This window comes from Klebsiella sp. GFKo11 (genome assembly GCF_056490265.1).
Window position 1 is genome coordinate 2,239,124 of sequence record NZ_CM151369.1, and the last position, 56,782, is coordinate 2,295,905.

General features: G+C 52.1%; 54 protein-coding genes, 5 tRNA genes and 1 pseudogene (2 of these 60 cut by a window edge). 25 read left to right on the plus strand and 35 right to left on the minus strand.

All coding sequences use genetic code 11. The features are described 5' to 3' along the window. The 8 genes from AC07P6_RS10710 to AC07P6_RS10745 form a co-directional block, all read right to left on the minus strand. Positions 1-282, minus strand: the start of a protein-coding gene (locus AC07P6_RS10710; protein ID WP_478316226.1) for a fimbrial protein. Its footprint begins 624 nt before the window's first position; only the first 282 of its 906 coding nucleotides appear in the window; it begins with the start codon at positions 280-282; the stop codon falls past the left edge of the window. 17 nt (positions 283-299) lie between these two features. Then, on the minus strand, positions 300-803 hold the full coding sequence (gene fimG / locus AC07P6_RS10715; protein WP_181485707.1) for a type 1 fimbrial minor subunit FimG: 504 nt from the start codon (positions 801-803) through the stop codon (positions 300-302). Positions 804-815: 12 nt separating this feature from the next. Beyond that, a complete protein-coding gene (gene fimF / locus AC07P6_RS10720; RefSeq protein WP_434664012.1) occupies positions 816-1,343 on the minus strand; it encodes a type 1 fimbrial adaptor subunit FimF in 528 nt (175 codons plus the stop codon). Positions 1,344-1,356: 13 nt separating this feature from the next. Next, positions 1,357-3,984 (minus strand): fimbrial biogenesis usher protein, encoded by a 2,628-nt coding sequence (locus AC07P6_RS10725; protein WP_478316229.1) that lies wholly within the window; start codon positions 3,982-3,984, stop codon positions 1,357-1,359. Positions 3,985-4,059: 75 nt separating this feature from the next. Beyond that, a complete protein-coding gene (locus tag AC07P6_RS10730; protein ID WP_434664015.1) occupies positions 4,060-4,749 on the minus strand; it encodes a fimbria/pilus periplasmic chaperone in 690 nt (229 codons plus the stop codon). A gap of 67 nt (positions 4,750-4,816) precedes the next feature. Beyond that, positions 4,817-5,356 (minus strand): type 1 fimbrial minor subunit FimI, encoded by a 540-nt coding sequence (gene fimI / locus AC07P6_RS10735; protein ID WP_130624362.1) that lies wholly within the window; start codon positions 5,354-5,356, stop codon positions 4,817-4,819. Between the two features lie 72 nt (positions 5,357-5,428). Continuing rightward, the gene (gene fimA / locus AC07P6_RS10740; RefSeq protein ID WP_110275408.1) at positions 5,429-5,971 is read right to left on the minus strand and encodes a type 1 fimbrial major subunit FimA; all 543 of its coding nucleotides are present in this window, start codon (positions 5,969-5,971) and stop codon (positions 5,429-5,431) included. 40 nt (positions 5,972-6,011) lie between these two features. Further along, a complete protein-coding gene (locus tag AC07P6_RS10745) occupies positions 6,012-6,512 on the minus strand; it encodes a helix-turn-helix transcriptional regulator (RefSeq protein ID WP_478316231.1) in 501 nt (166 codons plus the stop codon). Positions 6,513-7,296: 784 nt separating this feature from the next. Here AC07P6_RS10745 and AC07P6_RS10750 point away from each other — a divergent pair. The 4 genes from AC07P6_RS10750 (at position 7,297) to AC07P6_RS10765 (ending at position 9,543) form a co-directional block, all read left to right on the plus strand. Beyond that, positions 7,297-8,133: a winged helix-turn-helix domain-containing protein gene (locus AC07P6_RS10750; RefSeq protein WP_434662662.1), complete on the plus strand. Its 837-nt coding sequence runs from the start codon at positions 7,297-7,299 to the stop codon at positions 8,131-8,133. Beyond that, the gene (locus AC07P6_RS10755; RefSeq protein ID WP_434662666.1) at positions 8,117-8,602 is read left to right on the plus strand and encodes a hypothetical protein; all 486 of its coding nucleotides are present in this window, start codon (positions 8,117-8,119) and stop codon (positions 8,600-8,602) included. The genes AC07P6_RS10750 and AC07P6_RS10755 overlap by 17 nt, the downstream gene beginning before the upstream one ends. A gap of 350 nt (positions 8,603-8,952) precedes the next feature. Next, positions 8,953-9,210, plus strand: a complete 258-nt coding sequence (locus AC07P6_RS10760) for an AbrB/MazE/SpoVT family DNA-binding domain-containing protein (RefSeq protein ID WP_434662668.1) — start codon at positions 8,953-8,955, stop codon at positions 9,208-9,210. Further along, positions 9,211-9,543: a type II toxin-antitoxin system PemK/MazF family toxin gene (locus AC07P6_RS10765; RefSeq protein WP_478316234.1), complete on the plus strand. Its 333-nt coding sequence runs from the start codon at positions 9,211-9,213 to the stop codon at positions 9,541-9,543. Between the two features lie 72 nt (positions 9,544-9,615). Here the strand turns inward: AC07P6_RS10765 and AC07P6_RS10770 are convergent. Further along, positions 9,616-9,691 (minus strand) — tRNA-Asn (locus tag AC07P6_RS10770). 330 nt (positions 9,692-10,021) lie between these two features. Here AC07P6_RS10770 and nac point away from each other — a divergent pair. From nac to hxlB, 7 genes are all read left to right on the plus strand, one after another. Next, positions 10,022-10,939, plus strand: a complete 918-nt coding sequence (gene nac / locus AC07P6_RS10775; protein ID WP_110277387.1) for a nitrogen assimilation transcriptional regulator NAC — start codon at positions 10,022-10,024, stop codon at positions 10,937-10,939. Between the two features lie 106 nt (positions 10,940-11,045). Continuing rightward, on the plus strand, positions 11,046-11,996 hold the full coding sequence (cbl, locus tag AC07P6_RS10780; protein ID WP_182239744.1) for an HTH-type transcriptional regulator Cbl: 951 nt from the start codon (positions 11,046-11,048) through the stop codon (positions 11,994-11,996). 87 nt (positions 11,997-12,083) lie between these two features. After that, positions 12,084-13,016: a L,D-transpeptidase gene (gene ldtA, locus AC07P6_RS10785; RefSeq protein WP_478316237.1), complete on the plus strand. Its 933-nt coding sequence runs from the start codon at positions 12,084-12,086 to the stop codon at positions 13,014-13,016. Between the two features lie 381 nt (positions 13,017-13,397). Continuing rightward, positions 13,398-14,156, plus strand: a complete 759-nt coding sequence (locus AC07P6_RS10790; RefSeq protein WP_478316239.1) for a DeoR/GlpR family DNA-binding transcription regulator — start codon at positions 13,398-13,400, stop codon at positions 14,154-14,156. Between the two features lie 21 nt (positions 14,157-14,177). Beyond that, on the plus strand, positions 14,178-15,119 hold the full coding sequence (locus AC07P6_RS10795; RefSeq protein WP_478316241.1) for a class I mannose-6-phosphate isomerase: 942 nt from the start codon (positions 14,178-14,180) through the stop codon (positions 15,117-15,119). Positions 15,120-15,139: 20 nt separating this feature from the next. Continuing rightward, positions 15,140-15,778, plus strand: coding sequence for a 3-hexulose-6-phosphate synthase (gene hxlA / locus AC07P6_RS10800; protein ID WP_434662683.1), 639 nt, complete (start codon positions 15,140-15,142; stop codon positions 15,776-15,778). Then, positions 15,775-16,341 (plus strand): 6-phospho-3-hexuloisomerase, encoded by a 567-nt coding sequence (gene hxlB / locus AC07P6_RS10805; protein WP_182239738.1) that lies wholly within the window; start codon positions 15,775-15,777, stop codon positions 16,339-16,341. The genes hxlA and hxlB overlap by 4 nt, the downstream gene beginning before the upstream one ends. Positions 16,342-16,397: 56 nt before the next feature. On the opposite strand, the gene dctP is transcribed toward hxlB, so the two are convergent. Both dctP and AC07P6_RS10815 read right to left on the minus strand, forming a co-directional pair. Continuing rightward, the gene (gene dctP / locus AC07P6_RS10810) at positions 16,398-17,456 is read right to left on the minus strand and encodes a TRAP transporter substrate-binding protein DctP (RefSeq protein WP_434662685.1); all 1,059 of its coding nucleotides are present in this window, start codon (positions 17,454-17,456) and stop codon (positions 16,398-16,400) included. Between the two features lie 47 nt (positions 17,457-17,503). Further along, positions 17,504-18,094 (minus strand): nuclear transport factor 2 family protein, encoded by a 591-nt coding sequence (locus AC07P6_RS10815; RefSeq protein ID WP_434662687.1) that lies wholly within the window; start codon positions 18,092-18,094, stop codon positions 17,504-17,506. Between the two features lie 109 nt (positions 18,095-18,203). On the opposite strand from AC07P6_RS10815, the gene AC07P6_RS10820 reads away from it, so the two are divergent. Further along, entirely contained in the window at positions 18,204-19,091 is an 888-nt protein-coding gene (locus AC07P6_RS10820; RefSeq protein ID WP_434662689.1) for a LysR substrate-binding domain-containing protein, read from the plus strand. A 301-nt stretch (positions 19,092-19,392) separates the two neighbouring features. Further along, positions 19,393-19,695, plus strand: coding sequence for a helix-turn-helix domain-containing protein (locus AC07P6_RS10825; protein ID WP_182239731.1), 303 nt, complete (start codon positions 19,393-19,395; stop codon positions 19,693-19,695). 132 nt (positions 19,696-19,827) lie between these two features. Here AC07P6_RS10825 and AC07P6_RS10830 read toward each other — a convergent pair. The 3 genes from AC07P6_RS10830 to AC07P6_RS10840 form a co-directional block, all read right to left on the minus strand. Further along, positions 19,828-19,903, minus strand: a tRNA-Asn gene (locus AC07P6_RS10830). A gap of 127 nt (positions 19,904-20,030) precedes the next feature. Next, complete coding sequence (locus AC07P6_RS10835) at positions 20,031-21,467, minus strand: EmmdR/YeeO family multidrug/toxin efflux MATE transporter (RefSeq protein ID WP_434662692.1); 1,437 nt, start codon at positions 21,465-21,467, stop codon at positions 20,031-20,033. A gap of 95 nt (positions 21,468-21,562) precedes the next feature. Next, complete coding sequence (locus tag AC07P6_RS10840; RefSeq protein ID WP_220138898.1) at positions 21,563-21,655, minus strand: DUF5951 family protein; 93 nt, start codon at positions 21,653-21,655, stop codon at positions 21,563-21,565. Positions 21,656-21,661: 6 nt separating this feature from the next. Here AC07P6_RS10840 and AC07P6_RS10845 point away from each other — a divergent pair. Further along, a tRNA-Asn gene (locus tag AC07P6_RS10845) sits at positions 21,662-21,737 on the plus strand. 160 nt (positions 21,738-21,897) lie between these two features. Continuing rightward, on the plus strand, positions 21,898-22,548 hold the full coding sequence (locus tag AC07P6_RS10850) for a LysE family translocator (RefSeq protein WP_434662695.1): 651 nt from the start codon (positions 21,898-21,900) through the stop codon (positions 22,546-22,548). 50 nt (positions 22,549-22,598) lie between these two features. On the opposite strand, the gene AC07P6_RS10855 is transcribed toward AC07P6_RS10850, so the two are convergent. Then, a complete protein-coding gene (locus tag AC07P6_RS10855) occupies positions 22,599-24,053 on the minus strand; it encodes an AMP nucleosidase (protein ID WP_142512872.1) in 1,455 nt (484 codons plus the stop codon). Positions 24,054-24,185: 132 nt separating this feature from the next. Then, positions 24,186-24,443, minus strand: coding sequence for a histidine kinase (locus AC07P6_RS10860; protein WP_434662696.1), 258 nt, complete (start codon positions 24,441-24,443; stop codon positions 24,186-24,188). Positions 24,444-24,612: 169 nt separating this feature from the next. Between AC07P6_RS10860 and AC07P6_RS10865 the strand changes: the two genes are divergently transcribed. Then, complete coding sequence (locus AC07P6_RS10865) at positions 24,613-26,154, plus strand: alpha/beta hydrolase (protein ID WP_478316244.1); 1,542 nt, start codon at positions 24,613-24,615, stop codon at positions 26,152-26,154. Here AC07P6_RS10865 and AC07P6_RS10870 read toward each other — a convergent pair. Then, positions 26,146-27,078 carry a nucleoside recognition domain-containing protein gene (locus AC07P6_RS10870; protein ID WP_181485724.1) on the minus strand — a complete coding sequence of 311 codons (933 nt, stop codon included), beginning with the start codon at positions 27,076-27,078 and terminating at the stop codon, positions 26,146-26,148. The two genes, AC07P6_RS10865 and AC07P6_RS10870, sit on opposite strands and share 9 nt — an antisense overlap. A gap of 231 nt (positions 27,079-27,309) precedes the next feature. On the opposite strand from AC07P6_RS10870, the gene pagP reads away from it, so the two are divergent. Further along, positions 27,310-27,885 (plus strand): lipid IV(A) palmitoyltransferase PagP, encoded by a 576-nt coding sequence (gene pagP / locus AC07P6_RS10875; RefSeq protein WP_045270086.1) that lies wholly within the window; start codon positions 27,310-27,312, stop codon positions 27,883-27,885. A gap of 7 nt (positions 27,886-27,892) precedes the next feature. On the opposite strand, the gene AC07P6_RS10880 is transcribed toward pagP, so the two are convergent. The 3 genes from AC07P6_RS10880 to AC07P6_RS10890 all read right to left on the minus strand — a co-directional run bounded on the left by AC07P6_RS10880 (position 27,893) and on the right by AC07P6_RS10890 (position 33,150). Beyond that, a complete protein-coding gene (locus AC07P6_RS10880) occupies positions 27,893-28,816 on the minus strand; it encodes an acyltransferase (protein WP_182240836.1) in 924 nt (307 codons plus the stop codon). Between the two features lie 192 nt (positions 28,817-29,008). After that, the gene (locus AC07P6_RS10885; RefSeq protein ID WP_016241531.1) at positions 29,009-32,065 is read right to left on the minus strand and encodes an efflux RND transporter permease subunit; all 3,057 of its coding nucleotides are present in this window, start codon (positions 32,063-32,065) and stop codon (positions 29,009-29,011) included. Then, a complete protein-coding gene (locus AC07P6_RS10890; RefSeq protein WP_016241530.1) occupies positions 32,065-33,150 on the minus strand; it encodes an efflux RND transporter periplasmic adaptor subunit in 1,086 nt (361 codons plus the stop codon). The genes AC07P6_RS10885 and AC07P6_RS10890 overlap by 1 nt, the downstream gene beginning before the upstream one ends. Before the next feature lie 524 nt (positions 33,151-33,674). Here AC07P6_RS10890 and AC07P6_RS10895 point away from each other — a divergent pair. Together AC07P6_RS10895 and AC07P6_RS10900 are read left to right on the plus strand one after the other, a co-directional pair. Beyond that, entirely contained in the window at positions 33,675-34,106 is a 432-nt protein-coding gene (locus AC07P6_RS10895; RefSeq protein ID WP_016241528.1) for a universal stress protein, read from the plus strand. A gap of 50 nt (positions 34,107-34,156) precedes the next feature. Next, positions 34,157-36,844 carry a cation-transporting P-type ATPase gene (locus tag AC07P6_RS10900; RefSeq protein ID WP_109549357.1) on the plus strand — a complete coding sequence of 896 codons (2,688 nt, stop codon included), beginning with the start codon at positions 34,157-34,159 and terminating at the stop codon, positions 36,842-36,844. Positions 36,845-37,011: 167 nt separating this feature from the next. Here AC07P6_RS10900 and AC07P6_RS10905 read toward each other — a convergent pair whose 3' ends face one another. Together AC07P6_RS10905 and AC07P6_RS10910 are read right to left on the minus strand one after the other, a co-directional pair. Beyond that, entirely contained in the window at positions 37,012-39,609 is a 2,598-nt protein-coding gene (locus AC07P6_RS10905; protein WP_478316247.1) for a hypothetical protein, read from the minus strand. 310 nt (positions 39,610-39,919) lie between these two features. Next, complete coding sequence (locus AC07P6_RS10910) at positions 39,920-40,699, minus strand: SDR family oxidoreductase (protein WP_478316249.1); 780 nt, start codon at positions 40,697-40,699, stop codon at positions 39,920-39,922. Positions 40,700-40,975: 276 nt separating this feature from the next. Between AC07P6_RS10910 and AC07P6_RS10915 the strand changes: the two genes are divergently transcribed. Further along, complete coding sequence (locus AC07P6_RS10915) at positions 40,976-41,869, plus strand: LysR family transcriptional regulator (RefSeq protein ID WP_478316251.1); 894 nt, start codon at positions 40,976-40,978, stop codon at positions 41,867-41,869. Positions 41,870-41,903: 34 nt separating this feature from the next. On the opposite strand, the gene AC07P6_RS10920 is transcribed toward AC07P6_RS10915, so the two are convergent. The 3 genes from AC07P6_RS10920 to AC07P6_RS10930 form a co-directional block, all read right to left on the minus strand. Then, positions 41,904-42,893, minus strand: a complete 990-nt coding sequence (locus AC07P6_RS10920) for an aldo/keto reductase (RefSeq protein ID WP_478316253.1) — start codon at positions 42,891-42,893, stop codon at positions 41,904-41,906. Between the two features lie 26 nt (positions 42,894-42,919). Continuing rightward, positions 42,920-43,771: an aldo/keto reductase gene (locus AC07P6_RS10925; RefSeq protein ID WP_478316255.1), complete on the minus strand. Its 852-nt coding sequence runs from the start codon at positions 43,769-43,771 to the stop codon at positions 42,920-42,922. Between the two features lie 125 nt (positions 43,772-43,896). Beyond that, positions 43,897-44,304, minus strand: a complete 408-nt coding sequence (locus tag AC07P6_RS10930) for a cupin domain-containing protein (RefSeq protein ID WP_478316257.1) — start codon at positions 44,302-44,304, stop codon at positions 43,897-43,899. 128 nt (positions 44,305-44,432) lie between these two features. Here AC07P6_RS10930 and AC07P6_RS10935 point away from each other — a divergent pair, with 128 nt between their 5' ends. Further along, the gene (locus AC07P6_RS10935) at positions 44,433-45,335 is read left to right on the plus strand and encodes a LysR family transcriptional regulator (protein ID WP_434664021.1); all 903 of its coding nucleotides are present in this window, start codon (positions 44,433-44,435) and stop codon (positions 45,333-45,335) included. On the opposite strand, the gene AC07P6_RS10940 is transcribed toward AC07P6_RS10935, so the two are convergent. The 5 genes from AC07P6_RS10940 to AC07P6_RS10960 form a co-directional block, all read right to left on the minus strand. After that, positions 45,336-46,094 (minus strand): carboxymuconolactone decarboxylase family protein, encoded by a 759-nt coding sequence (locus AC07P6_RS10940; RefSeq protein WP_478316259.1) that lies wholly within the window; start codon positions 46,092-46,094, stop codon positions 45,336-45,338. It lies immediately after the preceding gene. Continuing rightward, complete coding sequence (locus AC07P6_RS10945; protein ID WP_478316261.1) at positions 46,072-46,551, minus strand: (R)-mandelonitrile lyase; 480 nt, start codon at positions 46,549-46,551, stop codon at positions 46,072-46,074. The genes AC07P6_RS10940 and AC07P6_RS10945 overlap by 23 nt, the downstream gene beginning before the upstream one ends. 70 nt (positions 46,552-46,621) lie before the next feature. After that, entirely contained in the window at positions 46,622-48,031 is a 1,410-nt protein-coding gene (locus tag AC07P6_RS10950; protein ID WP_478316263.1) for a heavy metal sensor histidine kinase, read from the minus strand. Beyond that, on the minus strand, positions 48,024-48,725 hold the full coding sequence (locus AC07P6_RS10955) for a heavy metal response regulator transcription factor (RefSeq protein ID WP_181485738.1): 702 nt from the start codon (positions 48,723-48,725) through the stop codon (positions 48,024-48,026). The genes AC07P6_RS10950 and AC07P6_RS10955 overlap by 8 nt, the downstream gene beginning before the upstream one ends. Positions 48,726-48,738: 13 nt before the next feature. Continuing rightward, a complete protein-coding gene (locus AC07P6_RS10960; protein WP_478316265.1) occupies positions 48,739-49,923 on the minus strand; it encodes an aldo/keto reductase in 1,185 nt (394 codons plus the stop codon). 227 nt (positions 49,924-50,150) lie between these two features. Between AC07P6_RS10960 and AC07P6_RS10965 the strand changes: the two genes are divergently transcribed. Continuing rightward, entirely contained in the window at positions 50,151-51,200 is a 1,050-nt protein-coding gene (locus tag AC07P6_RS10965) for an alpha/beta hydrolase (RefSeq protein WP_304260124.1), read from the plus strand. Between the two features lie 273 nt (positions 51,201-51,473). Here AC07P6_RS10965 and AC07P6_RS10970 read toward each other — a convergent pair. Beyond that, positions 51,474-51,549, minus strand: a tRNA-Asn gene (locus tag AC07P6_RS10970). A gap of 100 nt (positions 51,550-51,649) precedes the next feature. Next, positions 51,650-52,450 carry a DgsA anti-repressor MtfA gene (gene mtfA, locus AC07P6_RS10975; protein ID WP_478316267.1) on the minus strand — a complete coding sequence of 267 codons (801 nt, stop codon included), beginning with the start codon at positions 52,448-52,450 and terminating at the stop codon, positions 51,650-51,652. 90 nt (positions 52,451-52,540) lie between these two features. Between mtfA and AC07P6_RS10980 the strand changes: the two genes are divergently transcribed. The 3 genes from AC07P6_RS10980 (at position 52,541) to AC07P6_RS10990 (ending at position 53,554) form a co-directional block, all read left to right on the plus strand. Next, a tRNA-Ser gene (locus AC07P6_RS10980) sits at positions 52,541-52,630 on the plus strand. 477 nt (positions 52,631-53,107) lie between these two features. Beyond that, entirely contained in the window at positions 53,108-53,269 is a 162-nt protein-coding gene (locus AC07P6_RS10985) for an SEL1-like repeat protein (RefSeq protein WP_249421903.1), read from the plus strand. 42 nt (positions 53,270-53,311) lie between these two features. Next, a complete protein-coding gene (locus AC07P6_RS10990; protein ID WP_249421902.1) occupies positions 53,312-53,554 on the plus strand; it encodes a tetratricopeptide repeat protein in 243 nt (80 codons plus the stop codon). Between the two features lie 100 nt (positions 53,555-53,654). Here AC07P6_RS10990 and AC07P6_RS10995 read toward each other — a convergent pair whose 3' ends face one another. From AC07P6_RS10995 to AC07P6_RS11005, 3 genes and pseudogenes are all read right to left on the minus strand, one after another. After that, positions 53,655-54,947 (minus strand): HAD family hydrolase, encoded by a 1,293-nt coding sequence (locus AC07P6_RS10995; protein WP_478316270.1) that lies wholly within the window; start codon positions 54,945-54,947, stop codon positions 53,655-53,657. Between the two features lie 646 nt (positions 54,948-55,593). Then, positions 55,594-55,875 (minus strand): annotated as a pseudogene (locus AC07P6_RS11000) (H-NS family histone-like protein); the annotation flags it as partial. A 2-nt stretch (positions 55,876-55,877) separates the two neighbouring features. After that, positions 55,878-56,782: the 3' portion of a porin gene (locus AC07P6_RS11005; protein ID WP_478316272.1), read on the minus strand. Its footprint extends 151 nt past the window's final position; only the last 905 of its 1,056 coding nucleotides appear in the window; the start codon falls outside the window, past its right edge — the gene reads right to left on this strand; the stop codon is at positions 55,878-55,880.

The following is a 56,782-nucleotide window of genomic DNA, read 5'->3' on the forward strand; positions in this document are numbered from 1 at the left end:
CGAAAAACTTGACAACACACCGCCGTAGGCCGAGCCACGCTGCAGCGTTACGTAGTCGACCATCGTATCCGGGAAATCGTTATGACAAAAAATCTGCGTTGACAGGTCAACGACCAGGTTCTGCCCGACGCTGACCGCCGGGGCGAGGTTCACGTAAACGTTCGCCGTGCCGCCGCCGATGGGGATTGTGGTTCCGCCAGCAGTTCTGCAGGCGAAAGACCAGGCGTTGAGCGACCAACCCGCCAACAGCAGCGTCATCAACAGGGTTATCATCTTTCTCATTAACATATTCTCCTGAATCAGGCGTAGGTGTAGGTGACGCTAATCACTGCCTGAATGGTTCCCTGGGTAGCTCCGCCGTTGACTGACAGTGCGCGGACCTGCAGTGGGAAGCTGGCGGATTGGGTCGCATCATCCACCTGAACCCCTTTTGTCGCGCCGGTGTTCAGGGTGACGCCGCCGTCATCTTGCAGCTCAAGCTGGATATTTCCTGCGGTGCCCTGGTTTTTGTAGTATCCAGTGGCATCCGCCGTGCCGCTGAAGCTGGCGGTGACTCGTGAGGTGCCAACAGGGCAGTTACTCAGGTTGAGTGCCACGCTGTGCCAGGGCGAAGAGGAGCCAGCCGAGACCAGGCTAAAGGTGTAAAGATCGCCAAGATCGACGGTGGCGTTGACGGTGGACACCGTACAGGGTTTAGCCACCACTTTGCCGTTAACGGTAATGGTCACGTCGGCGGCCTGTAGCGTTGGGGAGGTCGCTGCCAGCATCGCGGCCAGAAGCCACCCTGTGTGGGTAAATTTCATCAGCGCCTCCGGTTACTGAAATTCGAGAGTGAATGTTGCGGTTGCATTTACGTGTCCGGCGGTCACCGGTACCTGAGTGGCCATCAGCCGGGCATAAAAGTTCAGTGTATTGGTCTGACCGGGGCTCAGCGTGGTCCATGGGATCGTGGCTGACGCGGCGTTAAGCGGTAGCATCGTCTGCTGTGCGTCAAGGATTTGCACGCCCATGCCCGCTGCGGCTGTCGCCCCGTCGTCGAGTTTTAGCAAGTCGGTATTGATGCTATCGGCAATACCAACAAAACCGATTTTCACCGCTGTGACCGAGCTGCCGCAGGGCGACAGTACGATGCGAAAGGGCACCAAAGGCGTGGTGGCCCCGACCGCATGGAACTGTTTTGCGGCGTTATCCAGCAGGTCGACGGTAAAATCTTTGGATTCGCCCGCGACGGCGCAGGCGTTATCGCGAACGTAACCGCTGATGGTGATGGTGCTGTCCGCCGCGCTGGCGTTGGCAACCACCAGCGACAGGGCGGTGCACAGCAGATAAAGGGTTTTTCTCATCATCATGGTTTCCTTAGCGGCACTCGGCTGATAGCTGGCTCAGCATCTGGTTCTGGCTTTCCGGCGACAGGCTATAGTCGGCTTCGCAGCTGGCGTTCGGGCCTTCACCCCATTTCGCCTGTACTTTGCCGACCAGCGGCATCCCGCTCAGATAAACCTGGCCGTTGTCGGCGACGATGCTGCTGCCCTGGTTGCTGTCCGAGGTGACCAGCGCGCCGAAGGGGACCGGTTTGCCGTTATAGATAAGCGACATCAGTAGCTTGAGCCCGACGTGAGCTTTAAATTCAGCGCGGACAATCGCCCCGTGGGTCGGGACCACGCTGGCCACCGCATCGTCCAGATCGACGTTATTGGCGAGGCTGTTGGTATTCAGCGCTACCCGGTTTTCCCGGTATTCGGTGGCGTAAGGCAGTACGGCGTAACCGCGCCAGTCGGTCTGAACTCCGGTCTGGTTTTCCACTTTCACATTGTCGGCGCCAGGGGCCTTAATCAGCACCACGGTGTCGTTCATAGGCTGGCTCAGGGTGACGCCATCGGCGTGGGCCAGTACGCCGCCGCTCAGACCGTAATAAAGCTGCTTGATGCCGTCGCTGCGGCTATAGCCGATGTTGGCATTGCCATAGCCGCCGCGGTAGTTCAGCGCGGTGTAACCGGTCGCACCGTTGTTGCCTTCGCCGCCGCCCGCGTAGCCGGTCTGCACGCTGTAGCTCAGGTTGTTATCTTCCAGCAGCGTGCCGTACAGGCCTGCGAGGCTGGTGGTTCGACCATTCAGATCGTTAGACATGCTGTAGCTGGCGCTGGCGTGTCGCCAGGCGGATTTGCTGTCCGAGCGCATCCAGTGGCTGAACGGAATATTGACGTTAACCGCCAGCATCTGATCGCGCCCCTGCTGCCATGCGTTTTTGGTCAGGCTGTAGCTCAGCGTCCAGTTAATATCGTCGACGGCGGCGTTCAGTCCGGCCTGTAGTTGCTGATCGGCCTTGCCGGTGCCCCAGTAGGTTTGATGGCTACCGCTCAGATAGAGGGTGGCGGTACGACCCAATTGTTGGGTGACGCTGAGCTGTACCTTGCCGCGCTTGTTGTAAGCGAGGTTGTAGTAGTCGGTGAACTTCGGTTTCACTTCAACCACGCCATCCTGCGTTTCGACGTTGTAGCCGCTCATCCTGTTGTAGGTGGTATCGGCGAAGCTGAAATAGCCGCGCGTGGAGTAGCGATACCCCACCAGCTGGATATTGGTGCCGGTATCCGTGAGCGATTTGTTATACAGAAAGCGGATTGATTGCCCCTGATGATCGCTGTCATCGGGCAGGGTGGCGTTGGCCTGAGTGATATCCAGCGACAGGGCGCCCAGTTCCCCCATGTTTTTCCCCACGCCGAGGTTAAAGGCGCGATAGCGGTCCGCCAGTTGGGTGCCGCCGTACAGCGTCCAGCCAGCCGGAAGCCCGTGCAGTAGAGTGCCCTGGAAGAATTTCGGTTTTTCCTGCTGGGTGCTGCCGCTGCGGTATTCACCGGTAGTGACGGCATAGCGGGTATGGCCTTCGCGCTGGAGCACCGGGACCGACGAGTAGGGGACGCTGATGACCTGGCTGCTGCCGTCGGCCTCTTTGATGGTCACCTGCAGATCGCCGCCGTTGCCTGCGGCATAGAGATCGTTAATAGTGAACGGACCAGGCGGTACCGTACTTTGGTAGATCTCATAGCCGTTCTGCTTCACCGAGACCTGGGCCGTGCCGCGGGCAATCCCGTGGATTACCGGGGCAAAGCCCTTCTGGCTATCCGGCAGCATGTTATCGTCGGACGCCAACTGCACGCCGCGGAAGTTAATGCCATCGAAGACATCACCGTTGGTATAGCTGTCGCCAAGCGCCAGGCGCGAGCGCAGCAGCGTGATGTCTCGCTCCAGCCAGGTGTTAACGTGCTGCCATTTGTTTTCACTGATCGACGAACTACCGCTGCTGCTGTAGCTCCAGGTGGTGTTATCACGCAGGCGCCAGGCGCCCAGATTCAGGCCGCTTTGCAGGTTCAGGTAGGCGTAGTTGCTGCTGCCGCCCACGTCGTTGTGGACGTTGTTGCCGGTGAAATTGTAGTTCAGCAACCCGGCGTTAATCCCATGGTCCCAGAGTTCAGGCGGAATATAGCCGCGGGCGCGGTTGCCCATAAATGCCTGGGGAACGGTTATCCAGAGCCGCTGCTGCCCGGCATCAAAGCGGGTAGTGGCGTCTTTTATCATCTCGGTCAACGGCACGCAGGCGTCCGCTGCCAGTACGTCGATTCCGGCAATGGTCAACGTATTGACGCCCATGCTGGCAAGCTGCCCACGCGTCAGACAGGGGGCCAGTTCGTGGCTTTTTTCGTCGACATTAAAGGTGACATCGCGGGTGGTCATATACCCGTCATTCAGATAGATATCTGCGCGATAGGTACCTGGCGGCAACTCCTGGCCTTTTTCAAAACCTGAAAGATCCGCTACGGCCGCGGGATCGTCCGCCAGAAAACGCGGGTTAAAATAGAGTTCCGCCTGTGCATAAAAGGCTGGTGAGGCGAGTAAAAAGGCAAGAGGGATCTGCGCGAATATGCGCGCCGATCCTGGAGCAATGCGCCGGGTATCCAAACGGTCGAGTCCATATTTCAGATGTGACATAGTCCCTCCGGTCCAAAGTCGCCCGGCAATCGGTATATTTTTAGTTCAGGGGGGAGAGCGCGGCTCCCCGTTCAGTTACTGCATAGCGCCTTTCATACGCGGAGTCAGTGCGCCGTAGTCGTTGATCGTCCGATAGGTAATTTCGCTACCTGCATCGGAGGGTAACTGGACGGTGGTTTCGCCCATCGGCGGGACCAGCGCATTTTTCAGAATGCGGGTTCCGGCATTGAGCTCGGTAACCGTCTGAAAATAAGGCGTCGGATTAATCAGCGTGAGCGAGCCCGCGCTGCGACGAAACTTCAGCTTTTCCGGAGCCTGATCCGGCGGCAGCGCCAGCTTTGCCGGGCGATAATAGAGCTTGATGCGGCTGATAATCGCCAGCTGCAGGGTGTTGTCGCTGAGTTTCGATTTGTCCATCGACGGGATCGCTTTGACGTTCATCCAGAACAGGGTTTCCCGGTCCTGTGGCAGCTGGTTATTGGTGGCATCAAGGATGCGCAGGGTGTTCTCTTTTTTCCCCTGCATGGCAAACAGCGGCGGAGTGATAACAAAACGTCCGTCTTTCACACCATCGGCATTTTCTACCCAGGACTGGATCAGATAGGTGTTCTCGTCGTTATTGGTCACTGCCAACTGAACTTGCTTCTGCCCGGACGGATAAATGACGCGAGTTGCACCCAGCGCGACCCCAGCTTGCGCCTGCGCGGCGAAACCGGTGGCGGCGATCAGTAAAAGTCCTGCCAGTAAACCGCGCATCCCGCGCATAGTACCCAGTGTATTTTTCATGCTTACCTCTTTCTTACTCACTGTTATTTCCTGTTACCGGTACTGATTACTGGTAGGTCAGGGAGAACCAGGCCTGAGCATTTGCTGCTCCTCCGGTGACCTGATTCCCGGTGGAACGATATTTGGCGACAAAATGCAGGGTAGTTGGACCCGTGTGCAGTTGTGTCCATGATGCTGGTGGCGCATTGAGTGGGATCAGATTGCCTGTTTTATCAAACAGGGCCACGCCAATGCCGGTGGCGATCCCCGGTCCTTCGCCCACCGAGAGCACGTCCGGGTTTTTACCGTCCGCGACGCCGTGAAATGCCACGCCAACGCGCTGGCTCACGGCGGTACTGCACTCCTGCAGGTGAATATCGAAGGGGACGGGATTGGTATCCTCGCCCGCAGAATGAAACCGATTGCTGCTGATTTGCCCCATCTTGACCGTCATCTGCCGATCGCCCGCTTCAACGCGGCATGACTCGGCAATGACAAGCCCCTGGAAACGCATGCCTCCACCGGGCAGCATGATGTCCCATTGGTTACCGGCCAGCGCCAGCGGTGGGAGCAAAAATATCAACAGACCTGACTTCATCCTTTGCATCGTTATCACCCCAGTCTTAATTCGGATAACGGGCCATCCTGGCCCGATGTGCTTCCCTGCCTGATGAAGAAATTACTCGTACTGCACTTTAAAGGTGGCGTCAGCGTTAGCAGTACCCGCTGTGGCTGCACCTGTCGCGAAATAGCGAGCCTGGAACGGGATGACGTTGGTGCCATCGTTCAGAGTGGTTTGCGCGCCGAAGGTTGCGCCATCCAGCGCCAGTGGAACACCGGTACGGTCAAGGATCTGCACGCCGACGTTAGTCGCGCCGCCCGCAGCGGAGTTCTGCAGTGCCAGTACGGTTGGGTTGGTGCTGTCAATTGCCGTGCCGGTGAAAGCGATAGCCGCTTTTTCGGAAACGGTGGTGTCACAATCATTCAGCTGGATGTTAAAGCCGACTGCAGAGCTGGTGCTGCCCGCGGTAGCGAGACGTGCTGAACGAACCTGGCCTAACTGAACGGTCTGGTCGATAGAACCGGCATCAACTGCACAGGCTGCGTTAACCACTTCACCTTTGAAATGCACCGTACCGCCGTTCACCGTGGCATCCGCTGCCAGGGCCGCTGCAGAGCTCAGGGACAATGCTGAAATAACGATGAGTGCTAATTTGTTCATGGTAAATCTCCTGTTGATTAAATAATCCTGAAGCGGTGCTTCACTTAAAAAAACATTTGTTGTTAAAAAATAATTTTTGAAACGTAATCCTATTTCTGCAACCCAGTTTATTCATCAGGTTGCGGCGATGCGTATAAATAGTCTTAAGTTTCACGCCAAATTCTTCTGCTATTTCCTGGTTGCTTTCCCCTCTGCTTAACATACTTAATATCTGCTTTTCGCGCAGACTCAGATGGAATTTAGTATGATAGTTTCCCGACATCTCTTTCTTTAAGAAGAAATTCAGGATGCTCTTGGTGTTACTCTTTTTGTCTAGTACTGTTATTTTTTCAAACAGCTCCGACTTATAAAAGGCTAAGTCGCTGGATGCAAAGGCAACAATGTTCTTATTCGTAAAATAAACCCACTCCGAGCCAGAAAGATCGTTGGAGTCCAGGTCTATAATCAAAAAGAAATTGTGAATAAACTCTACCCCAAGCAGTTCAATAAGGCCCCGGGTAAAATATTTATCCTTAGATAAAATATTAGTTGATAGATTCATATCTGAACGCAATCTCATCCTTGGGTTGACCTTTAACTCATCGTTATTAAAATCATTCAGCGAATTAGGAGTAATCTACCATCGCATATCGTTATGAGACATGCAGCTGATAAGCTAAAGGACTTAATAGCTATTAAACACACAGATTGCAGGGTCATATGTTGCCAAACTGGCTGTCTGGTGGTTTAAAATCTCAAATTTCAATGTCCATAACGACTTTTATATAAATAAAATGATAGGATTTAGTTATCATTTTACGTAAAACAATAGGCATACTCTTTATATTGGAATTTTCTTAGGGAATATTCTTCCCTGATTTCCAGTGTTTCTTATCATTAGTACGCTAAAAGCATATTTTTGTTCTTTTATACTCATATAAAATATCTGCATATTCCGCTCCGGGTATCTAATCCTGAAGAGGAAAATACCACCATAGATGCTATGTTTTTTCCATGCAATTAATTACATGGCGTTATTATTTTATGCTTATGTATTTGTCTCTTAATCTCTACCGCAGCATCAGGTTTCTTTATCTCTGCTTACCGCGGCGTGGCCATGTTGTCTCCAGTGGAAGGTAAGCTCCGATGAGTCAGGCAGCCCCTTGTTTCGATGGAGACAATAATACCATTGAATTTTTCATTGGTTATATGTATTTTGTTTTTTCGATTTTTAGATGTTATAATCTAATTTATAAGAAAATTATAATGGAATTCAGCATAAGATGCTGTTTGTGCCAAATCTATGCGGATTGTGTGCGTCTGAGGATTATTTGAAAGGCTAGTATATGATCTACAAAATTCAAGGTACGATTCATTTCAGGAGTGATGACGGGCTGGTATGGCTCGATGATGACTCTAACGTCGCGCTAACAGCCACAACAAGTCGCCTGCTTAAATTCCTTTTAGACCATAGAGAGCGTGTGGTTTATCGGGATGAGATCCTTGAAAAAGTCTGGGATGCGCATGGGCTACGGACTTCCAGCCATAGTCTCAATAAGTATATTTCGGACCTGAGAGCCGTATTCAGGAATATGGGGTGTACTGAAGAGGTTATCGTTACCGTGCCCAAAATTGGGTTCAGGGTATCTGAAAGCATTGCGATAGAGATAATTGACCGCCCAGAAAACGATGCCCGCAGTCTAAATGGCGTTGGAAGTCATATTGAAAGAGACGTTGAAGAGAGTCGTGAAAGCAAAGCCGGCAATCAACAAAATAGATCATCAAGCTCTGTTATCAAGAATGTCTCTTATGCATGTCTTGCGCTGCTCACTTTAACGCTGCTGTTTGTGGGCTTCAAAAATGATTTCTTTCATCTGCATTTTTGGGCTGAGAAGGATGACATCTATTATTTAGGTGATATCGATACTTGCCCGGTTCGGAGTTTTAGCTCAGTTCCGGTGGAACATAGAAAACAGCTTATTGATCTGGCCCGGCAGCTTATCGCAAAAGAGGGGATGCGCTGCTCAGATAACAGTGTTTTTTACTTTAGCGTTTCAGAGTCAGTATTAAAAGGGAATGAGGGAAGGGGATTTTTAGCTCACTGCATATATTCAAATGCAAAAAAGGACAACTTTTACTCATGTGAGAACTATTACAGGGCAGATTATGCAATTACTAAGTAAAGTCCCAAGAGTGAATGTTTACATTGCCTCTTTCATCTTATGTGTCATTTTGGCTTTTGGCCTGTTGATGTACTCATACCATCATAAGAGTGGTTTTGATTGCTCGGCCAATATGCGAATTGAATCAGGTTCATCCGGCTTTGATGCAAGCTTTAAGACTTTCTTGCTTATGCGGGGAAATCATTCTGGATACTTTGATGTGTCTGGCAAGGTGATGATCAACGATGTGAGATACACCGTTGAAAGGTCATATCATTTTGATTATGAAGTGAAAGAAAATAACATTTACCACCTGGTCAAAACTTCCCTCTCAAAGAGAGACGCGGACAACGTGATTGAAGGGGTGATGCAGAAGGTCTTCTTTAGCCCCGATCCAGATTCCGGACGGTATATCAAAATCCAAAAAATGAAAAATACCTACGTGGTGCAAAACCTGTATTCGCCATCGTTTATATGTGTATCTAATTGATATATTTGACTTATATTTCCTCTGCTGGTACTGAAGAACGTGCTATGGAGACTGGAAGGTTGTCAGAAGTTCTAAAATTAAATCACGTAAATGACCATCATTATCGAGATCAAAGCGTGATACGACCCTGATTGGTTCTTGTGATATCGCGAATACTCCGGCGCAGCCCACATCCGGAAGCTGCGCCGCATTTTGTTTATCTGATTCGTCATAATCCCTTGAAACGCAAAAACAGTTTTCTATTATCAGGCTTCGTTACGCTAAGGAAATCACCCGCAATGGAATTGACTAAAAACTATGCATTACCAGCCTCAAATGTTATATTTAAATATAATATTTGGAGGTGTTCTATGTACATTACTCGCCTGAAAAAGGTTGGCGGATCCGTTATGTTGGCGGTTCCACCTGCCGTGCTGAAAACGCTGGCGCTGTCGGCGGACAGCGAAGTGGGCATGACCATTGATAATGGCCGCCTGGTTATTGAACCTCAGAAACGGCCTCGATATTCTCTGGAAGAACTGCTGGCACAGTGCGATCCGCATGCCGAAATGGGCGAAGAGGATCGGGAATGGCTTGATGCGCCTGCGGTGGGTAAGGAGATCCTGTAAATGGACAGAGGGGAAATCTGGCTTGTCTCACTGGATCCGATTGCCGGACATGAACAAAGCGGGAGGCGTCCAGTGCTGATCGTATCGAAGGCATCGTTTAATCAATTCACCCGGCTACCTGTAGTTGTACCCGTCATCAGCGGCGGAAATTTTGCCCGTACAGCGGGTTTTGCCGTATCGCTTGACGGGGCAGGAACGAAAACAACGGGCATCATTCGCTGTGACCAGCCCAGAACCATTGATATGGAAGCCCGGAACGGCAAGCGTCTGGAGCGAATACCTGAAGCTATCATGAATGAAGTGCTGGCCAGGCTGGAAGCCATTCTGAGCTGATGTTTTTGAAGTGACAGATAGATGCAGAAAAGCAAAAAGCCTGCTTAGTTTCCTAAGCAGGCTTCTTAAATATGGCTCCTCTGACTGGACTCGAACCAGTGACATACGGATTAACAGTCCGCCGTTCTACCGACTGAACTACAGAGGAATCGTGTGAACGGGGCGCATAGTAACGATGACCACCCACCTTGTCAAAGCCTGAATCGCCAAAGTCCGTTCGTTTGCTGACTATTTCAGCAATAAGCCCATTTTTGCCACTGTGCGCGGCAATCTGCACTGTCGTAGTGCATTTATACCCCTAATGGGGCATATCGCAATCCGCTTACCGGGCAACAAAATCGTGGCTTGCTATCAGTATCCCTTATTACGCGGCTCACAGCGGCGTTTGAGCCGGGTATAAAAAACTGGCAAGCAAATTGCAAAACCTTCTGTATCTAAACAGCCAGCGTTGGCACTGGTGTTCCTTACAGGAGGCAAAATGAACTTAAGACGACTGAAGTATTTTGTAAAAATCGTCGATATCGGCAGTCTGACCCAGGCCGCTGAAGTCTTGCACATCGCACAACCGGCGTTGAGTCAGCAGGTTGCGACCCTGGAAGGCGAACTGGATCAGCAACTGTTGATCCGTACCAAGCGCGGCGTCACACCGACCGAAGCGGGCAAGATCCTCTATACCCATGCCCGTACCATTCTACGCCAGTGTGAACAGGCTCAACTGGCGGTCAACAATGTCGGGCAGACCCTGAGCGGTCAGGTGTCAATTGGCCTCGCTCCGGGAACGGCGGCTTCGGCAATTACCATGCCTCTGTTGCAAACGGTGCGTAACGAACTTCCGGAAGTGATGGTCTATTTGCAGGAAAGCAGCGGCACTATCCTCAATGACAAGCTGATTGAAGGGCAACTGGATATGGCGGTGCTCTACGAACGTTCTCCGGTCGCCGGGATCATCAGCCAGCCGTTGTTGAAAGAAGATCTTTACCTGGTCGGCACCCGAGACTGCCCGGGTCAGAGTATCGATCTGACCGCCGTCGCAGAGATGAATCTGTTCCTGCCGCGCGATTACAGCGCTGTGCGTGCGCGGGTCACTGAGGCCTTCACTCTACGTCGTCTCTCAGCAAAAATTATTGGTGAAATTGAATCAATCACCACCTTAACGGCGGCGATTGCCAGCGGAATGGGTGTGACCGTATTACCGGAGTCTGCTGCGCGTTCACTGTGTGGTGCGGCTAATGGCTGGATGGCGCGTATCAGTACGCCGTCAATGAGTCTCTCACTCTCATTGAATATGTCAGCGCGTGGTAGTTTGTCGCCGCAGGCACAGGCCGTGAAGGAGATTTTGATGTCGCTTGTGAGCCGTCCATCGCTTGAAAACCGTGAATTGCTGTTAGTGAGTTAGTCTATATTCCTTAAAGGAATAAGTTGCTGGTTTTTATTATTTGTTAGCAAGGACAACAGACTTTAACAATAGAGCATATGTTATGTCTGATAGCCCGGAGGAAAGGGTGAATTTCCAGCAACTTAAAATTATTCGTGAAGCGGCCCGTCAGGATTACAACCTGACGGAGGTCGCTAATATGCTCTATACATCGCAATCGGGCGTCAGCCGTCATATTCGTGAACTGGAAGAAGAGCTGGGGATCGAGATCTTTATCCGCCGCGGTAAACGTCTGCTGGGGATGACGGAGCCGGGCAAAGCGCTGCTATCAATTGCTGAGCGTATTCTCAACGAAGCCAGCAACGTCCGTCGTCTGGCTGACCTGTTTACCAACGATGCGTCCGGCGTCTTAACCATCGCAACAACGCACACGCAGGCGCGCTATAGCCTGCCGCCGGTGATTAAAGCTTTTCGTGAACTCTTTTCTGACGTGCGTCTTGAGCTGGTTCAGGGGACACCGCAGGAAATTGAGACGCTACTGCACAACGGCGGCGCGGATATCGGTATCGCCAGCGAGCGCTTGAGCAACGATCCTACGCTGGTGGCTTTCCCCTGGTTCCGTTGGCACCACAGCCTGCTGGTGCCAAAAGATCACCCGCTAACTCAGGTTACGCCCTTAACGCTGGAAGCTATTTCCCGCTGGCCGCTGATCACCTACCGTCAGGGAATTACCGGGCGTTCGCGTATTGATGAAGCCTTCAACCGTAAAGGCCTGGTGCCGGATATTGTGCTGAGCGCGCAGGACTCCGATGTGATTAAAACCTACGTTGAGCTCGGTCTCGGGGTAGGGCTGGTCGCAGAACAGTCGGGCGATACCCGCGAGTCTGATACCTTTACCCGCCTGGAAACCCGCCATTTGTTTGATGCCAACACCGTCTGGTTAGGCCTCAAGCGCGGACAGCTGCAGCGTAACTACGTCTGGCGCTTTATCGAGCTGTGCAATGCGGGCCTGTCTCTGGATGAAATTAAACGCCAGGCGATGGAACCGGAAGAGGCGGCGATCGATTATCAAATTTAGCTGGCTGATAATCAGGGTATGAGGTAGTAAACAAAGCTATAATTCATTCACGATTGTCGCCACAGAGGAAGGGAAATTGTGCGGCGTATGAAACTGCTTTGTTCTCTTATTATGATCCTCACCAGCCAGAGCGCTCTGGCGGTGAGCTACCCGTTACCGCCGGAAGGAAGCCGTCTGGTGGGCAGCCCGCTGACCATCACTGTTCCGCAAAGCAATACCCAGCCGCTGGAGGCGTTTGCCGCTCAGTACGGTCAAGGCCTGAGCAACATGCTTGAGGCCAACCCTGGCGTCGATGTGTTCCTGCCGAAATCGGGGTCCACGCTGGTGATACCGCAGCAGGTTATTTTACCCGCCACGGTACGCAACGGCATCGTGATCAACGTTGCTGAAATGCGCCTCTATTACTACCCGCCCGATGGTGCAACGGTTGAGATTCTGCCGATTGGCATTGGCCAGGCAGGGCGAGAAACGCCGCGCAACTGGGTGACTACGGTCGAACGCAAGCAGGAAGCGCCGTCATGGACGCCGACTGCCAATACCCGTCGTGAATACGCCAGTCGAGGAGAAAGTTTGCCTGCGTTTGTTCCGGCCGGTCCGGATAACCCGATGGGGCTGTACGCAATTTATATCGGCAGGCTCTACGCCATTCACGGCACCAATGCCAATTTCGGTATTGGTCTGCGCGTGAGCCAGGGCTGCATCCGCCTGCGTAACGATGATATTAAATACCTGTTTGACACCGTGCCGGTGGGGACCCGCGTGCAAATAATCGATCAGCCGGTGAAATACACCACCGAACCGGATGGTAGCCGTTGGGTTGAAGTCCATGAGCCATTGTCGCGTAATCGCGCGGAATATGAATCCGACAGAAAGGTTCCGCTACCGACGACGACCGCTATTCAGGCTTTTGTGAAAGGTGAGGGGGTTGATATGAATCGCGCGGAGCAGGCGCTTGAGCGTCGTTCTGGTATGCCGGTGGAGATCGCGACGTCTTCTACCCATACCAGTAGTCATTTTTAACCTTTCCCCGTAGCTGAACTGAGTCAATAATTCAAAGAAAGCGCCCTATATTGTTGGGCGCTGTTGGCTGTCAGGGTGATTTACCGAACACGGTAGACCCTAAACCGCAATGTTCCCTCCCGCTGAACAAAACTCATCGTTTTTTGGGCGAAACCTGCAGTTCAGGAAAATAAAATCTTAATCTCCTATAAATTTCATCCGCTTGTATTTAATCGTTTTATTTTAAAAACCAAATAAAACCAACTTAAAACAAAGTTATATTGTGTTGATGTATAATGATTTTTTAAATATGTGCGTATAAAACCAAGCTAATAATGCCTTGACTGACCGACAATCAAAGATTAATAATTTTGTTATTGTTTGTTTTGTCGCGGATGTTTTATGGCTAAGCCAATCGATCATGATCGTAAGAATCGGATTATCAACCATGTTGTTTCTCATGGTCATGCCAAAGTGAATGATTTAGCCGAAATGCTGGGCGTCACGACGGAAACCGTCCGTAAAGATATTGCCTGGCTTCAGGAAATGAAAATCCTTGAAAAGGGGCACGGATTTGTGACGCCTTCCAGCTCCTATCTTGAAAATCCTTATACCGTAAAGGAAGGGAAGGATATTGAGGCGAAAACACAAATAGCTTTGCTGGCTGCGAGTCTTATTCCTGAACGCGGAGTGGTTTTTCTTGATTCAGGCACCACCGTTGCGCAGCTGGCGAAACAGCTGAATTTACGCGACGACCTGACGATTGTGACCAATTCAATGATTGCTGCGCAGATTCTGCAAAATACCCGTAATCAGCTTTTGGTTACCGGAGGGGAATTGCGCCAGGCAAGTTATTCTTATGTCGGCAGTTGGGCGCGAAGAGCGCTTCAGCAGGTTAAAGTTGATATTGCCTTTATGGCTTGCGATGGTTTTCACCGCGAGGGACCGTCGATACGATCCTTTCGCGAGCTGGATATTAAAGAAACGGCTATGTCCTGTGCGAAAATGTCGGTCCTGATGGCTGACAGTAGTAAATTTCAACAGGCCGGGATGTATATGTATTCATCCTTCAGCGCCTTTGACTCTTTTATCATTGAGCGTCCACTTAAAAAGGAAGAGAAAATATTATTTCCTGAAACCCTGAAAATGTTACATCCATAAAATAGCAATCTGAGGTGATATATGGAAAAGCAACTTTTAAAAGTTGAGCCTTTCTTCGAGCCACGTATATGGGGCGGAGAGAGATTGAAAGAACGTTATGGCTATAAAACAGAGATAACCCCCGTTGGCGAAGTCTATAATGTCGTGGCTTTGCCGGGCCAGGCTGACTGTCTGGTAAGCGGCACGGGCAAAACGCTTTCACAGCTCTATAGAGAAAAACCAGAATGGTTTAATTGTGATACCGCGCAATTGCCGATTCGGGTCAATATTCTCGATCCGCTGGACGATCTGTCCGTACAACTTCACCCGGACGATGCCTACGCGTTGCAGCACGATAGTTCTCGCGGTAAGCCGGAGGCGTGGGTCATTCTGGATACGCCTGCTGATGGTCGTATCGCCTTCGGGCATTATGCAAAATCGCGCGAAGAGTTTAAGCAACAGAGCGAAAGCCACGCGTTCGATAAGCTGGTTCGTTATATCCCGGCCAAAAAAGACTGGTACCTAGATATTCCTGCCGGGACGCTGCACGCTATTGGCAAAGATGTTCTGACTTATAATATTTCGCGCAATGCGGACCTGACCTATCGCTTATTTGACTACCATCGCATCGATCCCACCACGGGACATGAACGTGAATTACATATTAATAAGGTTATCGATAATGTCGTTGTGCCAGACGATAGCAAAAACTTTCAGTGGTTTGATAGCACTGAGGAAGCCGGTTGTATATTAACCCGCTACTGGAATGAACCGGGTCTGTACACGTTAACTCGCCTGAAAACCGTAACCGCAGGTCACTATTCACAGCCTCGTTTTTCTTTTATTACCGTAGTTGAAGGTGATGGTTATATTAATGGCGTAGAGATTAAAAAAGGCGAAACAATTTTTGTCCCCGATAGCTTTGGCGATCTCTTTTTTCAGGGAGGAATGGATTGCTTTATTGCCAGCTATGAAAACGAATAACATATCAAAGGAACATCTCCATGAAACTACAACTCGCTATTGATGAGCTGAACCTTGCTCAGGCATTATCCGCAGTGAAAACATTAGAAAAATATATCGATATTATTGAAGTAGGGACGCCGTTTCTTATTGATGCCGGGCGTGAAGCCGTAAAACAGTTAAAAAATACATTTCCTGATAAAGAAGTACTGTGCGATGCCAAAATTATGGATGCGGGTGGTTATGAGGCAAAGCTGGCCTATGATGTTGGTGCAGATTACGTCACCGTTCTGGCCGTTACGGATGATCTGACTATTAAGGGCTGTGTAGACCAGGCTAAAAAGCAGGGTAAGAAAGTACTGGTCGATATGATTTGCGTGACTGACTTTGTGTCCCGTGTCCCGACGCTGGAAGCGCTGGGCGTGGATGTTATCGCCGTACACACCGGAGCCGATCAGCAGGCAAGCGGTCGGACGCCTTTACAGGATCTGGCGGAACTGCGTCGTCATGTTAAAAAAACACAAATTGCCGTTGCCGGTGGCATCAGCAGTAAAACCATTAAAAGCTACCTGGCGTTTCGTCCGGATATCGTGATTGTTGGCAGCGGTATCCTCAATGCTCAGGATCCCGAGCGAGAAGCACGGCTGATTGCCGGGGCTTTAAAGGAGGCTGCGCAATGAGCGACGTAATCGAGAACGTAAAGGAGATTCTTGGTGAGCTGACGCGTAATGCTGATTTGATTGAAGCCGAAGGGTTTAACTCATTTCTGGATGAAATCGTGGCGGCCAGGCGTATTTTCCTCGCGGGCGCAGGTCGTTCCGGGCTGGTCATCCGCGCATTCGCCAACCGTCTGATGCATCTGGGCTTTAATGTTCAGGTTATTGGCGATGTGACCACCACCTTTGCGAAGGAAGGAGACCTGTTAATTATTGGTTCGGGCTCGGGTGAAACGCAGAGCCTGGTCGCAATGTCGCAAAAAGCGAAAAACAATCATCTCAACGTTGCGCTTATTACCATGGCTCCGGGTTCAACTATTGCGAATCTGGCCGATGCGGTTTGCGTGCTGCCTGGCGCTTCGCCGAAAGTCCTCGCAGGTGAGCCGCAGCGCGCAAGCATTCAGCCAATGGGCTCAGGCTTTGAACAGTTATCCCTTGTGGTCTATGACGCGATGATTATGACGTTAATGCTTCGTGTACATCAGACAAGCGATACGATGTTCGGACGTCACGCCAACCTGGAATAGATGCGTGAGTTGGATTCGTAGGCCCCCTTGATATTGATGAAGGGGGCCTGCCAGTATCAGGGCACTTTTTTCGGCATCGTTTCATCCATGATGGCGTTGACCTGTTCCATCACCGTTCCTGCATCTTTGACGCCTTTTGCTTCCTGCTCTTTTACCCACTTATCTTGCCCTGACCGGTAGCGGGTAGCGGTTTCCCATTGCGCGACCTCTTGCGGTTGCAGAACGCGCACCGTTGCGCCTGCTTTGCGTAAGTCCTCTATCTGGGTGCTAAAACTGCTGTCCATCACCGACCCCAGGGATTGATATGCCGTTTGCGCAGCACGCCCAATGGCGGCCCGATCTTCAGAAGGAAGCATGTTCCAGGTCTGTTTGTTCATCGTCAAAATATAGAGATGCCCCAGCCACAGATCTTTGGAGATCAGCACGTTGGGCGCGAACTGGTATGCCTTTAGCTCGTAGCCGCTGTCTACGTTCAGCATCATGCCGTCGATAGCGCCGCTTTTCAGCGCGTTGTAGGTTTCTTCACCCCAGGGCATGGTCACCGGTTTAGCCCCGGCGCTTTGCAAAAAGTCCCGCTGCCAGAAGCTGGCGGATCGCCATGTCCCTCCTTTGATATAGTTCAGCGTCGCCATTGGCTTAGCACTGAAAAAGGAGAGCGGGTAACCGGTAGCGAGAAAAATGCTCACCACGTTGTTTTTCTCAAGCTCTGCCGGGAATGCCGGGATATCAGCGTAAACGCGGCGGAAGAAGGCCACCTGTTGCTCACCGGCAGGGCCGACGGGAAAGCTTTTAAAGATCTGGTTTAGCGGCAGCGCGTCGGAGGCATATTCGGGCACGACAATCGCCATATCCGCCTTCCTTTCTTTGCCGACGTTGCGTAACGCATCGTAGCCGTTACTGAGTTCGCCTCCCCAATGCGCCTCTATTTTCAGTCGCCCGTCAGATTCCTTCTCAATGGCGGGGAAGAGCACGTCATTGATAAAGCGGGTGCGCATTCCTCCCAGCGGTTCATGGTCGCTGTAGGTCAGGGTTTGCGCGGCCGAAGCTGCGGTGGGCAGCAGCAGGGCGGCGAGCAGGATTGCCAGATATTTTCCGATTGGTTTAGTGGGTTGCATACATTTCCTTTGCGTTGCTGATATTAATGAGGGATGTTGGCGACCGATCAGATCGGCTGCCCGGATAGCCAGCGTTTTCCGTCGGCTTTCATTTGTTGTTCGAGAATACTACCGCGCGTGGCAAAAACGCGCTGAACCGGAAAGCCGCTTTTTTCCAGCAGGTAAGCCAGCGCTGCGTATTCGCGCGGATATTTCTCCACCGTACTTTGGTCAACCGGGACCACGCCGAGCGGAAAAGTGAAGCTGGCCATATCGTAAATACTCTGGCGGTGAAACAGTTTCCATACGCCAGCGCGCTTTTCCGCCATATCATAGAAGCGGTTATGACCAATGCAGCCCAGATTCAGCTTAACGTTCTCGCCGATAATCATCGCATTGGTTTCAACAATCGCCCTTGTCGCCTCGGCATTGAATGTCACCACCGGCGTACCGATCAGATGTTTGGTGCGCACATCCGACGCTCCCATCCGCATTGAGCCGTCAACAAAATCGCTGGCGAGCCCCTCAAACCAGGTGATTTCGATGGTGCCGTCCGGGTGAAACAGATTGCGCAGTTGGTCCCATTCACCCAGATCGCGGTGCATCCAGCCGGTGAGAAGGTCGGTGATTTGCAGGCGATCGTCGAGAAGATTGTGCATAACATGTACTCCGGTTAGTTGACGGATTTCAGTTTCGTCGTGAATAGCGATAAACTCAAATAGATAGATATGACTGATTAATCATTTTATTTGATGATGGAGCTGACGCATGGATCTACGCCACCTGCGCTACTTTCTGGCCGTTGCCGAAGAAGGCCATTTCGGCCGCGCTGCCCAGCGCCTGCATATCGTCCAGCCTGCGCTGAGTATGCAAATCAAAGCGCTGGAAGAGGAACTGGGCGGCCCGCTGTTTGTGCGCACCAGTCGCAAAGTTGAGCTAACCGAAGCCGGGCTGCTATTGCAGACCGAAGCACGGCGGACGCTGGAACAGGCCGAACGCACCCGACTAACCGTACAGCGGTCGATACGCGGTGAAACGGGCCATGTGCGCGTTGGCTTTGCGGGTAATGCTGTATTTAGCGGCAGATTAACCAACGATCTGCGCGCTTTTCGCAGAACCTATCCTGATGCTGATTTGGTAGTGAGTGAAGTCGCACCTCTACTGCAAGCCGATGCCATCTTGGCGGGTCAGCTCGACGTTGGTTATACCCCCGATCACAGCAAGATCCATGATTCAGCGCTAATGGCGGAAGAGGTTGGTCTCTGGCACCGCCAGGTCGCGATGGCTGATGATCATCCGCTGGCCAGTCAGGCGGCTCTGACGATAGCGATGCTGGTTGAGGAACCACTCATTTTCTATGACACCCATGGTGCTGATGAGCCGCTTTATACGGCGCTCACCACGATTATGGGCCATGCGCCGCGTATTGCTCATTGCACCGCCAGCACCCTTAGCGTGCTGGCGCTCGCCGCCGCCGGGCAGGGGCTGGCGCTGGTGCCCGATCCGCTGAAACATGTGAGTATTCCGGGGTTGGTATACCGGCCACTGGATGCGTCGGAACTGTCGGCGAATCTGATGCTTATCAGCAGGCGGAAGGAGAATAATGGCGCCGTGCAGGCATTTCTGCAGATAGCGCGTGAAAACGCGGGTAGGTGAAAATTCCCTGAGCTGTTTTTTCGGCCCCGGTCGTAAGATGGTGAATACCTTGCACGTTGTTCACTGAAATATTCGAATGCGCCTTCAGCTTTTGATCAGAGGCGCATGCATCCCTCATATCTCTGCGGCACACTCCTTTATAGATTTAAACCTATATAGTATATGAGCTATATTTTATAAGGAGTTCTCGTGTGGACGATTAAAACAACGGATACGTTTGATCGCTGGTTTACTTTGCTCAACGATACTGACCGGGAATACACGAACTGGCTGAACACATTAAAAGAGAAGGAGTAACGCGATGGGCAGAACGCTGGAACAGCTTATTGCGGATGAAAAACCTGAAGTTGTGGCCGAAGCCCAGGCTATGGCTAAGGATATTTTGCTCAATATTCATCTTGCTGAGTTGCGTGAGAGGGTGCAGAAAACGCAGGTGGAAATGGCGCAGGAATTAGGTATCAAGCAGCCGACCGTCGCGGGAATGGAAAAACCGGGCCGCGACCTGAAGCTCTCCACGCTCAAACGTTACGTTGAAGCGGCGGGCGGTAAGCTAAGCCTCAATGTTGAGCTGCCGGATGGGTCGCATTACGGGTTTGTACTGTAAATACTGGCTCTGGCCCACATTTCCATGTCATCCAGTCAGGAGAGAAGTCTTCTGGCAAATGTATTAAGCCCGGCGGGTAACGGCATTATCTGAAAAGCAAAAAGCCTGCTCGAAAGCAGGCTTTTCTATGTATGGCTCCTCTGACTGGACTCGAACCAGTGACATACGGATTAACAGTCCGCCGTTCTACCGACTGAACTACAGAGGAATCGTGTGAACGGGGCGAATATTAACGATCGCGCCCAACCTTGTCAAAGGCTGTTTTCCACATTTCAAACCGTTTGTCGAATTATTCCCCACTTTGGGCAAAAAGTACCGTTTTGCCTACATTGAGTTTACGTTTCTTCAGTTTGCGCCTTGCGTCGCGGATACTTCCACAACCAACGCCCACTGACCATTCGGCAATAAAACAGCACGCCACGGACTGCCCAATCGAGCACCATTCCCAACCAAACCCCTACCACGCCCATCCCGAGCACAATCCCTAGCGTGTAGCCCGCCACCACGCGACAGCCCCACATGCCCAGCATCGATACCCACATGGTATAGCGCACGTCACGCGCACCTTTAAAAGCGCACGGCAGCGTCCAGGCCATCGCCCAAATCGGCATAAAGAAGGCGTTCAGCCACAATAGTTCTTTGACTACAACTTTGACATCGTCTTCGCTGGTATAGAACGAGGCGATCAGGCTGGCAAATGGCGCGGTCCCCCAGGCAATCAACGTCAGGATAATCGTTGACAACCAAAAGACGTGCCACGCCTGACGCTCTGCCTGCCCTATTTGCCCTTTTCCAAGACGTTTACCGGTAATAATCGTTGATGCCGAACCGAGGGCGTTCCCCGGCAGGTTGATCAATGCCGCCACCGAGAAAGCGATAAAGTTACCGGCAATCACATTTGTTCCCATACCAGCAACGAACATCTGCGTCAGCAGTTTGCCGCCATTGAACAAAACGGACTCAATACTGGCGGGAATGCCAATCCCCATCACTTCCCAAATAATGGCGAAGTTAAACGGCTTAAAATAACTCTTCAGCGAAATCCGCAGAGCCGGGTTAAAACCGATCATTAATACCCAAATGGTTGCCACGGCACCAATATAGCGGGCAATGGTTAGCCCAAGACCTGCGCCGACAAATCCCAGACCTGGCCAGGAAAAAATGCCGTAAATCAGGATACTGCTGATGATGATATTGAGAATGTTCATCCCGCCGTTAATGATCAGCGGAATTTTGGTTGTCCCTGCTCCGCGCAGCGCGCCGCTGCCGATAAGGGCAATTGCCGCCGCCGGGTAGCTCAACACCGTCAGCTCAAGATAGTTCAGGGCCAGACCTTTTACCTGTTCTGTGGCATCCCCGGCGACAACATTAATAATCTGCTCACCGAAGGCGTGTATCACCACCGCCAGAATGATGGAAAACAGCGTCATGATGGCCAGCGACTGTCGCGCGGCTGCTCTTGCTCGTTTCCGGTCACGTTTGCCCAGACTAAACGCCACCACCACCGTCGTCCCCAGGTCGATCGCCGCAAAGAATGAGAGGATCACCATATTGAAGCTATCAGCCAGGCCCACGCCCGCCATCGCTTCTTTACCCAGCCAACTGACCAAAAAGGTACTCAGTACGCCCATCAGCAAAACGCAGGCGTTTTCCAGCAGAATCGGTACCGCAAGAGGGCTGATTTCACGCCAGTAAAGGACGCGGTAGCTCTTGCGTTTTTTGAACCAGGACGTACGTTCGACAGCCTGGCGTAATGCGGAGGTGACGTTCAAGGGAGACCTTAGTGAGAAAAGTTGAAACTACATTTCAAATGATGATAGAGAAAAGCTAATCCTGCAAAGCATTTTTCCCGATGAATTGTCGGTAATTACGACAAATTGTTGATGGATACGCCAGTTGAAAGGCGGATGGCGAATTGATGTTTGACAAAAGTTTTTTCGCCGCTAAGATACGACTCCACAACGATTCCTCTGTAGTTCAGTCGGTAGAACGGCGGACTGTTAATCCGTATGTCACTGGTTCGAGTCCAGTCAGAGGAGCCATATTTAGAGAAGCCCGCTTAAGGAAACTTAAGCGGGCTTTTTGCTTTTAGCCGTTCCAGGCTATTTACACACTCTCTATCACCCGTGCCGTTAAAAGTTATTGGGGCGTTTGCCGTTGAGGGCTAATCTATTGGCACACTCAATTTTGTATGGCCTGACTATGCCAACCGTTGAAACCTTTTTGACCTTTCTTTTTGCATTGTTTTTGTTAGAAATTTCTCCAGGGCCAGATATGATGCTGACAATTGCCAGAGGTATCGGCCAGGGGCGGCGTATTGCCTTTCTGACGGTGCTCGGCAATGTTTTTGTTGCTGGTTTCGTACAGGTTTCATTTCTCGTTCTGGGATTAGTTTCGCTCGTTCATGCGTGGCCGATAGCGCTCGATCTTCTGCGCTGGGCCGGAGCCGCCTACCTGATTTGGCTTGGCGTCAAAATGCTGGCGAGTTCGGGGGCGGATACGAAGATAAAAGAGACGGTACGGATCACCGGGTGTGAGGCGGTTAAGCAGGGGGCAATCAATAGCCTGACAAACCCAAAATCATTGCTCTTTATGTTCGCGTTTCTTCCGCAGTTTGTTAATCCTGCCGTTGGTCCGATTTGGTTGCAGCTTCTTATTCTGGGAACGATTCAGAAACTAACCGGGATAGTGTCTCTTGGCTCTGTCGCGTTTGCTTCAGGCACTTTTGGCGCATGGCTTGGTAAGCATCCTGGATTTCTTAAATGGCAGGAGCGTTTCACCGGACTGGTTATGATCGGGCTTGGGCTGAAGATGCTGCTGGGTGGAAGCACATCATCGGGTGCGATGAAGTAAATATGCATAAGAATTCCCTGCACGGTCGTGGCTGTGCAGGGAAGTGCTGATTAACGGAACGGCGGTTCGTTAAAGGTTCTCAGCTTACGCGAGTGCATGTGATCGCCTTCGGCACGCAGCAGGTCAATTGCTCGAATACCAATCTGCAAATGCTCGGAAATCGCCCCTTCATAGAAGCGGTTGGCCTGACCTGGTAACTTAATCTCGCCGTGAAGCGGTTTATCGGACACACAAAGCAGGGTGCCGTAGGGGACGCGGAAGCGGTAACCCTGCGCGGCGATAGTGGCGCTTTCCATATCGATAGCCACTGCACGACTGAGATTAAAGCGCAGCGCGGAGGCCGAGTAGCGCAGCTCCCAGTTACGATCGTCAGTAGTGACCACCGTTCCGGTACGCAGACGTTGCTTAACCTCTTCACCGGGCATCCCGCTGACCTGTTTAGTGGCGTCGTAGAGCGCGCGCTGGACTTCGGCGATGCTCGGAATAGGGATATCCGGTGGTAGTACCGCATCCAGCACATGGTCGTCGCGCAGATAGGCATGGGCGAGCACGTAGTCGCCAATGGTCTGGCTTTCACGCAGGCCGCCGCAGTGGCCAATCATCAACCAGACGTCCGGGCGCAGCACCGCTAAATGATCGCAGATATTTTTAGCATTCGCCGGGCCTACACCAATATTAATCAGCGTGATCCCCTGTCCGTCTTTGGTGATAAGGTGCCAGGCAGGCATCTGGTGCTTTTTCCACGCCAGATCGGAAATCGCCTCTTCCGGGGCTTGCGTATCCGCCGTTATCCAGATCCCGCCCGCGCAGGAGAGGGCGATGTATGGGCTATCGGGATCAAGGATCTGACTACAACCCCAGCGCACGAACTCATCGACATAGCGGGTATAGTTGGTAAACAGCATATACGGCTGGAAATGGTCAACCGGCGTACCGGTGTAGTGGCGCAGGCGCGCCAGCGAGAAATCAACGCGGCGAGCGTCGAAGTGTGAAAGCGGGTAGTACTCGGTCGAATGGAACAGACCATCGGCGGTTTCATCGCCAATCTGCGACAGCTCGGTGGTCGGGAAAAAGCGGGTCAGACCGGCGCTCATCGAGCGATCGAGCGTTAATTCAGAGCCATCGATGACGTACGGATAGGGAATTTCATGCTGCGATAGCTCGACGGAGATACAGGCATCGTAGTCCTGATACAACATGGTGAGCTGTTCCAGCAGATAGGTGCGAAACAGTTTAGGGTTAGTAATGGTGGTGGTATAGCAACCGCTATGGGTGAAGCGGCCCCAGGCGCGAGTTTTTAAGGCTTTATGCTCGGCACCGTCCCATGAAACCGACAGCTGCGGGTAAACGAATAACCCTGCGGCGCGGGCGTTATTATCGGGCAGAGTATTATGGTTGATATATTCGCCGATGGCTTTACGCAGCGCAGTGACCGATTTCTCATACAGCGCTTCGAGTTGCGTAAGCGCCTGTTCTGGGGTCAGCCTGGCGGCTTGCTGGTTCATGACTTACTCCTTGTTTCTGCTCTGCTGACGTTTTGCTTAGTATGTCACAGACTGGAATATGCGTCGGAGAATTTCACCTGTTTAGTTAAGAAAGTACTGAGATTAGAAGCAGTTGATGATGGTATACGCTGATTAATTCGCGACAATATTGTCGATGTTAGCCCAACGTTCAGCACTAAAGTGCGTGGCATTGAGCACTTTTACCGTTAAAGCCTTATCACCATTAATGCAATACAACGCGTTCGCCAGCGGCGTTAGCTTGTCACCTTCCTGCAAACGGCGGCGGCAGAGGGTGATTTCGGCAATAATCATTAACTGGCCGCTTTGTAAGACCACTGTGGTGTGCGCTGACGCCGACTCCTTGCGTACTTTCTTAACCCACCATTCCATTTTTTATCCCTGAGCTGTTACATTTGGGCGATAATTAATGTTTGCTCCTCTTCTGGCAATAAGAATAGCCGCTTGGTTTAGTCTATGTTTAAAAAGAGAATCGCAGGATCTGATTCGGTCTGCGTAATAACCCCTCCCTAGCGTGCAAAGAGATAATTCGGACAGAAATATGGCAATGGTGCGTTTTACCCGGCTTTTGAATAAGTCTGGCTTAACAATGGTCTCTTTGGCAAAGAAGGCGGCGATTGGCCTGGTGGTAGTAGTGATTGTCTTTTTTATTGGCCGTATTTACGAATCCCAACGCGGTCCGGCGCTGCACCGCTGGCATACCTGGACGGCGGATGAAATGACTGCCAGCGAGATAGACCATGCCACGTTTGCCCAATACCAGGCGCGGGAAGACGCTATTTTCCGCGATATGAAAAGCAAAGTGACCGATACGCTGAGCGACGATGAAAAAACGGCAATTAACCGTTTTTACGCGCAAAGTCTGGTTTATCCGGATAAGTTTCAGCCCGACTGGAACCGCTCCTTTATTTTGTTGCCGCAGGGCAAACCGCGCGGCGCTGCGGTATTGCTCCACGGCCTGACGGATTCCCCCTACAGCGTGCACTATCTGGCGCAACGCTATCAGCAGCAGGGGTTTATCGCCGTTGCGCCGAGGTTACCGGGACACGGTACCGCACCGGGCGCGTTGACCGGTGTCGATCGGGATGAGTGGATTGCCACCACGCGTCTGGCGGTGCGTGAAGCAACGCGGCTGGCGGGGCCAGACGTGCCGCTGCACGTGATTGGCTACTCCAACGGCGGGGCGCTGGCGCTCAAATATGCTCTTGATAGTCTGGAAGATAAATCGCTGCGTCGGCCGCAACAAATAATCCTGCTGTCACCGATGATTGGCGTCACCGCGTTTGCCCGTTTTGCCGGGCTGGCCGGTTTACCCGCGATATTTCCGGCTTTCGCCCGCGCGGCATGGCTGAACGTCGTCCCGGAATTTAATCCCTATAAATACAATTCGTTCCCGGTTAAGGCGGCCAGGCAGTCGTGGCTGTTATCACAGGCGCTGCAACAGCAAATCGTCCAGGAAGCGCAAAGTCAGCGGCTGGGGGAATTAGCGCCAGTATTAACTTTTCAGTCGGTGATGGACTCAACGGTGAGCACGCGGGCGGTGGTGGATTCACTTTATCGGTATTTACCCGATAACGGCAGCGAACTGGTGATTTTCGATATTAACCAGGCGGCGAATTTACGTGCGCTGTTCCGGCCCTCGTTATACTCGGCGGTGAATACGTTATTGCCGCCCGCGCCGCGCCCCTACGGCACTACGGTGATTACTAATGCCGCTCCCGACACCTACGAAACGGTAGCCCGTACAACGCTTGCCGGAACCCGAACGGAAACCGTCACGCCGCTGCATATTGCCTGGCCGCAGGATATGTATTCGCTGTCGCACGTGGCGGTGCCGTTCCCGCTGACCGATTCGCTGTATGGTCGTGAACCGGCAGAGAAGAATCGCTACGGGATTAGCATTGGCACAATTTCGCTGCGCGGTGAAACCTCAACGCTAAGCGTCGGGCTGGATACGCTAATGCGCGTCACCTCCAACCCGTTTTATCCGTGGATGATGGTGAGAATTGACCATCATATTGCCTGTAGCGAACAGGCCGATGTGGCCGCCTGCCTTCGTCCGGAGGCAGCGGCTTCAGAATAGCGTCACGTGCATAATGGTACGAATGGCGATCCCGGCGATAGCTCCGGTGGCGGCAAAGCGGAACAGGCGTACGAAACGGGAACTGACGCCTAAAAAGATGCCGATACCGGGAAGGTCAAAAGTCTGGATTAACAGACCTGCGGAAGCGTTAATCTGGCTAACCGTCACCTTGCCCTGCTGTACGAGTTCAGAAACCACACCGAAATAGGCCGTACCGCCCGCAACACATTTGACCAGCGCCGGGAGCACGAAGTTAACCGGAATATTCAGCCACAGCAGCAGCGGTAACAGGAGGCGCTGGAGCATCTCAATGAGTCCCGCCGCCTGCATAAACCCGACGATAGCCAGCGACAGGATCAGCATCGGCACCGCACCGAGCGCCAGGCGAATGGCATCGGCGCCGGCGCTATTGATAACAGCGATAATTCCCTGATTATTTTGCTCGGCATTCGGCAGATCTTCGGCCCGCGCATTCTCAACAATAGACAGCTTGCGGCCGGTGATATGCCAGGTCACCGCCGCGGCACATAGCCCGCCAACAATCGAAATGACTATTGAGGCCAGCCAGTGCAAACCAAAAGGCGTTAACGGATAGAAAACGTTGCCTTGTCCCATGGCGAAGAGCATCGCCAGGGTGGCGGCCATTTGTCGGTCAGAAGCGCCGCGTTTGTCCATGATGGCTAACGTTGCCAGCGGGGCGGCAAAGCTAACAAAATTCATTTGGATCAGAGCGAAAGCGCTCATTCCGGTCAGGCCAAACGGCTTGAGCAGCGGGGCGAGCCAGCGAACGATAACGTCCAGCACCCCGCGCACTTCCAGATATTTCATCACGATGAGCATGACAACCATGATCGGCAGCAGCGTATAAAGCGCCACGTCGACGGAGGTTTTTCCCGCCGACATAATAATGCTGATGAAATCCATCTATTTCTCAATCACTGCGGACAGAAAGGATAATTAGCGCCATCATAATCCCAGAGGGGAGGAAATGAAATCGCCGTGAAGGCTCTCTCTGTCCTGAAAAGGGTTGCGAACTGGACTTGCAATTAGCGCCGCCGGGTGCGGAAAATTTATCCTCTGATATTTGCAAAGCCTGTTTTTTGTTCCCAAACTGAATTAACACCGGGCGACTTTCTTTTCTTTAAGGATAAAACAATGCGACGTTGTCTGCGGATAGTGTGGGGAACTCTGTTTATTTTCGCCTTTGCGGTACAGGCGGAAACAAAGGTTTATGGCGAACAACGCGTCAGCGGCTGGTGGAACTGGCTAAAAGACGATGTCTCGCAAACCTGGAATCAGCCGCAAAACTACGACCTGTATCTGCCATTTCTCAGCTGGCACAACCGCTTTATGTACGATAAAGAGAAAACCGATAACTACAATGAGATGCCGTGGGGCGGGGGATTTGGTGTCTCAAGATATAACGAAGAAGGTAACTGGAGCTCACTCTACGCGATGATGTTTAAGGATTCGCACAACGAGTGGCAGCCGATTATCGGCTACGGCTGGGAGAAGGGCTGGTATCTGGACAGTAGTCGCGATTTTCGCCTGGGGCTTGGGGTGACCGCCGGGATCACCGCCCGAGAAGACTTCGCCAACTACGTACCGCTACCGATTATTTTGCCGCTCTTTTCCGCCAGCTATCGCCGCCTGAGCGTGCAGTTCACCTATATTCCCGGCACCTACAATAACGGCAACGTGCTGTTTGCGTGGCTGCGCTACGGTTTTTAAGAGGGCATCAAATCGTAATCACCTTTTTCACCAGCGAATTGGACAGCGCTAGCATTGAAATTAACACCGAGGCGATGAACGTCAGGACAATCAGCATTAACTTGGTTCCCAGCGAGCTAATTGGGATAAGCGCGGTCAGCAGATGAAAAACGGAGTAGTGAAGAATATAGACGCCGGTCATCGTTTTGCTGATAGTCGCCAGAATGGTCTCTTTAAACTCGCTGTTTTTACGAAACCGCACGCCGTTGGCGGCAATCACCAGCGCCACCACCAAAATATAAATTTGTGATCCGGTAAGAATGAACGCATTTCTGTCAGCCTTAAACAGGGCGAAGAAGAAATGGCGCTCGTAAAACCAGGTGAAGAGATAAATAAACGGAATGGCGATCATCGCGCCTTTCACCACTCTCTCGCGGGTCAGCCAACTGGCGACCAGCGGATCGCTGAACAGCTGGCCGGTCAGGTAAAACAGCAGCCAGGTCCACAAACGGTACTGCGGGGCCAGGCTCAGCGCATGAACATCAGGATACAGCGCGGACAGCAGATCGTAGCCATATGAGAGCAACAGCAGCGCAAATACCACGCCGAAAAATAGCTTGCGTCGCTGGCTGAGCCACTCGATAAGCGGATGAAAGGTGTAAATCACAATAAAGGCAAAAACAAACCACGGCTGGATAAGATAACCGCGCTGGTAGGGTTCCCAGAGATAGTACACTGTCATCCAGAACAGGAAGACGATAACTACGCTTTTGATTTTACCCATTTGCCACTGCGCATCGTGCCGTGACTGCGAATCCAGATAGCCCGCCACCACAAAAAACAGCGGCGTGGCTATGGTCGAAATAAACGTCAGAAAACCGAGGATCCAGTGATAGTCGTAATCATAGTGATCCCAGGTGTTATAAATGGTGAAGAAGGTCACCGCCGTCATGCATCCCAGCGTTTTAATAATATTTAATCCGGTACTGTTCATTATTGTGGCTTCATATCCTTAGAGCCTATCCCATTAGGCTATTTTATTTGCCATTTTGGTCCTGGGCAGTGCTCACAAGCCTCACGTACTGCGTGTACGCTTCGGTTGTTGCGCGCTGTCCGTGCCCAAACTGGCTGCAACAATATACGCCTACTGGGATAGGCTCTTATTATGGAAACAGGCGTAAATCACTGGCAGAACCAGCAGCGTCAGAATAGTAGCAAAACCCAGACCAAACATAATAACTACCGCCATACTCTGGAAGAAGACATCCAATAATAAAGGGGCCAGACCGAGAACGGTGGTGAAGGCGGTCAGCAGAATAGGGCGCAGACGCGAGGTGGCGGCATAAATAATGGCTTCCTGCTGCGCTTTTTCCTGCTTCTGCTGCTCAATTTCCTCAACCAGCACGATGCCGTTACGAATCAACATCCCGCTCAGGCTAAGCAAGCCTATCAATGCCATAAAGCCAAAAGGAATACCGGTAATCAAAAAGCCTGGCGTTACGCCAATCAGCGCCAGCGGCACCGTCAGCCAGATAGCGATCGCGTTTTTCAGCGAGCTGAACATCAGCACAGTGATAACAAACATCACCAGGTAACCCAGCGGCAGGGTGGTGAACAACCCCTGCTGCGCTTCGCGGGAATTCTCCGCGTCGCCGCCCCACTCAATACTGTAGCCGTGCGGTAGGGCGAGGGCATCGATTTGCGGCTTCACGCGCGCCAGAATATCGCCTGAGGTTTGATTGCTCAGCGGATCGGGGTCGGTCTGCACGGTCAGTACGCGGCTGCGGTCGCGGCGCAGGATCAAAGGATCTTCCCACTCGAGATTAAAGCCGCTGACCACGTTACTGAGCGGGATATACTGCTGGCGGTTTTGGCTCCAGACCAGCACATTATTCAGGTGGTTAGCATCCTGGCGCTCGGCGGCTGGTGGGCGAACCACCACCGGCAGCAGGTCAGCCCCTTCGCGATAGAGTCCCGCACGGCTACCAGAGAAATTCATCTCCAGCGCGTTATCGATATCCTGTTTATCTACTCCCAGTTCGCGGCCTAAGCTGGCGGAATATTGTGGGCGGATAACCTTGCTGCGGTTCTGCCAGTCGTTGCGCACGCCGTCGGTGGCCGGGTCTGCGGAGAGAATATCGCCCACCTGGCTGGCGAGCAGGCGCAGGCGGTCGGGATCCGGGCCTTTGATGCGCACTTCAATGGCGCTATCGCCGGAAGGGCCGAACATCACGCGTTTGCTGCTGGCATTAACCTGCGGATAGTTGCGCGCAATATAGCTGTCAACATGCTGCGTCAGAGCGTTAATACTGCGCTGGTCGTCCATGCGTACCATGATCTGCGCGTAGTTGCTGTATTGCCGTTGCCCGCTGTAGGTGAGGATAAAACGCATACTGCCCTGACCAACGGTGGCGATGGTGGTGACAACGCCCGGCTGGCCGTTAATCGAGGTTTCAATATCGCTGGCCATCTTTTCGGTTGTCGCAATATCAGTGCCATAGGGAAGCCAGAGGTCAACAAAGAAGATAGGCGTGTTCGATGAGGGGAAAAAGTTCTGCCGCACCGAGCCGAATCCCCATATTGAAGCTGCCAGCAGCGCCGCCATGACGGTCAGGGTGATCGCTTTGCGCATCAGTAGGGTGTGCAGAATCTGCTGATAAATGCGATAAAAGCGCCCGCTGTAGGGGTCGGTATCCGAGGTTTCAGCAGGCGGCTGTTGCCCTTTGAACAGCCACCATTTAATCAGTACTGGCGTGATGGTTAACGCTGAGAACCAGCTCAGCATGAGTGAAATCAGCAGCACCTGGAACAGTGATTTGCAGTATTCTCCGGTGGAGTCCTGCGACAGGCCAATCGGCGCAAAGGCGAGAATAGCAATCACCGTCGCCCCCAGCAGCGGCAGCGCCGAGCGGCGAATCACATAATTAATCGCCGTGAGCAGCGTCGACCCCTGCTGGCGGGCAATGAGTACCCCTTCGACGATGACGATGGCATTATCGACCAGCATACTCAGGGCGATAATCAGCGCCCCCAGCGAGATACGCTGTAGCTCGATGCCCCACAGATACATAATCAGCAGCGTACCGAGCACGTTAAGCGCTAACGACAGGGCAATAATGATACCGCTGCGCACGCCCATAAAGATCAGCAGCACGCCGACGACAATGGCCAGTGCCATCAGGAAGTTAGTGATAAAGCCGTTCACCGAGTGAGCCACTTCTGCAGCCTGGTCGTAGAACAGGTCAATTTTGATCCCTGCCGGTTTTTCCGCCGACATCTGATCCAGTTTGCTTTCCAGCGCGCGACCAACGTCAATGACGTTGACGCCGGGAATAAACGACACCCCCATAGTGACCGCCTGGCGGCCATTAGCGTGATAAATGCTGGAAGGAGATTCGCTGAGTCCGCGCGATAGCGTGGCAATATCGCGCAATCGCGTCGCTGAACCTGAGCCGTGCGGGCTGATTAACAAATCGCCCAGCTCGTCGAGATTTTCAAACTCCCCCGTTGGATGCAGGCGAATTGACTCGCTGCCGGATTTAATCTCACCGGCGTTAGACACTACGTTCAAGCGACTGAGGATTGCCGCCAGTTGGTTGAGCGTGATACCGCGGGCGGTCATTTTTGCCAGCGAGATATCGATATTGATTTGTTGTGGGATCGCACCGCCGATAGCGACTTTGCCAACGCCGGGAACCAGCACCAGTTCGCGCCTGAGCTGCTCGGCGTAGCGGACCAGCTCAGGGTTGGTAAAGCTCTCGCCGGAGATAGCAAAGAAGAAGCCAAAGACATCGCCAAAATCGTCGTTCACAAAGGGGGAGGCCACGCCGGGCGGGAACATCCGGGCGGCGTCTCCTACCCGACGGCGCAGCTCATCCCAGATTTGCGGCAGCTCGCTGGAGTGATAATTCGAGGCGATATTGACGGTGATTTGCGACAGACCATTGGAGGAAATTGAGCTGACGTTGTCCAGATAGGGCAGCTGTTGCAGCGCGTTCTCCAGCGGCAGGGTGACTTCTTCCTCAACCTGCTGCGCCGAGGCTCCCGGATAGTGGGTGATGACCACGGCGGTCTTGATGGTAAACGCCGGGTCTTCCAGGCGACCGATATTCAGCAGGGCGAAAATACCCCCGATGCCCAGCAGTAAAATAGTCAGCCAGACGCGAATCGGGTTGTTAATAAACTGACGAGAGATATCCATTACAAACCTCGTTCACGCGTCCAGATTCGAACCGGTTGCTGCGCATGCAGTTCACTGACGCCTGCCGCCACGACGCGCTCGCCGACGCTAAGCCCTTCGGTAATGACCACTCCCTGAGAGGTGACCTGGCCGACGCCAACTTTTCTGTCCTCAAGCTGTAGCTGTTCGCCTTCGCCTTTAACTACCCAGACGTGGGGCTCATTGCGCTGGCGATTATCCGGATTAAATACCGCTTCAACCGGCACCACGACGGCTTTATCGCCCGCGCTGGCGGGCAGGTTTGCCAGATTGACCGTCACGGTCCCACTCACGCCGCCCACTGACGGAAAATCGGCCGGGCGCGGCATGGTTAAAATGATCTGCCAGGTCAGAGTGTTGCTGTCGCTGCTACCGGTATGTTCTTTATATTCGGCGGTGAACTGACGGTCCGGCATAGAGTTGATTTTCACCACCGGACGATACTGCGCATTGCGGATATCAATAGTCGTAAAAAGATTCTCCGGAATGCTGAACACCACGTCGAGCAGATCGGTTCGCGTCAGGGTGACGATCGGCTGTCCGGCGGCGACAACCTGGTGATTACGGATCGGGACGCTGGCGGCAATACCGCTAAACGGCGCGGTGAGCGTCATTTGACTTAGCTCTTCGCGGGCGATTTTTAGCGCAGCGTTGGCGGAATCACGGTTGGCCCGCTGGATATCCATTTCCGCTTTTGAAATGGCCTGGCGACCGGCCAGCGTCTGGAAGCGGTCGAACTGCCGCTGAGCGAGGGTTGCTGCGGTCTGCCGTTCGTTGACGCGTTGCTGCGCTTCCCGGGCGTTGAGCCGGGCGAGCGCTTGCCCCTGAGAGATACTGGCTCCCTGACGCACATCAAGGGATTCAATCTGTCCGCCGCGTTTGAACGACAGATCGGTAGAATCCCCGGATTCAATACGGGCAGGAAAAATGCGCTGCTGTGAATCACCAATGGCGACGACATCCGCAACTTTTACCATCCGCGGCAGCGGGGTAACTTGCGGTGCTTTCTGATCGCAAGCCGTTGTTATTAAAATAACAACGGGAATGAGAGAAAAATAACGGTTCACTGTATTCCCCTCGGTGCTAAAGGTTTTATTTTACATATTTTTCACAAATGCCGGCTTTATTCAGCCAGCGCTGAGACCACTAAATAGGTAAATAACCCGGAAGCCGTACAGGCGATTATTGCCAGGGCAATAAACAGGCTCAGGCGAAACAGGCTGTAGCCGAACATTGCTCCTCCTCTGGTATCAACCTTGTGCTAAGTAGATTCTTATCTACATAATTGTTGAATGGTTTTTAGAGGCGCGCAGGCCTCTGATAATGAGCATAGTCGTTGAAAAAAGGAAATGTTAAAAAGAGTAAAATTTGCGGTAATGTTGACGATTTTGCTGGGTTTTCAGTTGAATTGTCTGAGGTCGACTGAGTCTGTGATATTTTTCAATATATTAATTGGCATCTTAATAATGTTAATCGCCGTGTGCTACGTTTAATTATACCCATCATACTTCGAATCGAGATTTCTTCCTCAGCGCCATTGTCTGCGCTGTTTTCACCACCTTTTTTTATAGGTAATAAAAGGATTGTCTCTATGTATAAAAATATCCTCGTCCCGGTTGATGTGTTTGAAACCGGCCTTGCGGACAAGGCTTTGTCCCATGCTCAATTCCTCGCGCAAAGCTCCTCCGGGCAGATTCATTTACTCAACGTCATCCCGACATTTTCTCCTGCACTGACGCGCGGATTTATTTCCGATGCGCGAAAAATGGAAGACTATCTGGTTAATAATTCAAAAGAAAAACTCGCTGAACTCATCAATAAACTCTCTCTGAAGGAAAGCGATGTCCAGATTCATATTCGCAGCGGCAACGTCCGCGATGAAGTGACGAAACTGGCAGATGAACTGAAGGCGGATGTGGTGATCATTGGCTCACGCAATCCCAATATTCAAACCCATCTGTTGGGTTCAGAGGCGGCAAGTATCGTGCGTTATGCCCATGTGCCGGTTTTTGTGGTGCGCTAAGGGCAGCCTGAGGCTGTCCTGATTTCCGTTACAGGAGTGAGGAGATAACTATGAATACAGAAAAACCGGGCGGCCCGTTTTATCAGCTCTCCGTGGATGAAACCCTGACCAGCACCAACAGCACTCCCGATGGCATCAGCAGCGCTGAAGCGACGGCGCGCTTACAGCAGTACGGTGAAAATGCGCTACCGCAAAAAGCGGGTAAACCGGCATGGCTGCGTTTTCTGGCGCATTTTAATGATGTGCTGATTTACGTCTTGCTGGCGGCGGCGCTATTGACGGCGGTGATGGGCCACTGGGTCGATACTCTGGTGATCCTCGGCGTGGCGGTGATCAACGCCCTGATTGGTCATATTCAGGAGAGTAACGCCGAAAAATCGCTCCAGAGCATTCGCAATATGCTCTCCAGCGAAGCGGTGGTGGTTCGTCAGGGGAATCATGAAACCATTCCGACCACGGCGCTGGTTCCCGGCGATATCGTGGTGATCCGCGCCGGCGACCGCATTCCAGCAGACCTGCGGGTTATCGAAGCGCATAACCTACGGGTGGAAGAGGCGATTCTGACCGGTGAATCAACGGTGGTGGAGAAAAGTACCGAAGCGCTTAGCGGCGAACTGCCGTTGGGTGACCGGACGAACCTGTTGTTCTCAGGCACCACGGTAAGCTCCGGCGGTGGCAAAGGCCTGGTGGTGGCAACCGGTGGCGATACCGAGCTGGGCCACATTAACCAGATGATGGCGGATATCGAGAAACACCGTACTCCGCTGTTGGTGCAGATGGATAAGCTCGGCAAAGCCATCTTTATCATCATTCTGGTGATGATGGCTGCGCTATTCGTCTTTAGCCTGCTGTTCCGCGATATGCCGGTTTCTGAACTGATGCTGTCGCTGATTAGCCTGGCGGTGGCGTCGGTACCGGAAGGGCTGCCGGCGATTATCTCGATTATCCTCTCGCTTGGCGTGCAAACCATGGCCCGGCAGAAGGCGATTATCCGCAAGCTGCCGACGGTCGAAACGCTAGGGGCGATGACGGTTATTTGCTCGGATAAAACCGGGACGCTGACCATGAACGAGATGACGGTTAAGGCCGTTATCACCGCCGATAAAGTCTATCGGGTGGAAGGGGACAGCTACGAGCCGGTGGGGAATATTCACCCGATCGATGAGCCGGACCCGATAACCGTCGCGCCGGGCACGCTGCTGGAGCGCTATCTGCGCACCATCGACCTGTGTAACGACAGCCAGCTAATCAAAGATGAAAGCGGGTTGTGGAAAATCACTGGCGGCCCTACGGAAGGGGCGCTGAAGGTGCTGGCGGCGAAAGTGACGCTTTCGCCGGCGAGCACCGAACTGCGCAGTAAGATCCCCTTTGATTCGCAATACAAATATATGTCAACGCTGTACCGCATCGGCAATGAGGAGACGATTTTAATTACCGGTGCGCCAGATGTGCTGTTCCGCCTGTGTCAGCATCAGCAAACCGACCATGGGCTGGAGCCGCTGGACCAGCCGTATTGGGAAGCGAAAATTGAAGAGTACGCGCGGGAAGGGCTGCGCATGGTGGCGGCAGCGTGGAAACCGGCGGCTGACGGGCAAACCGAACTCACCCATCAGGATTTGCAGCATGGCGTCATTCTGTTAGGGATCGCCGGGATGATGGACCCGCCGCGACCAGAGGCCATTACCGCTATCGGCGACTGCCTGCAGGCGGGGATCCGCGTGAAGATGATCACCGGGGACCACCCGCAAACGGCGATGAGTATCGGCAAGATGCTGGGGATCGGCAACGCCGGGAACGCCATTACCGGGCGCGAGCTGGAGGTGATGGACGATACCCAACTGAGTGAAGCGGCGCAGAAATTCGATATTTTTGCCCGTACCAGTCCGGAAGATAAGTTCCGTCTGGTTCAGGCGCTGCAAAGCAGGAAAGAGGTGGTCGGGATGACCGGTGATGGGGTGAACGACGCCCCGGCGCTGAAGCAGGCCGATGTTGGTATCGCGATGGGCATCAAGGGCACCGAAGTGACCAAAGAGGCCGCTGATATGGTGCTGACCGATGATAACTTCGCCACCATCGCCAGTGCAGTCAGGGAAGGGCGGCGGGTTTACGATAACCTGAAGAAAACGATCTTGTTCATTATGCCAACCAACCTGGCGCAGGGGTTGTTAATCATTATCGCGCTGCTGGCGGGGAATTTGATTCCGCTGACGCCGGTGTTGATTTTGTGGATGAACATGGCGACGTCGGCCACGCTGTCGTTTGGTCTGGCGTTCGAAGCCGGTGAAAAGAACATCATGCGCCGTCCGCCGCGCGATCCTAAGCTGCATGTGATGGACGGCTTTGCCATCTGGCGGGTAATTTTTGTCGGTTCGATGATCGCCGTGAGCGCCTTTGTGCTGGAGGCCTGGCTACAGCCGCGAGGCTACTCACCTGAGTTTATCCGCACCGTACTGTTGCAGACGCTGGTCACCGCACAGTGGTTTTATATGCTCAACTGCCGGGTGGCGGATGGTTTCTCACTGAGCAAAGGGCTGCTGGCGAACCGGGGTATCTGGATTGTCAGCGGCGTGTTGCTGGTGCTGCAACTGCTGATTATCTACGCGCCGTTTATGCAGATGCTGTTCGGTACCGAAGCGCTGCCGTTCCGCTACTGGGTGATCACCTTTATTATCGGTTTTGTGATGTTCCTGATTGTGGAAATTGAGAAGCCGCTGACGCGCAAGTGGCGCACGGCCTGAGTCATTCCCGGAGGCGGTGCTGCGCACCTGTCCGGGCTACCAGACAGCCGCATAATCGGTAGCCCGGACAGACGCAGCGCGCCGCCACCGTGGAAAACCAAAAAACAAAAGCCGACGCATAACGCGTCGGCTTTTCCGTTTCAGACAAAGAACACGATCTTAATCGATCAATCTTTGAGTTTAACCGGGTTATTACGATAGGCCGCCAGCTTCGCGCGCATCCAGCTGCTGCTGTTGTTATTGACCGCGCTCACCACGCCAGTGGTGGCACCGCCGCCGACCTGCACATGGAAAATACCGCGTGACGGGAAATCCACATATTTTGGTTCAGTGAAATCCCACTCATGACGCTTGAACAGCTCGCGCGGATTTTTGCCCATCATGCTGGCGTGAACATCAAGGAACTCGATGTCCAACAGGTCAGCGTTAATGGCCTCCATAGAACTCCCAATTTCCGCATGGCCCATCAGGTAGCTACCGCCGGTGCCCCAGAATTTCTCTTCTAACGCCCCAACTTGCTCGGAAACGGTGGCCAGACGGCTGGCCGGAACCTGCCATGGCAGCACCGGCTGGCGCAGATAACGGCTCAGCGCCGCGCAGAATTCGAAGGTGCGATCCCATTCAAACGGCGAGTAGCAGTAGCCGTTTTTGTAGGCGCGAGCGGTAAAGTCATCCGCCTCATAGCGGTCTGCGGCCATAAAGTCTGCGCCCTTAGCCACAACGGTGACCCCATTCGCATTGATGTATTCGATATCCTCAAAGACACCGACCAGCAGCGCGTACTCGGCGGTCAGCTTGCCTGCCAGAGTCGGGTCGATGGTCATTTTTTTCCTGGTGCCGTCTACGGCGTCAAACACATCGTCATAGGTGAAATCATTATAAACCCACTGTGAACCGCCGACGCTCCACAGGTTCACCTGCCAGCCCAGCACCACATCCGGTGCCACTGCGCGCACCAGCCAGTTGACGCCTTTGATATAGCCTTTCAGGGTATTGGTAATCGCGGCAGGAACGGCGATATTCACGCCATGGTGTGCCAGAGCTTCCGCCAGCGGCTTGCGAACCGGAATCACATAGTTGGGAGAGAAACCGTACTTCTGACATTCACCAAGGTAATCAGGGTTGACGATAAAGCCGCCCGGAACCGGATGCTCGTCATCTTTCATCGCCTGCGCCATTTGCAGCGCCTGAATGAAGTTGGCAAAGCTGAATTGATGACGCTCAGGATCGTCAATAATGTTTTCCACGTCACCCAGCGACAGGTTGCAGGTGTAGGAGACCATCATCGGCAGCACGCTGTCGCCAGTTTTCGCGGAAACATCACGAGCCATCTGGATGATTTTTGAAGTCGGCTCTTTCGCCGGATCCAGATACCCGGACGCATCGCCCATGCCGTCATCACCGGAGTATTTGAACAGGGAAGAGACGCGCGCTTCGGCCAGGTCATCCACGTTGCTCGGTGACATATTGGCGCAGCCGCCGAAGCTCAGGAACTCAGGGAAACCTTTCACGCACAGGTTGGCCCCTTCAACGATCGCGATGACCAGCGTCAGCGGGGTGTTTTTCTCAACGTTCAGCGTCTGCGTGGCGACATCGATATAGTACACAACGCCGTTATGGATAACGGTAGCGGATTCAACCTGATAAACGCCCGGTGCCAGCGCAATCGACGGCGTAATGCTGCCGGTTTGCATCGCCAGATCGGCGAAAGAGTACTGACGCGGAACGTCGCTGCCATCAACCAGACGCAGAGCGAAAGTATCGGCAACCGTTTTTTCGGCAACAACTTTGAGGGTTAATTTCGCAGAGGCGGACTGAGACTCGTCGCGCTGGTTAGCGCTGGTGAAGGCGATATCGTGAAGCTGGTTGTCCAGCGCGCCGTTCGCCGCATCAAAGCTGTAGTGAATATTGTTCAGTTTGATGTCATCGATGCAAACGGAATAAGTCCCGGCGATCGGTAGACGCTCCAGGCGCTGTTTTTGACCTGCGCGCATGGTGAAGTGCTGTTTGGCAACGCCGTTTTCCAGATAAACAACGTTCAGATCTTCGTTATACAGCGCGTGGGTGGCCGGTAAATTTACCGCCACGTCCAGAGTGGTGCTACGTTCAGCCTGGGCAAAGGTAATATCAAGCGGGGTGCGCTGGCCTTTACTGATGGTCAGCTCCGTTGCGCTTAATTGTACTGCCGCGCGAACGGTACCTTCTGCGGTGCGCAGCTCTGCCGCGCTGACCGTGTAAACGCCTGCGTCGATATCAAAATTGGTGATGCCTGCTTTCGGAAGAAGAGTTTCGCTTTTCTCACCGCGAAGCAAAACTAGCGTAAGAGCTGTGTTTTCCAGTCCGGCCGGGAAGACGGCACAGGTCACGGCTAGTTCACCGGCAACGTCTGCTTCTTCATCAGCGGCAGCGGTGAAGGTGCTGCGGAAAGTCTCCCATTTTGGCACGGTATCGGAGGACGCATTGACGCCCATATGAATATTGGAAATAGAGTTGCCTAAGGCAGAACCATCGGCGGCAGTTATCGTCAGCTTAATATCAAAGATGCCGCTGGACACTTCGCTTGATTCAATATTTGTGCTTATTAGACACCATGGGTTTGTCGATACGTTAATATCCCCGGCGGTAATTTTACCTGGTGCGCTAAAAGTCAGGATCATTTTTTCTTTAATATCAACGCTGGCGCCGGTAGCGGATTTGAACCCACTAATATCGGCTGTCGGGTACCAGGTGTCGTTACTAATATTAAGTGTGAAATCTAATTGCATTTTTTATCTCCATGAAAATATGCAAGGTCAAATGACCATATGTTAATTGCCATCCCGGCTGAATTTGTCTGATGTTCGTGTAATTCAGTGCTCAAGCGCTTTTAGTTATAAATGAGTCGAAATAAAAGTGCATGCATATTACCGATAAAATGAGGCGCGCTGATTTAATATGATAACGAATATCCCGCACTGTTTAATCAGTGAGGAATATTAGGCCAGTGATGAGGTTAATGAGGGGAATGTGATGGTCTGTATGATGGGGCGGGAAGAGCCTGTTCCCGCCGTGTCCCGTACTGAGTTGGCTCTGCGTTTAAATACGTTGCTTCAAAAACGTATTTAATTCTCTGACGATACACTCGGGTTCATCGACCAGCGGCATATTGTCCATATCCGCAATTGCATCTATTTTTTGCGTATTATCAGACTGCAATGCGGCAAATAATGGCGTGAAGTCAGGTTGCTCCGGGCCGCGCTCGGCTACCAGTTCAAAGGTTTTATTGATTGCCGCGTCGTTGGTCAGGGCTGAAACCAGAACTTTGGCAATTTGTTTTCGCGAGATTACGCCATCGTCCGGGGTGCCGGCATGGCGGCGATCGCCCTGTAGCATCAGTAACTTATGCTCATTCTCATGGTTGTAATCGAACCAGCCCGGTCTGACGATGGTGTAGGGATGACCGCTGGCCCTCAGCAGGCGCTCGGCCCGACGCTTCCAGTCATGCACTTCCGTGCGTTGGTTAAATGAACTGAGCCGCTCGGTGACGCCGATGGTGGTCATCAGCGCAATTCGCACCTGGGTTGATTTAAGCAGCTTCAGGATATTGCGCACGCCGCCGTAGTCTATCGCCCGCGCGCCAATACGTCCCTGACCATCGGAGCCAAGGGTGAAGATGACGGCATCAATATCTTTCACCACATCCGTTAAGGTCTCCGGCATGGAGACGTCGCCGTAGACAACCTGCGCGTCGCGGGGGAGCAGTTTGACTTTGCGCCGATTTCTGACCAACGCTATGGGCTGATGGCCCATTTCGATCGCGGTTTCAACGACGTGAAGACCGATACTGCCCGTCGCGCCTGCAATGAGTATTTTCATGAGTAATCCTGGGTTCAGTTCAGAGATATACCCAAAATAATTCGAGTTGCAGGAAGGCGGCGACGCAGTGAGTCCCCAGGAGCTTACCGAAGTAAGTGACTGGGGCGAGCGAGGAAAGCCAACGCATATGCAACTTGAAGTATGACGGGTATAAATGCGTTAAAAACAGGATATCAATTGCCATTATGTAGAGTAACGAGGCTAAAATGATTGCGTCTATGAATCGCCTTCATAAGTTCTGCGTGCGGGCAATCAAGTTAACGAAGGAGCCCACCGATGCTTAAAGAGAACTTCAACGAACTGCAGATCTTTCTGATCGTTGCGAGGGAGCGAAGCTTTACCAAAGCGGCGGGTAAGCTTGGCGTTTCGCAGTCGGCGCTCAGCCACGCCATAAAGGGCCTGGAGGAGCGTTTAGACATCCGTCTTTTGACTCGAACCACCCGTAGCGTCGCGCCGACCGAAGCCGGTGAGCGCATTATTGCCTGCCTGGAGCCGCGCATTGCCGATCTGGAACAGGAGCTGGAAGCCGTTATTCAGCTCAATCGCGCGCCATCTGGCAATATTCGGCTCTCGGCAGGCGAGCACTCCGCGCGCAGTCTGGTATGGCCGAAGCTTAAGCCTTTTCTCAAGGAGTATCCGGAAATTAACGTTGAGCTGGTGGCGGATAATGGCTTTGTGAATATTGTGGAGGGGCGTTTTGACGCCGGTATCCGCCTTGGCGAAAGCGTCGATAAAGATATGATCGCCGTGAAAATCGGCCCGGATATGCGCATGGCGCTGGTGGGTTCACCCGGCTATTTCGCGGAACATGAAATTCCCCAAACTCCACATGAACTACAAAATCATCGCTGTATCAACATGCGCCTGCCGACCGCCGGGGGACTCTATCACTGGGAGTTTGAGCGAGACGGTAAACCGCTGCGCGTCAGGGTGGAGGGGCAGCTGACGTTCAATCTGCTATCGGAAAGAATTGACGCGGCCCTGTCCGGGTTCGGTATTGCCTGCGTGCCGGAGGATACGATTGAGGGGCTGGTGAAATCAGGAGATCTGATTCAGGTTCTCGATGAGTGGTGCCCCTCTTTTCCGGGATATTACCTTTATTATCCCAGCCGTAAACAGCACCCACCGGCCTTTGCCCTGCTGATTGATGCGCTGCGTTATTCTGAGTAAACGGCCTACGGCAACCCGCAGACCGAATTTAACCTTAACGCCCGACGCGGGCCATTAAGGCGGCAGGGTAGCGCTCGCCGACGATTTTCACCGTTTCCAGCGCCTGGGTGATTTTACGCAAATCCTCCGCTGAAAGGACGAGTTCAGCAGCGCCCAGATTCTCTTCCAGCCGATGCAGCTTGGTGGTGCCGGGGATCGGCACAATCCACGGTTTTTGCGCCAGCAGCCAGGCCAGCGCAATCTGCGCCGGAGTTACGCCTTTTTCGGCAGCCAGCTCGCCAAGCAGGGTGACCAGTTGTTCATTGGCTGCAATAGCCTCGGCGGCAAAACGTGGCACTTTGCTTCTGAAATCATCTTCACCGAACGTGGTACCGGCTTTGATCGCGCCGGTTAAAAAGCCTTTGCCCAGCGGGCTGAACGGCACAAAGCCAATCCCCAGCTCTTCCAGTACCGGCAGGATCGCCTGCTCAGGCTCGCGCCACCACATTGAGTATTCGCTTTGCAGCGCGGCAACCGGCTGCACGGCATGGGCGCGGCGAATGGTTTGTACGCCCGCTTCGGAAAGGCCGAAGTGTTTAACCTTGCCTTCGGCAATCAGCTCTTTCACCACGCCGGCGACGTCTTCGATCGGCACGTCGGGGTCAACGCGGTGCTGGTACAGCAGGTCGATGACGTCGGTTTTAAGACGACGCAGCGAGCCTTCGACGGCTTCGCGGATATGCTCCGGGCGGCTGTTTAAAATCTGCTGCTTGTTGTCATCGCCGAAGGTAAAGCCAAATTTAGTGGCGATAACGACTTGGTCGCGGAACGGTTTTAACGCTTCGCCGACTACCTCTTCGTTCAGATACGGACCGTACACTTCGGCGGTATCGAAGAAGGTTACGCCGCGCTCAACGGCGGCACGAATCAGTTCGATGGCCTGACGGGTATCGGTCGCCGGGCCGTAGCCGTGGCTCAGGCCCATACAGCCCAGGCCGAGCGCCGAGACTTCAAGCCCGGACTGACCAAGAAAACGTTTTTGCATTGCGTTACATCTCCGTGGGTTTCTGATTAAACGTCCAGCTTACGACCGGCAAGCCATTCCACTCGGGCGGGGTCGCGATGCGAGAAAAAGGCGCTGGTGGCGGTGTCGATGGCGGTAATGTGCAGCATTTCGTCGGCGCTCAGCTCGAAGTCCAGCACGTTGATATTTTCGGCCATGCGTTCTTTACGTACGGTTTTTGCCAGCGAAACGATGCCGCGCTGGAAGATCCAGCGCAGGACGACCTGGCCGACGCTTTTGCCATATTTTTCGCCAATGGCGGTTAACTCCGGATGCTGGAACAGACCGTTTTTGCCTTCAGCAAAAGGTGCCCACGCTTCAGGCTGAATGCCGCGGGTCAGCATCCACGGCACGGCGTGGAGCTGCTGATTAAACGGGTTCACCTCAATTTGGTTAACAGCCGGTACCACTTTATTGAAGGCGATCAGGTCAGCGAGGCGGTCCGGGTGGAAGTTGCTCACGCCAATCGCGCGAATTTTCCCGGCCTGCTGTAGCTCCTCCATGGCGCGCCATGCACCGTGAACGTCGCCATAAGGCTGATGAATCAAATAGAGATCGACGTAATCCAACTGCAGGCGATTTATCGAACGCTCAAACTGCGCTTTGGCGCCTTCGTAGCTGGCGTCCTGCATCCACAGTTTGGTGGTGACGAAAAGCTCATCGCGCGCAATGCCGCTCTGCTTGAGCGCGTTGCCGACCTGAGTTTCGTTCAGGTAGGAGGCGGCGGTATCAATCAGGCGGTAGCCCGTTTCAATCGCCTCGACAACGGCGCGCTCGCACTCTGCGGCATCCGTCATTTGAAAGACGCCAAAGCCCAGCAGGGGCATTTCAATACCGTTGTTCAGTGTTACCGTTTGCATGACGTTATCCTTCCTCTTTTGTGTCAGAGAAGCATAGCGCAGAGTGATTTATTCGATTAGAGGGCGTAATTTTCTAGGGTTAATTAGCAGGATTCATAAATTGGCGAACCCTGCTGTTGCGAAACTTAAGGCAACAGACGGTACTCTTCGTCGGCCACCGGCTCCAGCCATTCGTTGGATGCACCTTCAGCGGGAACCGCCACGGCGAGGTGGGCAAACCAGCTGTCGGCGGCCGCGCCGTGCCAGTGTTTGACGCCCGCAGGGATATTGACCACATCCCCGGCGGTCAGCTCACGCGCCTGTTGATTCCACTCCTGATACCAGCCGCGTCCGCCGGTCACCAGCAGGATTTGTCCGCCCTTATGGTGAATATGCCAGTGGTTACGACAACCTGGCTCAAAGACCACGTTACCGATATTAACCCCTTCCGTGGAGAGCATGCTCAGGTAACTGGTGCCCTGAAAATACTGCGCATAGGCTTCGTTTTTCTCCCCTTTAGGGAAGATGCCGTTACCGTCAAATTGTTCGTTCATGTTGTCTCCGCGTTTTAATTTAAGCGTCCCGACGTTGTCCATCGGGATCCACTGTGTAAAGTGTAGTGAAAGCCTGATTAAATGATAAGATGCTCAAATATGAATACACTGGTGCAAAAAATTCACCAATTATGAGCAAAGAAAAATTAAACGATTTACAGGCTTTTGTGACGGTGGCCCAGGAGCGTAGTTTTACCCGAGCGGCGGCGGTATTGGGCATCTCGCGTTCGGCGCTGAGCCATACGCTGCTGGGGCTGGAAGAGCGCCTGGGGGTGCGGTTATTAATCCGTACCACGCGTAGCGTCTCGCCAACCGATGCCGGAAACCGCTTGCTGGCCGTGCTCGCACCGCGCCTGGATGAGATTGAGACGGAATTGATCTCGCTGCGTGCTTCACGTGATAAGCCTGCCGGAACGGTGCGTATTACCGCCAACGATCATGCCATCGTCACCGTACTCTGGCCCCGACTTCAGCCTTTATTAAATGAACACCCCGATATCAACATTGAATTCAGCGTCGGCTATGAACTGACCGATATTGCGGCCCAACGCTTTGATGCCGGGGTGCGGATGGGCGATCAGGTGGACAAAGACATGATTGCGGTGCGCATTACCCCCGATGTGCCGATGGCGGTGGTTGCAGCACCCGGTTATCTTTCCGGCAGGGCGGCGGTAACATGCCCTGAAGATCTGATGGCGCATAACTGCATCAATCTGCGGTTGCCCACCCACGGCGCGCTGTATGCCTGGGAGTTTGAAAAGGGCAGTCAAAAAATTAACGTTCGGGTCGATGGGCAAACCGTTTTTAACAATACCTTTTTGATGATTCAGGCGGCGCTGGACGGGGCCGGTATCGCCTATGTGCCCCGCGATTTAGTGGCGAAATATATCACCACTAAATCGCTGATACCCTTGCTTGCCGACTGGTGCCCGCATTTTCCGGGGTACTATCTTTATTACCCCGGTCGCCAGCATCTCCCGACGGCGTTTACGCTGGTGGTTGACGCTTTGCGCTGGCACCGACGGGCTTGATCAGCTGGACAGCGCCTGCTGTAGCGCATGGTCAGCACGCATAGCCGCTTCGCTTTCGCCATTTTCTCGTAGCACCTGCGCCAACTGGCGTAGCTGCTCGGCAGTGAGTCCAACCCGCAGACTGGCCCGCGTGTGCGACAGCAGCTGCGATTCCACGCCCGGCGTGGCGGCGAGCGCACCAACCGTTGCCAGCTCTCGGCTTTGCCAGTCGAGGTTGTCGCGGGCAAAGATATCGCCAAACAGATGCGTTTGCAGGAACTGATTAATCACCGGGGCAAATTCAAAAAGCGGCCCCTGTACCGGTGCGCCTGAGATTTTGGTCTGGTTTGCGGTACCCACGGCGCGCAGCTCCGCGCCGACGGGAATCGGACTGGCCGGCACTTTTCCTTCGATGTCATTGATGCCGCGTTGTTTACGCGTTTCAACCACCTTCATCAATTCATTCAATCCGTTAAGGCTGCGAGGGAAGCCGGTGTAGGCATAGAGCTGGACGAGGATTTCTTTGGTTTCGTTAATTGTGAGCCCGGCATCCAGACCCTGATTTAGCGCTGCGTTCAGCTTGTCCATCTGGCTGCTGGCCATTGATGCGGCGATCAGCGGGATCGCCTGCTGGCGAGCAGATAGCGTAGTGGAGGCGGTTTGTTGGCTCTCCATCGTAGAGGCTCCTTGCGTCGTCGGAGCCGCATTCACCGAAAGGTTACAACCAAAAATTAGCAATGCCGCTGCCGTTAGCGTTTTAATGCGCGTGGTATTGTTCATCCGTCACTTTCTCCATCCATTCAACGTTTTTACCCGCGACCGTACCCGTTACGGCCAGATGCGTCATCGCGCTGCCGGGCGCGGCCCCATGCCAGTGCTTAACCCCTGGCGGACATACCACGACATCGCCGGGGCGGATGGTTTGCACGGGTTGTCCTTCCTCCTGAGTCAGGCCGACGCCGGAGGTCACGATTAGCCTTTGACCGGCAGGATGGGTGTGCCAGGCAGAACGCGCACCGGGCTCAAAGGTAACGTATGCGCCGGAGGCGCTAATGTCTTTGTCGGCGCTGAATAACGGGTCGACCCGCACGCGTCCGGTAAAGTTTTCAGCGGGGCCTGCCATCGCGCTTTGGCTCCCGGCGGGCGTAATCTGCACCGAGGCGTTTTGCCCCTCGGCCAATGAAGAGAAAGCGACAAACGGCAGTAACAGCGCGAGGTAACCTAATTTTCCAATCATGCAGGGCGTCCTTTTATGTCAATGAAGGGGGGTACTGCGTTGCGATAATTCTAATGGGCGTTCCATGTCGTCAGGCTGACGGTTGGCTGACATTGTTGTCAGTTGGCGGTGCGAGGGCGAAGGTGAGGCCAAAGGTATTGTGGCCCCCTTCGCTGCGCGCAAAAACCTCGCCCCGGTGCATAATGGCCACGGCATGAACGATTGAGAGCCCCAGTCCGTGATGGGTATCGCTCTTAGCACGAGAAGCATCAACGCGATAAAAACGTTCAAAAAGGCGATGTAAATGGGCAGAGGCGATCGGCTCTCCGGGGTTCGATACTGCGACACAAGCCTGATTGTGACTTTCGCTTAAGCGGACGATAATCGTACTGCATGGTGGCGCGTGCCTTGCGCTGTTTTCCAGCAGATTAGCCAGTGAACGGTGGAACAACCGCCGGTCGATATGGGCGGAGACATCGCCTTCGATCTCCAGCGTGAGCTGTTTTTCAGCGAAGGAGGGTTCCACGTATTCTGCCGTTTTCAGCGTCTCTTCACGTAGCGAGACGCGGCTTAACTGCGCGGCATGAACACCGGCGTGGGCATGTGACAGGAACAGCATGTCGTTAACGATTGACGTCATCCGCTCAAGTTCTTCTAGGTTTGAACCCAGCAGTTCTTCAAGTTCATCATGCGAGCGTCGGCGCGATAGTCCGAGCTGTGTTTGGCCAATCAGGTTGGTGAGTGGGGTACGTAGCTCGTGGGCCACGTCGGCGTTAAAGCTTTCAAGTTGCCGCCAGGCAATTTCCTGACGTTCCAGCACACCATTAAATGACCGTGCCAGCTGCTGCAACTCCTCAGGCAGCGCGGTGCTATCGAGCCGCTGACCATGATCGCCCGGTGCCAGATGCTGCGCCTGCTGGCTTAGGGCGCTAACCGGGCGCAGGCCAATTCTGGCGACCATGTATCCCAGCAGCGCGACAATAACCACGCCCAGTGCGGTAATAATCAGCAGCGTGCGCGTGAACGCCTCCAGCGTGCCCATATATGGTGTGGAATCGATGGCGACCACATAGCGTAGCGCCGGTCTTTCACCGTTGGCGGGGATCGTTTTGACCAGCAGAAAAAGCGAACATGCGCCTTGCGAAGCGCCGGGCATTTTAATGAAACCCTCCGTCAGCGAAGACCACTGAACCCCGAAGGGGGGCGCTCCGCCCACGTTAAAATGAGGGTTATCGCTGACTATCCAGTAGCGAACCCGCTCGCCTTCAGAGTTGGCCAGAACGGTAAATTTACTGGCAAGCGTAGACCAGCCGTCGGCGGAGGTGCGCGATACGATCCACGGGCTCATTAATGATTCGCGAAACAGTAGCTCGTTATGCATCTGTTTTTGCAGTGAGTCATGCAGCGAGCTTCGCAGCAAAATGCCGATGGTCGAGACGATCAGTAGGGCGGACAACGCGAACATCAACGCCAGATGTACCGAGATGGCGCGCTTAAACATGTTTTTCCATCACTTCTTCAGGCCTGACTTCAAGAACATAGCCCATGCCGCGCACGGTATGCAGCAGCTTGATCCCGAACGGCGCATCAACTTTGGCACGCAGGCGTTTGATGGCGACTTCCACGACGTTCGCGTCGCTGTCGAAATTCATATCCCAGACCTGTTCGGCGATCATCATTTTGGACAGGATCTCTCCCTGGTGACGGGCCAGCAGGCTGAGCAGGGAAAACTCTTTGGCGGTCAGCTCCAGGCGCGTTCCGGCGCGCAATACCCGGCGAGCCAGCAGATCCAGGTGCAGATCGTGTATTTGCAACTGCGTAATATCTGCGCCGTCGGCTGAGCGGCGACGCACTAGCGCCTGAATGCGCGCCACCAGTTCAATCAGGGAAAAGGGTTTGGGCAGATAATCATCGGCACCCAGGCGCAGGCCTTTAACTCGCTCATCGACGGACCCCCTGGCGGATAGCATGAGTACTGGTGTTTGTTTACTGGTGCGAAGGTTTTCCAGTACCCGGTAACCGTCCATGCCCGGCAGCATGACATCAAGGATTATCGCGTCGTAGTCGAACTCCTGCGCGTAGTGCAGGCCTTCGGCTCCATCGGCAGAGACATCGACCGTGAACCCCGATTCGCCCAGCGCGCGCGTCAGGTAGCTTGATGTTTTTTCTTCGTCTTCCACTAACAGCAGGCGCATAGCAATCCTGTCCTTATCCGTTTTTTAAGGGGGCTTCGACATCGGAATAAACCTGTACCGCATCGGGTAGCCTTTGGCCTCTGATGGTTATGGCATCCAGTGAACGGGTGAGCTCGGTCATTTCAGCGTTTGTCAGCTTGATGGCTGCTGCGGCAGTGTTTTGCAGCATATGGTCGCGGTTGGTGGTGCCGGGAATTGGCACAATCCAGGGTTTGCTTGCCAGCAGCCACGCCAGCGCAATTTGGCCCGGCGCGGCATTTTTTCTTTCCGCCCAGCTTTTTAGTAACTCGACGAGCTGGAGATTGTGCGCCAGATTATCCGGAGCAAAACGAGATTCCGTGGAGCGGAAATCGCCGGGAGCAAATCGGGTATTGGCATCTATCCAGCCAGTTAAAAACTGCACGCCCAGCGGGCTCCACGGCACGAAACCAATCCCTAACTCTTCGCATACCGGCAGCGCGCTTTTTTCCGGGCCGCGCCAGAGCATCGAATATTCGCTTTGGACTGCGGTTACCGGTAATGCCGCGTGGGCGCGTCTTAGCGTATTAACGCCCATTTCCGATAATCCCCAGTGCAGTACCTTTCCTTGAGCCATTAGGTCTTTTACGGCGCCCGCGACGTCCTCAATCGGGATCTGTGGATCGACCCGATGCTGATACAGCAGGTCGATGCGATCGGTTCGCAGGCGTTTAAGCATGTTTTCGACGACTTGTTTGATATGCTCCGGGCGACTGTTTAGGCCAGGAAGGCGCTTGCCGGTCTGCTGATCGATGTTCCAGCCAAACTTGGTGGCGATAACAATTTTGTCGCGAAAAGGGGCCACACCTTCGCCGAGGATTTTTTCAACTTCAAACGGGCCGTAGGCTTCCGCCGCATCAAATAGCGTGATGCCGCGATCGAAGGCCTGGCGAATGATATTCACCATCTCCGGACGCCAGGGCACGGAAGTGTCGTATTTACGGCTCATGTCCTGTACGCCCAGACCGATAGCGGACACTTCGAGGTTGCCCAGTTTGCGTTTATCCGGTGCGGCAGAATGCAGGTTGCTTTGACCTCCGGCGCTAGCGATTTTTTCTGTCGCGTAAACGTGAGAGACCAGCGAGGCTGCAGCGACCCCGGCCCCTGCAATCAGCAATTTACGCCGTGCTGGCATAGAAGGGACGTCTGCGTCGTCGGTGAATCGTTGTTTATTGCTCATGAAAGGCTCCTTTTCTCGGTAGTTTGGCCTGCGCTTATTCTGACTCCCGTTTGCCAACATAAAGCTGACCGTTTCCTGACAGCGATGTCAGAAACCTGTGCAAGATATTTCTGACAAAATTGTTATTCATTCGTCATGATGCTGACAGTTCTCTCTTCCTAATCTGAATACGTTATTTGCCATCGCCAGCCTGGTGAATTCAGGCCATTATTTATTCGGGAGAGATCATGAAAATTACGCTTTTAAATACCGTTTTACTGACGGCCATGATGAGTATTTCATCGGTGCATGCCGCTGATTACAAACAAAATCCTTTTACTCTGGTGTATGACGGAGCGATAACTGAAAATGTCAAAGGCAAGGTCAACATTCACCCGGTAAAATATGATCTGCACGGCATCCAGATTGCCGCCAATGTATACACCCCGGCCAATTACGATCCGGCTAAAAAATATCCGGCGGTGGTTGTTGCCCATCCTAATGGTGGCGTGAAAGAGCAGGTTGCCGGGTTATATGCTCAGCGCCTGGCGGAGCATGGATATATTACAATTACCGCCGATGCGGCTTATCAGGGAGCCAGCGGCGGTATGCCGCGCAGCGTGGATAAACCAGCCAATCGCATTGAGGATATTCACGGCATGGCTGACTATCTCAGCCAGTATCCCGGCGTTGATACCGCGCGTATTGGCCTACTGGGCATCTGCGGCGGTGGCGGCTATTCGCTAAAAGCGGCGCAGACCGATAAACGTTTTAAAGCGCTGGCGACGCTCAGCATGTTTGACTCCGGGCTGGTGCGCCGCAATGGCTATCAGGATTCACAGATTTCCACTATCCAGGAACGTCTGAAGCAGGCAACCGACGCGCGTATCAAAGAAGTCACCACGGGTGAGGTCAGCTATTCCGGTGATGCTAACCTGACCGATGAACAAATCGCCAAACTCCCATTTGATCTGTATCGCCAGGGCTACGAGTACTACTGGAAAACCCATGCTCATCCGAACTCAACCTTCCGCTATACCACCAGCAGCCTGCTCGATTTAATGCGCTTTGATGCGCAAAGCAATATGGACCTTATCAACCAGCCGCTGCTGATGATGGCCGGTACCAAAGCAGATTCGCTGTATATGACCGAAAGCGCGTTTAAAAAGGCCACCGGTACCGCAAATAAAGAACTGTTCCTTATCGACGGAGCGACGCATATTGAGACCTACTGGGTGCCGCGTTATGTCGACCAGGCCATGAGCAAGCTCGATAACTTCTTCGATAGCAATATTTAAGTCGTAAGGCCAGCTTCATCAGGAGGTTGGCCGTTTCTCTGCATTCAGAGTAACGGAGTTGGCGGCTAAGATAATTACGTTCAATAAATAGGCGCTATGAGCATAATTCACTAAACGGAGTTTCGCGGTTTGTATTCAGAATGCGGGCTGTGGGGGAGGGCGTCTGGTTCAATCAGAGAAATGTTTGACGGAGGGGTTGGACAAGGGGGCGAGTTGTTATGACGTTGAAAAACAAAAAGCCTGCTTAGTTTCCTAAGCAGGCTTTTTTAAATTTGGCTCCTCTGACTGGACTCGAACCAGTGACATACGGATTAACAGTCCGCCGTTCTACCGACTGAACTACAGAGGAATCGTGTGAACGAGGCGAATACTACTGGCCTCGTATTTTTGTGTCAACACTAAATTTAACTTGCTGATTCAAATGGTTAAATTTAGTGCAAACCGTTGTTTTAGTGTACTGCTGGGTTATCACCTTCATTCTGTGGGTTATTTTCACGTAATCTCTCCAGCGGGTCCTGGCGGTAGAAGTGGCAGAAACGTTGCCAAAGTGCAGGAAAACGCGGGGCAAAGAGCTCAGGGGCACTGAAGAAATATTCAGAGAGCACGGCAAAACATTCGGCAGGATCGGTAGCGGCATAGGCATCAACGCTTGCGGCGCTTTCGCCGACCAGATCGATCTCATCCTGAATATTGTTCATCGCTGCGTGAAGATCGTGCTCCCAACCTGCGACTTCGCGGAGAGGAATGAATGGCACACCACTTGCGCGATCGCCATTGCGGGTATCCAGCTTATGCGCAACTTCGTGGACGATAAGGTTAAAACCGGAGGCGTCGAAGGAGTCCTGGATGTCGAGCCAGTTGAGAACAATGGGGCCTTGCTGCCAGCTTTGCCCGGATTGCACGATTCGTTGGTTATGCACCAGGCCGATATCATCCTCCCATTCATCATCGACGACAAACGGGGCAGGGTAGATGAGCACTTCGTGGAAGCCGTCTAACCATTCGATCCCAAGTTCGAGAACCGGCAGGCAAAACAGTAGTGCGATACGGGCGCTATGAAGGGGGGTAAGCTCAAGTCCTTGTAACGCAACGAGACGCTTCTGCTGTAAAAAACGGTTTGCCATTTGTGCAAGTTGCCGCTGCTCCTGCTCGGAGAGATTGGCTAAAACTGGAATGGCAAGCGCCTGTTCCCAGGGGATTTCTGCGTTGCCAGACTCTTCATCTACTTTCCAGGGCCATTTAAACATCATATTGCTCGCAAAGTCGTCACTTGAACTGAATTAAAGAGACAGGAACTATTAAAATGCCAAAGAACCTGGCATTATAGCAACCTCAACAGCGGAGAGATGCCAGAGCGGCTGAATGGACCGGTCTCGAAAACCGGAGTAGGGGCAACTCTACCGGGGGTTCAAATCCCCCTCTCTCCGCCAATTATTAAAATAAATCAATAATTTGCGAATATTTTTTGATTTTGCCCTGCATAAATCCCTGCATTAAAATTTCTTGCTATCGCTCTGTTTTCTCACCTCTAACGCTGTCATTTTTACCATGTTGCTCCTTGTAGGGCATCCACTTTTATCTTCTTTAGTTCACAAGCTCACACTCTTAAACAACAACTTAGCCCATCTCGCATCTCGGATAACAAAATTGTTGAACTACATGTGTTTCATACGGATACCTGTAAGGGTGTCTAAAGGGAATGGTTTGTTGGGGTATGGATGAAAAGAAGTGAAATCAGGAAAGCGTTGGAAGAATACAGGCTGATGGCCGAAAACACGGAAATCTCAAAAAGTGCGTGGAACTAAAAAGGGTGTGCTTACACGACCAGTGAGAGGGACTCTCAGCTTTCTAAGTTAAAAGCGGCAGGTGAAAATGGAGATGTAGAAGCTCAGTATGCCTTAGGTCTCATGTATTTATATGGAGAAATACTGGATGTTGATTATCAGCAGGCAAAGATTTGGTATGAAAAAGCTGCCGCCCAAAATGATCCGCGTGCGCAGGTCAAAATCGGTGTGATGTATGCAAATGGTCTTGGGGTGAATCAGGATTATCAACTGGCAAAATCCTGATATGACAAAGCTTCGGTTCAAAATGATGTAGACGGGCAATTTTTGCTTGGTGAGATGTATGACGATGGTCTCGGTGTAAGCCAGGATTATTATCAGGCAAGGGCTTGGTATGAAAAGACAGCGGTCCAAAATGATGCTCAGGCACAGTTCGATCTTGGTGTGATGAATGAACGTGGTGAAGGGGGAAATATCAACACAGGGCAAGCGATAACTTGGTTTGGGCTAGCATGCAAGAATGGGCATAAGGACGGTTGTAAACGTCAGGAATATTTGTTGAAAAAGTAAAGAAATATCGGAGTGAGACGTTATTATAAATATAATATTTAATATCCTTTCGGTAGCAATGCCTCTTAATTGGAAAAGAGACATTGCTGTAAATCGACAACTATGGTAAAGATATTTCGTTATTAGTACCCATTAGTATGCTACTCTGTGATGGTAAAAATTCTCCTTTATTTTCATCTCGTCCCTGCAATAATATTTTTGCATCATTTTTATTATAGTCACGAACAGCTTTAGCTGATAATTTACCAATAATGGTGTCAGATGAACGTAGCCGGTTAATAATGAGAACTAACTTTGTGTCATTAAAGTCGGACATCATGTTTTGATCTCCTTCACTATCGCCAGCAACGAATATTGGCCCTGTATTTTTGTAACGTTGTTGTATAAATTTCTTTATGGTTTCGGTTTTACCTTTTCCTTGCGTTTGAGGGTAGTACGGATCGAGGCTATGAGTCAATTTACCTTCTTTATCGTATAAGGGATGCATTGCATAGACATGAGATTCAGGAACAGAAAAGCCATATTTATCTATAGTAACGATACTTTTTATAACGTCTAAAGCAGAAGCGGAAATTACATAAACATCAACCCCTGCCTCCTGTAGGTTTTTGTATAATGTCTGCATTTCTGGAAGCAGCCTAAATCCATTTTTCCATGTTACTGATACGATACCAGCCCGGCCTGCCATATCTGCTGGGCTTACCCATGTTACCTTTGTGATAGGCTGTTTATTTTGCCACTCAATAGTATCGTCTACTAAATCAGATATTTCTTTTTTGGACATACCAGAAAAAAGATACGTTACCCATGGATAAGATACCTCATGGTCGAATGACCCACCTATTGCATCATATAAATATCTCATTTTTACTATAAAATTCATATAATTAGGATTTGTTTTAATTTCATTAATCGTTTTATTACCCTCAAATCCATTGTAATTATGGTATAGCCATGTGTAGCTATCAACAATATCTTGACCAATGAGATTTATATTAACCGCTTGATTGTTTTTATTATTATAATCAGAGTTAAAGCTAGAGGTCGGTATATCTTTGTAAATTATCTCTTTCAATCTCTCAGGTTTCATAGCAAATCTAAGGTTTTCCAGTTGATATATAAGAGTTGCCTCTTCGATATCTAGAAAAGCTGTCGTGTTGTCAAAATCAAAAACAGCATATAAAGAGTGTGCAGGCTTCTGCTTTGCCTCTTGAATTAGTCTATCAATTTTTCTCGAGTTGAACTCGTCCCAATTGCCTATAACTGATTGCTTTTCTTGGGAAACTACGGTTGCTAAATTGTGTGATACTCGATTTGTGTTACCGGCAATGGCTGTGGTTCCATATACTCCAAAAATTACAGATATCAGTGTGTATATTATTGTCATTTTCATGGTTAATTCCTTTTTTAGGGTGCATTATCATCTGTAGCAAAAAGTAAAAACCATCTATATCAAAAATTGGCACCTTTATCATGAATGTGATGGTTATCATATTTTATGCGCCTATAACCTGCAAACCTCCAGGTGCCAGTGCCCAATACAACCTTGGTGTAAGATATGAAAATGGCGGAAGGTTAAGTCAGAATTATCTACAGGTAAATGCTTGGTATGAAAAGGCGGTAGGTGTAAAACGATGCACAGGCACAGTTCGATAGTTGTGTGATGGATGAACGGGGTGAAGGAGAAAATATCTACACAGATCAATCAAGAACATTGTTTGGATTAGCATGTAAGAATGGGAATAAGGAAGGTTACGATCGTTATGAAAATAATTTAAAGCGTTTAAAATGGTAAGCTATGTTGTCGTGATTTGAATTAATTTTAACTTATAATATATTTTGGTGTTTATTTGATATGAAAAAATATAATGTAAGGAGAGGAGTAATAAATAATATACAAAATATATAAATGGACAAGAACAACCCCCTTGATGAACCTAAATCACCAAAATGTCTGTCCCAGGATTTTTTTGACACTATCCTCTGTGCTGATACTTCTAAAGCGTAATATGCAAACGGGTATGCTAAAGCACCAATGCATCTGTATATTTGTATTTAGCAGGGCGTGGAGTGCGTGCCGATTTGGTTTTAGGATGAGATAAACCAACCGCTGCGAATAGTTCAGCAGGATCAATACCATCTTCTAACAGTTTCTGGCGGAAGGCTTGTAATTTAGCCTGACGTTCTTCTTGTTCTTTACGGACGGTACTTTCTTCCTCACGACAATCTTCAGCCACAGAAGAGAGTTTTTCCAGCATCTCTTCCAGAGTTGCCAAAAACAAAAAAAGCCCGCACGAGGCGGGCTTGAGATTAATTAACAAACTTAGAACTGGTAGGTGATACCTACAGCGAACTGGTCATCAGTAGACGCGCCAGTGATGTCTGCATCTTCGTCGTCCACCAGGTTGAATTTATATGCAGTGTAAACGTTGAAGTTTTTGTTAAAGTAGTACCAGGTACCCAATTCAACGTAGTTCATGATGTCAGCATCACGATTGCCGTTCAGATCTTTGCCTTTCGCATAGACATAGCCCAGAGACGGACGCAGACCGAAGTCGAACTGATACTGAACAACGGCTTCAATGTTCTGAGTCTTGTTGGCGAAACCACCTTTTTCCATTGGGGTCAGGTTATGAGATTCACCATACATAACTGATGCGTAAACATTGTTTGCATCATATTTGGCAGCCAAATCCCAGACTTCTGCTGTTTCGCCTTTATGGTCACGAGCTTGCTCGTCAACGCGGTCAGCGTTGCTATAAGCGCCTACTAAGCCGAAGCCGTCGATGTTGTAGTTAACGGAGAAACCGAAACCGTCACCGTTAGCTTTCTCTGGGTTAGTGTCGTTGTTTTTACCTTGATACTGCAGGGCAAAGTTCAGACCATCAACCATACCGAAGAAGTCGGTGTTACGGTAGGTCGCTACGCCGTTGGTACGACCGGTCATGAAGTTGTCGGTGTAGACCAGGCCGTCGCCGCCCCACTCAACCAGCATATCGGTGTAACCCGCTGCGTCATAAACCACGCCGTAGTTACGGCCGTAGTCAAATGAACCGTATTCACCGAATTTCAGGCCAGCAAACGCCAGACGGGTGTCATCAGACTGCTGACCTTCTGGTTTGTCCGCTTTGATATTGTATTCAAACTGGCCATAACCGGTCAGTTCGCTGCTAATCTGAGTTTCGCCTTTGATACCGAAACGTGCATAGGAGGTATCGTCAGAGTTGT

Bases quoted from the DNA above. Each gene is read 5' to 3' on its own strand.
- AC07P6_RS10900 (WP_109549357.1), top strand. From the start codon at position 34,157: ATGAATACAGAAAAACCGGGCGGCCCGTTTTATCAGCTCTCCGTGGAT.
- AC07P6_RS10820 (WP_434662689.1), top strand. From the start codon at position 18,204: ATGGATCTACGCCACCTGCGCTACTTTCTGGCCGTTGCCGAAGAAGGC.
- hxlA (WP_434662683.1), top strand. From the start codon at position 15,140: ATGAAACTACAACTCGCTATTGATGAGCTGAACCTTGCTCAGGCATTA.
- AC07P6_RS10895 (WP_016241528.1), top strand. From the start codon at position 33,675: ATGTATAAAAATATCCTCGTCCCGGTTGATGTGTTTGAAACCGGCCTT.
- AC07P6_RS10925 (WP_478316255.1), bottom strand. From the start codon at position 43,771: ATGCAAACGGTAACACTGAACAACGGTATTGAAATGCCCCTGCTGGGC.
- AC07P6_RS10985 (WP_249421903.1), top strand. From the start codon at position 53,108: ATGTATTTATATGGAGAAATACTGGATGTTGATTATCAGCAGGCAAAG.
- AC07P6_RS10965 (WP_304260124.1), top strand. From the start codon at position 50,151: ATGAAAATTACGCTTTTAAATACCGTTTTACTGACGGCCATGATGAGT.
- AC07P6_RS10915 (WP_478316251.1), top strand. From the start codon at position 40,976: ATGCTTAAAGAGAACTTCAACGAACTGCAGATCTTTCTGATCGTTGCG.
- ldtA (WP_478316237.1), top strand. From the start codon at position 12,084: ATGAAACTGCTTTGTTCTCTTATTATGATCCTCACCAGCCAGAGCGCT.
- AC07P6_RS10860 (WP_434662696.1), bottom strand. From the start codon at position 24,443: ATGGAATGGTGGGTTAAGAAAGTACGCAAGGAGTCGGCGTCAGCGCAC.
- AC07P6_RS10880 (WP_182240836.1), bottom strand. From the start codon at position 28,816: ATGACGGCGGTGACCTTCTTCACCATTTATAACACCTGGGATCACTAT.
- AC07P6_RS10825 (WP_182239731.1), top strand. From the start codon at position 19,393: ATGGGCAGAACGCTGGAACAGCTTATTGCGGATGAAAAACCTGAAGTT.
- AC07P6_RS10790 (WP_478316239.1), top strand. From the start codon at position 13,398: ATGGCTAAGCCAATCGATCATGATCGTAAGAATCGGATTATCAACCAT.
- fimA (WP_110275408.1), bottom strand. From the start codon at position 5,971: ATGAACAAATTAGCACTCATCGTTATTTCAGCATTGTCCCTGAGCTCT.
- AC07P6_RS10870 (WP_181485724.1), bottom strand. From the start codon at position 27,078: ATGGATTTCATCAGCATTATTATGTCGGCGGGAAAAACCTCCGTCGAC.
- AC07P6_RS10865 (WP_478316244.1), top strand. From the start codon at position 24,613: ATGGCAATGGTGCGTTTTACCCGGCTTTTGAATAAGTCTGGCTTAACA.
- AC07P6_RS10795 (WP_478316241.1), top strand. From the start codon at position 14,178: ATGGAAAAGCAACTTTTAAAAGTTGAGCCTTTCTTCGAGCCACGTATA.
- mtfA (WP_478316267.1), bottom strand. From the start codon at position 52,450: ATGATGTTTAAATGGCCCTGGAAAGTAGATGAAGAGTCTGGCAACGCA.
- pagP (WP_045270086.1), top strand. From the start codon at position 27,310: ATGCGACGTTGTCTGCGGATAGTGTGGGGAACTCTGTTTATTTTCGCC.
- AC07P6_RS10760 (WP_434662668.1), top strand. From the start codon at position 8,953: ATGTACATTACTCGCCTGAAAAAGGTTGGCGGATCCGTTATGTTGGCG.
- AC07P6_RS10905 (WP_478316247.1), bottom strand. From the start codon at position 39,609: ATGCAATTAGATTTCACACTTAATATTAGTAACGACACCTGGTACCCG.
- AC07P6_RS10910 (WP_478316249.1), bottom strand. From the start codon at position 40,699: ATGAAAATACTCATTGCAGGCGCGACGGGCAGTATCGGTCTTCACGTC.
- AC07P6_RS10945 (WP_478316261.1), bottom strand. From the start codon at position 46,551: ATGATTGGAAAATTAGGTTACCTCGCGCTGTTACTGCCGTTTGTCGCT.
- AC07P6_RS10950 (WP_478316263.1), bottom strand. From the start codon at position 48,031: ATGTTTAAGCGCGCCATCTCGGTACATCTGGCGTTGATGTTCGCGTTG.
- AC07P6_RS10765 (WP_478316234.1), top strand. From the start codon at position 9,211: ATGGACAGAGGGGAAATCTGGCTTGTCTCACTGGATCCGATTGCCGGA.
- AC07P6_RS10930 (WP_478316257.1), bottom strand. From the start codon at position 44,304: ATGAACGAACAATTTGACGGTAACGGCATCTTCCCTAAAGGGGAGAAA.
- dctP (WP_434662685.1), bottom strand. From the start codon at position 17,456: ATGCAACCCACTAAACCAATCGGAAAATATCTGGCAATCCTGCTCGCC.
- AC07P6_RS10995 (WP_478316270.1), bottom strand. From the start codon at position 54,947: ATGAAAATGACAATAATATACACACTGATATCTGTAATTTTTGGAGTA.
- fimG (WP_181485707.1), bottom strand. From the start codon at position 803: ATGAAATTTACCCACACAGGGTGGCTTCTGGCCGCGATGCTGGCAGCG.
- fimF (WP_434664012.1), bottom strand. From the start codon at position 1,343: ATGAGAAAAACCCTTTATCTGCTGTGCACCGCCCTGTCGCTGGTGGTT.
- AC07P6_RS10940 (WP_478316259.1), bottom strand. From the start codon at position 46,094: ATGAACAATACCACGCGCATTAAAACGCTAACGGCAGCGGCATTGCTA.
- AC07P6_RS10955 (WP_181485738.1), bottom strand. From the start codon at position 48,725: ATGCGCCTGCTGTTAGTGGAAGACGAAGAAAAAACATCAAGCTACCTG.
- AC07P6_RS10745 (WP_478316231.1), bottom strand. From the start codon at position 6,512: ATGAATCTATCAACTAATATTTTATCTAAGGATAAATATTTTACCCGG.
- AC07P6_RS10750 (WP_434662662.1), top strand. From the start codon at position 7,297: ATGATCTACAAAATTCAAGGTACGATTCATTTCAGGAGTGATGACGGG.
- AC07P6_RS10755 (WP_434662666.1), top strand. From the start codon at position 8,117: ATGCAATTACTAAGTAAAGTCCCAAGAGTGAATGTTTACATTGCCTCT.
- AC07P6_RS10885 (WP_016241531.1), bottom strand. From the start codon at position 32,065: ATGGATATCTCTCGTCAGTTTATTAACAACCCGATTCGCGTCTGGCTG.
- fimI (WP_130624362.1), bottom strand. From the start codon at position 5,356: ATGCAAAGGATGAAGTCAGGTCTGTTGATATTTTTGCTCCCACCGCTG.
- AC07P6_RS10920 (WP_478316253.1), bottom strand. From the start codon at position 42,893: ATGCAAAAACGTTTTCTTGGTCAGTCCGGGCTTGAAGTCTCGGCGCTC.
- nac (WP_110277387.1), top strand. From the start codon at position 10,022: ATGAACTTAAGACGACTGAAGTATTTTGTAAAAATCGTCGATATCGGC.
- AC07P6_RS10855 (WP_142512872.1), bottom strand. From the start codon at position 24,053: ATGAACCAGCAAGCCGCCAGGCTGACCCCAGAACAGGCGCTTACGCAA.
- AC07P6_RS10730 (WP_434664015.1), bottom strand. From the start codon at position 4,749: ATGCGCGGGATGCGCGGTTTACTGGCAGGACTTTTACTGATCGCCGCC.
- AC07P6_RS10815 (WP_434662687.1), bottom strand. From the start codon at position 18,094: ATGCACAATCTTCTCGACGATCGCCTGCAAATCACCGACCTTCTCACC.
- AC07P6_RS10725 (WP_478316229.1), bottom strand. From the start codon at position 3,984: ATGTCACATCTGAAATATGGACTCGACCGTTTGGATACCCGGCGCATT.
- AC07P6_RS10850 (WP_434662695.1), top strand. From the start codon at position 21,898: ATGCCAACCGTTGAAACCTTTTTGACCTTTCTTTTTGCATTGTTTTTG.
- AC07P6_RS10960 (WP_478316265.1), bottom strand. From the start codon at position 49,923: ATGAGCAATAAACAACGATTCACCGACGACGCAGACGTCCCTTCTATG.
- hxlB (WP_182239738.1), top strand. From the start codon at position 15,775: ATGAGCGACGTAATCGAGAACGTAAAGGAGATTCTTGGTGAGCTGACG.